Source organism: Rhodococcus sp. MEB064 (assembly GCF_000834565.1).
Classification (GTDB): Bacteria; Actinomycetota; Actinomycetes; order Mycobacteriales; family Mycobacteriaceae; genus Rhodococcoides.
In genome coordinates this window covers 57,672-115,342 of the sequence record NZ_JXQS01000018.1, presented here as the reverse complement: position 1 = coordinate 115,342, position 57,671 = coordinate 57,672, and the positions used below count along the sequence as shown (strand labels likewise).

54 protein-coding genes and 1 pseudogene (1 of these 55 only partly in view) are annotated in these 57,671 nt (G+C 65.5%); 43 read left to right on the top strand and 12 right to left on the bottom strand.

Going from position 1 to position 57,671, the window contains the following annotated elements; translation table 11 throughout:
* The 7 genes from RU01_RS22100 to RU01_RS09835 form a co-directional block, all read left to right on the top strand.
* Window positions 1-432 carry the 3' end of an alpha/beta hydrolase fold domain-containing protein gene (locus RU01_RS22100; RefSeq protein ID WP_197074728.1) on the top strand. It extends 1,548 nt beyond the left edge of the window, so 432 of the gene's 1,980 nt are visible here — the last part of the coding sequence; its start codon lies off the left edge, out of view; the stop codon is at window positions 430-432.
* Between the two features lie 679 nt (window positions 433-1,111).
* Window positions 1,112-3,283 (top strand): hypothetical protein, encoded by a 2,172-nt coding sequence (locus tag RU01_RS09860; RefSeq protein WP_156148865.1) that lies wholly within the window; start codon window positions 1,112-1,114, stop codon window positions 3,281-3,283.
* A 282-nt stretch (window positions 3,284-3,565) separates the two neighbouring features.
* The gene (locus RU01_RS09855) at window positions 3,566-4,162 is read left to right on the top strand and encodes a hypothetical protein (protein ID WP_042574362.1); all 597 of its coding nucleotides are present in this window, start codon (window positions 3,566-3,568) and stop codon (window positions 4,160-4,162) included.
* 85 nt (window positions 4,163-4,247) lie between these two features.
* The gene (locus RU01_RS09850) at window positions 4,248-4,748 is read left to right on the top strand and encodes a hypothetical protein (RefSeq protein ID WP_156148864.1); all 501 of its coding nucleotides are present in this window, start codon (window positions 4,248-4,250) and stop codon (window positions 4,746-4,748) included.
* Window positions 4,741-6,204, top strand: coding sequence for a multicopper oxidase family protein (locus RU01_RS09845; RefSeq protein WP_042574360.1), 1,464 nt, complete (start codon window positions 4,741-4,743; stop codon window positions 6,202-6,204). Before RU01_RS09850 ends, RU01_RS09845 begins: the two co-directional genes overlap by 8 nt.
* Window positions 6,201-6,470 (top strand): hypothetical protein, encoded by a 270-nt coding sequence (locus RU01_RS09840; protein WP_042574359.1) that lies wholly within the window; start codon window positions 6,201-6,203, stop codon window positions 6,468-6,470. Before RU01_RS09845 ends, RU01_RS09840 begins: the two co-directional genes overlap by 4 nt.
* Window positions 6,471-6,493: 23 nt before the next feature.
* Window positions 6,494-7,105 (top strand): hypothetical protein, encoded by a 612-nt coding sequence (locus RU01_RS09835; RefSeq protein ID WP_042574358.1) that lies wholly within the window; start codon window positions 6,494-6,496, stop codon window positions 7,103-7,105.
* Here RU01_RS09835 and RU01_RS09830 read toward each other — a convergent pair whose 3' ends face one another.
* Both RU01_RS09830 and RU01_RS09820 read right to left on the bottom strand, forming a co-directional pair.
* Entirely contained in the window at window positions 7,106-8,179 is a 1,074-nt protein-coding gene (locus RU01_RS09830) for a hypothetical protein (RefSeq protein ID WP_052493210.1), read from the bottom strand.
* Window positions 8,176-10,548, bottom strand: a complete 2,373-nt coding sequence (locus tag RU01_RS09820; protein WP_042574355.1) for an AAA family ATPase — start codon at window positions 10,546-10,548, stop codon at window positions 8,176-8,178. The genes RU01_RS09830 and RU01_RS09820 overlap by 4 nt, the downstream gene beginning before the upstream one ends.
* Window positions 10,549-10,900: 352 nt before the next feature.
* Here RU01_RS09820 and RU01_RS09815 point away from each other — a divergent pair, with 352 nt between their 5' ends.
* The 12 genes from RU01_RS09815 (at window position 10,901) to RU01_RS09750 (ending at window position 25,000) form a co-directional block, all read left to right on the top strand.
* On the top strand, window positions 10,901-11,308 hold the full coding sequence (locus RU01_RS09815) for a nuclear transport factor 2 family protein (protein ID WP_042574354.1): 408 nt from the start codon (window positions 10,901-10,903) through the stop codon (window positions 11,306-11,308).
* The gene (locus RU01_RS09810; RefSeq protein WP_042574353.1) at window positions 11,305-12,063 is read left to right on the top strand and encodes an SGNH/GDSL hydrolase family protein; all 759 of its coding nucleotides are present in this window, start codon (window positions 11,305-11,307) and stop codon (window positions 12,061-12,063) included. Before RU01_RS09815 ends, RU01_RS09810 begins: the two co-directional genes overlap by 4 nt.
* 498 nt (window positions 12,064-12,561) lie before the next feature.
* Window positions 12,562-13,944 carry a carotenoid oxygenase family protein gene (locus RU01_RS09805; RefSeq protein WP_197074727.1) on the top strand — a complete coding sequence of 461 codons (1,383 nt, stop codon included), beginning with the start codon at window positions 12,562-12,564 and terminating at the stop codon, window positions 13,942-13,944.
* A gap of 1 nt (window position 13,945) precedes the next feature.
* On the top strand, window positions 13,946-14,344 hold the full coding sequence (locus RU01_RS09800; RefSeq protein WP_042574352.1) for a tautomerase family protein: 399 nt from the start codon (window positions 13,946-13,948) through the stop codon (window positions 14,342-14,344).
* Between the two features lie 238 nt (window positions 14,345-14,582).
* Window positions 14,583-15,203 (top strand): PadR family transcriptional regulator, encoded by a 621-nt coding sequence (locus RU01_RS09790; protein WP_042574350.1) that lies wholly within the window; start codon window positions 14,583-14,585, stop codon window positions 15,201-15,203.
* Between the two features lie 731 nt (window positions 15,204-15,934).
* Window positions 15,935-18,562 carry a bifunctional lysylphosphatidylglycerol flippase/synthetase MprF gene (locus RU01_RS09780; RefSeq protein WP_052493209.1) on the top strand — a complete coding sequence of 876 codons (2,628 nt, stop codon included), beginning with the start codon at window positions 15,935-15,937 and terminating at the stop codon, window positions 18,560-18,562.
* A gap of 114 nt (window positions 18,563-18,676) precedes the next feature.
* Window positions 18,677-19,333: a response regulator gene (locus RU01_RS09775; RefSeq protein ID WP_231568658.1), complete on the top strand. Its 657-nt coding sequence runs from the start codon at window positions 18,677-18,679 to the stop codon at window positions 19,331-19,333.
* Window positions 19,330-20,433, top strand: coding sequence for a sensor histidine kinase (locus tag RU01_RS09770; protein ID WP_082043010.1), 1,104 nt, complete (start codon window positions 19,330-19,332; stop codon window positions 20,431-20,433). The genes RU01_RS09775 and RU01_RS09770 overlap by 4 nt, the downstream gene beginning before the upstream one ends.
* 467 nt (window positions 20,434-20,900) lie before the next feature.
* A complete protein-coding gene (locus RU01_RS09765) occupies window positions 20,901-21,611 on the top strand; it encodes a FadR/GntR family transcriptional regulator (protein ID WP_042574347.1) in 711 nt (236 codons plus the stop codon).
* A 41-nt stretch (window positions 21,612-21,652) separates the two neighbouring features.
* Window positions 21,653-22,870, top strand: a complete 1,218-nt coding sequence (locus tag RU01_RS09760) for a CynX/NimT family MFS transporter (RefSeq protein WP_052493232.1) — start codon at window positions 21,653-21,655, stop codon at window positions 22,868-22,870.
* Window positions 22,867-23,988 (top strand): hypothetical protein, encoded by a 1,122-nt coding sequence (locus RU01_RS09755; protein WP_042574345.1) that lies wholly within the window; start codon window positions 22,867-22,869, stop codon window positions 23,986-23,988. Before RU01_RS09760 ends, RU01_RS09755 begins: the two co-directional genes overlap by 4 nt.
* Window positions 23,989-24,031: 43 nt before the next feature.
* On the top strand, window positions 24,032-25,000 hold the full coding sequence (locus RU01_RS09750; RefSeq protein WP_042574344.1) for an amidohydrolase family protein: 969 nt from the start codon (window positions 24,032-24,034) through the stop codon (window positions 24,998-25,000).
* Between the two features lie 396 nt (window positions 25,001-25,396).
* On the opposite strand, the gene RU01_RS09745 is transcribed toward RU01_RS09750, so the two are convergent.
* The gene (locus tag RU01_RS09745) at window positions 25,397-25,936 is read right to left on the bottom strand and encodes a DUF305 domain-containing protein (protein ID WP_331386534.1); all 540 of its coding nucleotides are present in this window, start codon (window positions 25,934-25,936) and stop codon (window positions 25,397-25,399) included.
* A gap of 1,036 nt (window positions 25,937-26,972) precedes the next feature.
* Between RU01_RS09745 and RU01_RS09740 the strand changes: the two genes are divergently transcribed.
* The 6 genes from RU01_RS09740 to RU01_RS09715 all read left to right on the top strand — a co-directional run bounded on the left by RU01_RS09740 (window position 26,973) and on the right by RU01_RS09715 (window position 32,406).
* A complete protein-coding gene (locus RU01_RS09740) occupies window positions 26,973-29,126 on the top strand; it encodes an MMPL family transporter (RefSeq protein ID WP_042574342.1) in 2,154 nt (717 codons plus the stop codon).
* An 18-nt stretch (window positions 29,127-29,144) separates the two neighbouring features.
* Window positions 29,145-29,564, top strand: a complete 420-nt coding sequence (locus RU01_RS09735) for a DUF302 domain-containing protein (protein ID WP_042574341.1) — start codon at window positions 29,145-29,147, stop codon at window positions 29,562-29,564.
* Window positions 29,565-29,623: 59 nt separating this feature from the next.
* Window positions 29,624-29,893 (top strand): metal-sensitive transcriptional regulator, encoded by a 270-nt coding sequence (locus RU01_RS09730; protein WP_042574340.1) that lies wholly within the window; start codon window positions 29,624-29,626, stop codon window positions 29,891-29,893.
* Window positions 29,894-29,997: 104 nt separating this feature from the next.
* Complete coding sequence (gene bla / locus RU01_RS09725; RefSeq protein ID WP_042574520.1) at window positions 29,998-30,825, top strand: class A beta-lactamase; 828 nt, start codon at window positions 29,998-30,000, stop codon at window positions 30,823-30,825.
* Between the two features lie 53 nt (window positions 30,826-30,878).
* Complete coding sequence (locus RU01_RS09720; protein ID WP_042574339.1) at window positions 30,879-32,069, top strand: GDSL-type esterase/lipase family protein; 1,191 nt, start codon at window positions 30,879-30,881, stop codon at window positions 32,067-32,069.
* Window positions 32,070-32,235: 166 nt separating this feature from the next.
* Window positions 32,236-32,406 (top strand): hypothetical protein, encoded by a 171-nt coding sequence (locus tag RU01_RS09715; RefSeq protein WP_197074726.1) that lies wholly within the window; start codon window positions 32,236-32,238, stop codon window positions 32,404-32,406.
* Between the two features lie 78 nt (window positions 32,407-32,484).
* Here RU01_RS09715 and RU01_RS09710 read toward each other — a convergent pair whose 3' ends face one another.
* Window positions 32,485-33,246, bottom strand: coding sequence for an SDR family NAD(P)-dependent oxidoreductase (locus RU01_RS09710; RefSeq protein ID WP_042574337.1), 762 nt, complete (start codon window positions 33,244-33,246; stop codon window positions 32,485-32,487).
* A 102-nt stretch (window positions 33,247-33,348) separates the two neighbouring features.
* Here RU01_RS09710 and RU01_RS09705 point away from each other — a divergent pair, with 102 nt between their 5' ends.
* From RU01_RS09705 to RU01_RS09690, 4 genes are all read left to right on the top strand, one after another.
* Window positions 33,349-34,200, top strand: coding sequence for a helix-turn-helix transcriptional regulator (locus tag RU01_RS09705; RefSeq protein ID WP_042574336.1), 852 nt, complete (start codon window positions 33,349-33,351; stop codon window positions 34,198-34,200).
* Between the two features lie 542 nt (window positions 34,201-34,742).
* Window positions 34,743-35,273 carry an ABC transporter substrate-binding protein gene (locus RU01_RS23350; RefSeq protein ID WP_042574335.1) on the top strand — a complete coding sequence of 177 codons (531 nt, stop codon included), beginning with the start codon at window positions 34,743-34,745 and terminating at the stop codon, window positions 35,271-35,273.
* The gene (locus RU01_RS22460; RefSeq protein ID WP_156148862.1) at window positions 35,177-35,710 is read left to right on the top strand and encodes an ABC transporter substrate-binding protein; all 534 of its coding nucleotides are present in this window, start codon (window positions 35,177-35,179) and stop codon (window positions 35,708-35,710) included. The genes RU01_RS23350 and RU01_RS22460 overlap by 97 nt, the downstream gene beginning before the upstream one ends.
* Before the next feature lie 691 nt (window positions 35,711-36,401).
* Window positions 36,402-37,190: an alpha/beta fold hydrolase gene (locus RU01_RS09690; RefSeq protein WP_042574334.1), complete on the top strand. Its 789-nt coding sequence runs from the start codon at window positions 36,402-36,404 to the stop codon at window positions 37,188-37,190.
* Window positions 37,191-37,515: 325 nt separating this feature from the next.
* On the opposite strand, the gene RU01_RS22095 is transcribed toward RU01_RS09690, so the two are convergent.
* Window positions 37,516-38,214, bottom strand: a complete 699-nt coding sequence (locus RU01_RS22095) for a hypothetical protein (protein ID WP_156148861.1) — start codon at window positions 38,212-38,214, stop codon at window positions 37,516-37,518.
* A 193-nt stretch (window positions 38,215-38,407) separates the two neighbouring features.
* On the opposite strand from RU01_RS22095, the gene RU01_RS22840 reads away from it, so the two are divergent.
* Window positions 38,408-38,545 carry a hypothetical protein gene (locus RU01_RS22840; RefSeq protein WP_156148860.1) on the top strand — a complete coding sequence of 46 codons (138 nt, stop codon included), beginning with the start codon at window positions 38,408-38,410 and terminating at the stop codon, window positions 38,543-38,545.
* A 575-nt stretch (window positions 38,546-39,120) separates the two neighbouring features.
* On the opposite strand, the gene RU01_RS09675 is transcribed toward RU01_RS22840, so the two are convergent.
* Both RU01_RS09675 and RU01_RS09670 read right to left on the bottom strand, forming a co-directional pair.
* Entirely contained in the window at window positions 39,121-39,645 is a 525-nt protein-coding gene (locus tag RU01_RS09675; RefSeq protein ID WP_042574332.1) for a hypothetical protein, read from the bottom strand.
* Window positions 39,646-39,714: 69 nt separating this feature from the next.
* Window positions 39,715-40,395 carry an ANTAR domain-containing protein gene (locus RU01_RS09670; RefSeq protein WP_042574331.1) on the bottom strand — a complete coding sequence of 227 codons (681 nt, stop codon included), beginning with the start codon at window positions 40,393-40,395 and terminating at the stop codon, window positions 39,715-39,717.
* A 463-nt stretch (window positions 40,396-40,858) separates the two neighbouring features.
* Here RU01_RS09670 and RU01_RS09665 point away from each other — a divergent pair, with 463 nt between their 5' ends.
* Together RU01_RS09665 and RU01_RS22835 are read left to right on the top strand one after the other, a co-directional pair.
* A complete protein-coding gene (locus RU01_RS09665) occupies window positions 40,859-41,590 on the top strand; it encodes a GAF and ANTAR domain-containing protein (protein ID WP_231568657.1) in 732 nt (243 codons plus the stop codon).
* A gap of 1,104 nt (window positions 41,591-42,694) precedes the next feature.
* Window positions 42,695-42,832, top strand: coding sequence for a hypothetical protein (locus RU01_RS22835; protein ID WP_156148859.1), 138 nt, complete (start codon window positions 42,695-42,697; stop codon window positions 42,830-42,832).
* 204 nt (window positions 42,833-43,036) lie between these two features.
* On the opposite strand, the gene RU01_RS09660 is transcribed toward RU01_RS22835, so the two are convergent.
* Window positions 43,037-44,398, bottom strand: coding sequence for an FAD-binding oxidoreductase (locus RU01_RS09660; protein WP_042574330.1), 1,362 nt, complete (start codon window positions 44,396-44,398; stop codon window positions 43,037-43,039).
* A 402-nt stretch (window positions 44,399-44,800) separates the two neighbouring features.
* Here RU01_RS09660 and RU01_RS09655 point away from each other — a divergent pair, with 402 nt between their 5' ends.
* The 5 genes from RU01_RS09655 (at window position 44,801) to RU01_RS09635 (ending at window position 47,600) form a co-directional block, all read left to right on the top strand.
* Window positions 44,801-45,127, top strand: coding sequence for a polysaccharide deacetylase family protein (locus RU01_RS09655; RefSeq protein ID WP_042574329.1), 327 nt, complete (start codon window positions 44,801-44,803; stop codon window positions 45,125-45,127).
* A 35-nt stretch (window positions 45,128-45,162) separates the two neighbouring features.
* Window positions 45,163-45,861 (top strand): SDR family oxidoreductase, encoded by a 699-nt coding sequence (locus RU01_RS09650; RefSeq protein WP_042574328.1) that lies wholly within the window; start codon window positions 45,163-45,165, stop codon window positions 45,859-45,861.
* A gap of 95 nt (window positions 45,862-45,956) precedes the next feature.
* The gene (locus RU01_RS09645; protein ID WP_231568656.1) at window positions 45,957-46,439 is read left to right on the top strand and encodes an ester cyclase; all 483 of its coding nucleotides are present in this window, start codon (window positions 45,957-45,959) and stop codon (window positions 46,437-46,439) included.
* Between the two features lie 45 nt (window positions 46,440-46,484).
* The gene (locus RU01_RS09640) at window positions 46,485-46,673 is read left to right on the top strand and encodes a hypothetical protein (protein WP_042574326.1); all 189 of its coding nucleotides are present in this window, start codon (window positions 46,485-46,487) and stop codon (window positions 46,671-46,673) included.
* A gap of 36 nt (window positions 46,674-46,709) precedes the next feature.
* Window positions 46,710-47,600: a LysR family transcriptional regulator gene (locus RU01_RS09635; RefSeq protein ID WP_042574325.1), complete on the top strand. Its 891-nt coding sequence runs from the start codon at window positions 46,710-46,712 to the stop codon at window positions 47,598-47,600.
* Window positions 47,601-47,880: 280 nt separating this feature from the next.
* Here the strand turns inward: RU01_RS09635 and RU01_RS09630 are convergent, their stop codons facing one another.
* Together RU01_RS09630 and RU01_RS09625 are read right to left on the bottom strand one after the other, a co-directional pair.
* On the bottom strand, window positions 47,881-48,606 hold the full coding sequence (locus RU01_RS09630; RefSeq protein ID WP_042574324.1) for a hypothetical protein: 726 nt from the start codon (window positions 48,604-48,606) through the stop codon (window positions 47,881-47,883).
* Window positions 48,607-48,718: 112 nt separating this feature from the next.
* On the bottom strand, window positions 48,719-49,471 hold the full coding sequence (locus RU01_RS09625; RefSeq protein ID WP_156148858.1) for a hypothetical protein: 753 nt from the start codon (window positions 49,469-49,471) through the stop codon (window positions 48,719-48,721).
* A gap of 61 nt (window positions 49,472-49,532) precedes the next feature.
* Here RU01_RS09625 and RU01_RS22090 point away from each other — a divergent pair, with 61 nt between their 5' ends.
* A complete protein-coding gene (locus RU01_RS22090; protein WP_052493205.1) occupies window positions 49,533-50,135 on the top strand; it encodes a TetR/AcrR family transcriptional regulator in 603 nt (200 codons plus the stop codon).
* A gap of 79 nt (window positions 50,136-50,214) precedes the next feature.
* On the top strand, window positions 50,215-50,391 hold the full coding sequence (locus tag RU01_RS22830) for a hypothetical protein (protein WP_156148857.1): 177 nt from the start codon (window positions 50,215-50,217) through the stop codon (window positions 50,389-50,391).
* On the opposite strand, the gene RU01_RS09615 is transcribed toward RU01_RS22830, so the two are convergent.
* Window positions 50,388-50,888, bottom strand: a complete 501-nt coding sequence (locus RU01_RS09615; RefSeq protein WP_231568655.1) for a CGNR zinc finger domain-containing protein — start codon at window positions 50,886-50,888, stop codon at window positions 50,388-50,390. The two genes, RU01_RS22830 and RU01_RS09615, sit on opposite strands and share 4 nt — an antisense overlap.
* A 161-nt stretch (window positions 50,889-51,049) precedes the next feature.
* On the opposite strand from RU01_RS09615, the gene RU01_RS09610 reads away from it, so the two are divergent.
* From RU01_RS09610 to RU01_RS09595, 4 genes are all read left to right on the top strand, one after another.
* A complete protein-coding gene (locus RU01_RS09610; RefSeq protein ID WP_042574515.1) occupies window positions 51,050-52,573 on the top strand; it encodes an MFS transporter in 1,524 nt (507 codons plus the stop codon).
* The gene (locus RU01_RS09605) at window positions 52,560-53,099 is read left to right on the top strand and encodes a TetR/AcrR family transcriptional regulator (RefSeq protein WP_042574321.1); all 540 of its coding nucleotides are present in this window, start codon (window positions 52,560-52,562) and stop codon (window positions 53,097-53,099) included. The genes RU01_RS09610 and RU01_RS09605 overlap by 14 nt, the downstream gene beginning before the upstream one ends.
* A 308-nt stretch (window positions 53,100-53,407) precedes the next feature.
* Entirely contained in the window at window positions 53,408-55,003 is a 1,596-nt protein-coding gene (locus tag RU01_RS09600) for an MFS transporter (RefSeq protein ID WP_042574320.1), read from the top strand.
* 58 nt (window positions 55,004-55,061) lie between these two features.
* A complete protein-coding gene (locus RU01_RS09595) occupies window positions 55,062-55,892 on the top strand; it encodes an NmrA family NAD(P)-binding protein (protein WP_042574319.1) in 831 nt (276 codons plus the stop codon).
* Here the strand turns inward: RU01_RS09595 and RU01_RS09590 are convergent.
* A pseudogene (locus RU01_RS09590) lies at window positions 55,889-56,879 on the bottom strand (IS481 family transposase). The gene RU01_RS09595 and the pseudogene RU01_RS09590 sit on opposite strands and share 4 nt — an antisense overlap.
* Between the last annotated feature and the right edge of the window lie 792 nt (window positions 56,880-57,671).

The window sequence follows — 57,671 nt, the reverse complement described above, 5'->3', positions numbered from 1 at the left end:
CCTCTCCCCGCATCCCTGTACTTGGGGTATCCAGTTCTGCAGGCGCATCTTCCGCCGCCCACTCCCGACATGGCCGAGGCGATGGCGGCCCACGACATCATCGACGACGCGTGGGTCGAGGCCATGGTGCGGCACTGGGCCGGTTCGACGCCGATCGACTCTCCCTACGTGTCACCGGGGCTGGCAGACGTGCGTGGACTTCCGCCGACCTACGTCATGAGCTGCGGGCTGGACAGCCTGCGGCGCGCCAGCGAACCGTTCGCGGCGCGCCTGCGTGAGAACGGCGTACCCGTTCAGCACGACGTGTTCGCCGAATCCGAGCACGCGCCGCTCGACCGGCCCGGAACACCCGACGGTATTCGAGCCGTGAAGCGACTCCGAGAGTGGTTGGCGGGCGGCTACGTAGTCCGGGACCTGACCCAATTCGACTAAGACTTCAGTTCCTTGCCCCGGACTTCTGCGGCTTCGCGGATATGAACGCCGCAGTCGAGATCAGCGCGGTAATCGATGAACATATAGACCGCCACGCCGACTAAGGAATAAATCGTCGGTGTTGCAGCGGCTTGCACACATCCCCCGGCTAGCACCGCCGGTGCGGTGTCGCACGAGCAGATGCAGCAACTCTTAGCACCTGCATCTCGTGACCTGTCCCATACGACGGCGCTTCTCCAGTGGCTTGTTACAAAAAACTTGCACGTGTGTTGTCTGCTGTCGGGCGGTCTCGACTGCCGTCGCGGTCATCACTCATTCGAGGGGTTTTTCGTTGTCGTTCCGTCTCTCCACGTTCCGCCGCCGCTCCGCGTTGGTGTCTCTGGTCGCGCTTGTCACTACCGTTTCCGTTCTCGCAGCCGGGACCGCGTCGGCTCAACCGTTTCCGTTTCCTTTCCCTGATGCCGGCTCGTCCGGGGCCGGTTCGTCCGGCACGGGATCGTCCGATGGCGGCGGCTCGTCCGGGCCCACGACGCCTCCGACCACGACACCGGTCGATCCGGACCCGTCGGCGCCGGGAGCAAGTGGCCCGTTGCTCTCGCCTGTCCCGGGCGAACCGATTCTCGGGGTTCCCATCGAGACACTGTCGAACAACCCTGCGGGGTTCATCACCGTTGACGGTGTGGCGGTTCCCGACGTCACCGACTCGCAGAACCTCCTGATCGCGGTCATCGACGCCAAGACGCGCAAGCTGGTCCAGTACGGCACGCAGCCCAACAACTCGGGTGGGCTCGCGTCGTTCCTCTCGATCGTGAACAGCTGGGTGAACAGAGCCGACACCATCGTCGTCGTGAGCGGCATGAACGGCATACGAAACGCCGGCCGTGATTCCCTCGTCGCGCAGCTCGCGGCCTCGCTCGGGAGTTCTCCCTTGTCCCGCGGCGACCTCGACCGGATGGAGGTCGGCGCACCGTTCTCCATGGTAGGCAAGGCCGGCGCCGATGCCGGAGTCGCCTACACGCGGGTGGGGACGCGGGTCGGCGATCGTGTGGGCGGTGACATCACCGGCCTGTTGCGGTGGAACACCACCCGCGACGCATCCCGCTACGACTTCACACCGCCGCCGCCGTTGACGTACTCCACACGTACGGAGGGCGATTCCGGCACTGCGGTCACCATGACCATCGGCGACAAGCACTACACCTCCACACCCACCGGCAGCGACGGATTTGCCATCCGCGGGTTCGATTCGCAGACGTTGGCGCCGGTGTACGACACCACCGTCGCCACGTCCGACCCGGCGGGCAACCGAGCACTCAGCGACAAGCTGGTCGAAGTGGCCGCAAGGACCGACGACGCCGGACGGCCCTACGTCGTCATCGTCCAGAGCTTCGGTCGCCCCCGGCCGACCCCGGAGTGGCAGGCAGGTGCCGACGCACTGGTCCGCTTGGGCGGATCCCGCATCACCTTCTTGAGCCTGGACGGCGCCAGCGACTACACCCTCGTCGGTGGTCGATCGACCGGCCCCGCCGCGGTGGAGATGGGCGCGCGCATCAAACAGCCCGGACCCGCCGTTGGATTGCTCGGACTCGGTCACGACTACGGATACCTGCCCCAGATCTCCGGACCGGTGGGCGCGGTGGACACCCGCCAGAGCGCCATCATGTACCAGCAGCCCTACACCGCGGGCAACGCCCGAACCCCGTCGTTCCCGGCGATCAACGCTGACGCGGAGGCCTACATTGGCTCGCAGGCTGGCGTCGTCGGGTGCACCCCCACCTCAGCGTGCAGCATCCGTGAGAAGTTCCGCACAAATTACACAGCGGACTGGCCCACCTTCGCGCGAAAATTGGCCGGGCCCATGACCCGCCCGGCCGATGCGTCGTTCAGCGAGGCCGACTACGAGACGGCGCTCACCCAACTGCGCAAGGAGGTCGACTATTTCAACGCTGTGAGGACCTACTTCACCGCCACCCAGAATGCGATGGGGCTCATCCGGAACGACGCGGCGACGAGCGCGAAGACGTTTGGAGACGAGATCGTCTCCGCCGTGGATGCGTCCACCGACGCCCCGGTCGCCCAGGACGGTTTCAAGATCCTGAGCGCCATCATGGGCATTGCGTTGCTGATCACGCCCGAGCTGAAAGCGGTGTGGGGGCCCATCTCGGCGATATACGGACTCACCTCCACCGTCTCCGGCACCACGCCGGGTAACGCTGTCGCCAATCCTGTTCGAGTGCGCGCCGGGGACTTGTCCACGCGAGTGCAGGACGCTCTCGCGGGCGCCACCTACGGATTCACATCCGTCGCCATGGTCATGGTGTCCGACTACGGGAAGCTCGAAGCCGCATACACCGAGATTCAGAGCGAACGGTGGAAGGCTCCTGCCGCGGACGAACTACTCGTCGACACCAAGAAGGGCATCAAGGTCTGGTTTGCGAAGAACCTCGTGCCGCTCGCGTACCCATGGCTGGTGCGCGGAACGCCACCCGGCGTCGGTCCCACGACTGTCAACGCTCTCAGTTGCGGCACCGAGTACGACAACCTGGCTGAGGAATATTTCGCGTACTACCCGTGGAAGAACATGCCCGCGAACGCTCAGATGCTTGCCACGTGGAGCTTCGGTGCCGGCGGGACCGTTGTCCCCTGGAACATGTTCTTCACCAGGAACCGGCCCGAGATGGGCCGATTCTACGAAACCCGCAATTCCATCGGCCAGGGGCTCGCCAACACCCTCTTCGGAGGCGGAGACCGACAATTGGGGATTGATCTTTACGACTTCATGAGCCCGCGATACTTCGGCCCGGAGATGCACCAGGCGAATCATCGCGCGGACCGGTGTGATCTGTTCTGACGACGACCCTCGGGCGGTACCCATGTGTCGCCTCGGTGCACGATCGCACTGAACCCCTCTCACGTTCATAGCTATGGCGATCGCGCCCGTGCTGCACATCGTCGGCGATCGACACACGCAATCACATGTACCTAGAGGGACAAATACACTTCGCGCGGACACCTCGACCCTGAGGATTGTTGTGACATTGCAAAAAAATTGCAGTCGTCGATCACAGTTTCTCCGACCACCATCAACACCTGAGCCGAACCCACTGGGATGACTCACAGTCGAAGGACTTCCATGATCCGTCGTTTCCGCATTCTCGCGGCCGCCATCGCTGTCGCGGCCGCCATGACCGGCTCCCTCGTCGCGCCCACCGCCATCGCCTCGGCCGACCCTGTCCAGTCGACAGCGCAGAGCAAGTACTTCAACACACACATCCGCGTAGCCGACGGACCGCAGGGATCCCCGCAGTGCTACCGCAACGCTAGGTTCAGCTACGAAGGAAGTCGTTGCGAGGACTCGGGGTTCTACGACGCCGGGCACACCGCCGGGTTCAACAACATCGATGGCCGCGTGTACTACGGCGGGTACCCCGGCGGCACGGAACTGGTGTTCACGACCAAGTCCGGGTCGGTGCTCAAGGGCACCATCCCCAGTCGCAAGTCCGGCGACTTCACCATCACCGAGTTCAACGTCCCCGAGTTCGGAACTTTGGCACGACCTGGACAGAAGTTGTTCTTGAACGTCAAATCGGAGGGCCCCGGCCTGACCGGCGATGCGTGGCAGGACTTCTACCTCACTGGCAACCTCGACATCGTCTCGCCCCCCACCGGCGGTAACGGCGGCCTGTTCGGTGACTTCTTCGACGATCTGTCCGGCATCTTCGGCAGCTGATCCGGCACCGACCGAGAATGCCCCCTACCCCTCCGCGTGGGTAGGGGGCACTCGCGCCACCATCGATGAGCATCAGGAGAGTTTCATGCAAGCCCCAGCGGGACGGCGACATTCACCACCACGTGCACTGGTGGCCATCACCATTCTGGCAGCGGCGTTGCTGGCCGCAGCATGCTCTGCCGACTCCGAGGATCGCGCCGGGTTCGTCCCCGTACCCACCCGTGCTGCGCAACCCGCACCATCGTCGCCGACCCCCGGGTCTGCGATCGAGGTCGCCGACTTCACCGTCCTGCCCACCTTCGGATGCCTGGACGAAACACCACCCCGTGCACTCGTCACAGTGGGGTGGACCGCCCCATCCGCCACCGCCGTCGAGATCACCCTCGACGGACGTGTTCTCCCCGCAGGCATCGGAGATCAACTGCCCTATCAAGTTCCGGCCGGAGGGCCGACCGGCATAGGCGCCTCTGTCGTATTCGCCTGCGACGGTGCACCCGGCCACACCATCGACGTCACCTGGACTGCGGATGGCGTCGCCCCCGTCACCCGCACCGCCACCATCACCAAGGAGCCCACCGATGGCTGACCCGGCTTTCGCTCGTAGTGCCCTGAACCGTCGACAGTTCCTCGGCGCCGCCACAGCACTTCTCGGACTACCCCTCCTCGCCGGGACCACCCTCACCGCCTGCGCATCCGACTCCGACACCGACGCCGTCACCTGGTTCGAACCCGAGGTACGGCGCAGCAACGGTGGCACACTGTCCACCCAGCTTCGGGTGGCCGAAAGCGATGTGGCACTCGGCGGCAGCAGGATTCGAGCCGTCACGTACGAAGGCACCTACCCGGGCCCCACCCTCGACGTGCGCCCCGGCGACCGCATCGAGGTCGCCCTGATCAACGACATCGACGAACCCACCAACCTCCACACCCACGGCTGGCACGTCTCGCCGAAGCAACCCAGCGACGACGTCCTGCTGGCGATCGAACCCGGCGACACCTTCGACTACGCCTACGATCTCCCGGCCGACCATTCCGCCGGCACCTTCTGGTACCACTCGCACCAGCACACCCTCAGCGACACACAGGTTTTCGGCGGCCTGTTCGGAGCACTCGTCGTGCGCGGCGAACTGGACGACCTTCCCGGCGTCGCCGACCGCCCCGAGCGCCTTCTGATGATCAGCCAAACCCAGATCATCGACGGTGAGATGGTCCCCGGTGACAAGAGCTCGAACGACCTACAACAAACCCTGATCAACGGCACCTACCAACCCACCACCGACATCGCGCCCGGCGAGATTCAACGCTGGCGCATCATCAACGCCAGCTCGCTGTTCCTCCGCCTGCAACTCGACGGCCACCGCATGAACATGCTCGCCGTCGACGGGGATGCTCTCACCTCCGTCACCAGCCACGACATCATCGAAGTCATTCCCGGCGGACGCGCCGACGTCCTCATCGAGGGCGCCAATACCGGTACCTACCAACTCCGCTCACTGAGCTGGGAAGAATTCGGCCCCTACTACTCCTCGATGGTCCCGGCGCCGATGCCGCTGATGAACCTCGTCTCCCGCGGAGACACCCAGCAGCCGGCATCTCTGCCTACGACACTGCTGCCGTTCGACGACCTCCGCGCCGCCACCATCGACCGCCGCCGGGAATTCGTCTTCGAAGAACTCGAACCCCGCGGCACCGGCGACATGGGCCACTTCATGTACTACATCAATGGAACCACCTTCGACCACCACGTCGTCAACGAAACGATGATCCTGGGCGACACCGAGGAATGGCACTTCGTCAACCGCACCTACGAACCGCATCCGGTGCACATCCACGTCAATGACTTCCAGGTCGTCGCCATCAACGACGAACCCGTCGACCAACAGCACTACCGGGACACCGCGATGCTCCCACCGTTCGGATCACTCACCATTCGTCACAGATTCGAGGACTTCACCGGGCAGTTCGTCATGCACTGCCACATCCTCTTCCACGAGGATCACGGCATGATGCAACTCCTCGAAGTCGTCGAGCGTCCGGCATGACCGGCTCGAGTCCCACCCGCCGGTCCCCCGCTGTCGTCCTGCAAGTGGTCATCGGCATCGTGCTCGGGCCCGTCATCGCTTGGGTTCTGATCAACGCGCTCCCCATCAGCTCCGGGCGCGCTTCGGTCATCGCCGCTACCGGCATCGCCCTTGTCGTCGCAGCGGTCCTCTGGACTTCGGTGCGACGAGTTCGGCCCATGACCATCGCCTTCGCCGTTGCTGCGGCAGCGACGTGCCTGCTCGTCGGCCTCGTCGTCGCATCATGATCCCCTCTTCCGAAAGGTCTCCGATGACGACAAGCGCGGTACGCCGACGTCCCCTGCTGCGCGCGTTCCTCGGTGCGCTGGCCGTGCTGGCAACCTCGACGCTGGCCACTGCACCCGCGTCAGCCTCTCCGGTGAGCGACATACTCGACGGACTCGACCTCGGGTCCTCCAGTTTCGGCTCCCCGACAAGCCCACCGGGGTCCACCGCAGGCTTCAGCTACCCCGTCACCTTCAGGTACACGGGCAGCGTTCCTTTCACGTCAGCGCAGTTCGAGTTCGGTTATCCGGGGGCCTACAACAGCTGCGTGTTTCTGTCATCCGAAGGGTTCTTCGAGCAGCAGGACGCATTCCCCAGCACCAGGACGGCAACCTTCACCTTCCGTAAGAGCGGAAGCTGCTCGACGGCCACCGGAAACTTCCGTCTCACTCTGCGGTCGGAGGGCAGTCGTGATCGGTACACCGGCAACTTCCAGGTGGTCATGTTCGCCCCGTCGAGCGGCAACCCCACCACGACCGCCTGGACGCGATGCGCCGGGGAGCCAGACTACATTGTGCCCGGTTACACCGGTATACGTATGGGCTGCAACGCCGACGGCGTGCGCGGCGCTGACAGCGCTACCGTCGTCTACTCCTGATCACCGCTCGCACGGCACCTGCATGTCGTCGATTCTGTCGAGCAGTGCGGTGGCACCGCAGTGGTACGCGATCGAACGCGCCGTCCGAAGGTGTTCGGGGTCGATCTCTCGCCCGGACGCGATGTCGATTTGCGCCGCCAGAAGCAGACTCTCGGCCTCCCATACGCGAAACCCCCTCTGCCCATGAAGTTCTCGGGCTTTCACGACATGGCTCCGGGCCTCGTCCCACCGTCCCAGCGCCATGCAGACGTGCGCCAGATGGTGATCGACGACCCCTAGGACACCGGGAGTCAGCACGATGGTGTGCTCTGCGTAGGGGGCCAGCAGATCGAGTGCCTCCTCACAGACCGGGGTGACGCGTGTCAAGGCGGCCGCCCGCGCGGCCAGCACGACGGTGGTGAGCCACAGGATGCCGTCGGGAACTGCACTGAGGCGCCCATAGGCGAACCACCCCACGATATCTCGGGCACCATCGACATCGCCTATGTCGAACAGTGACAGTGCGATAGCGCCTCGGTAGGCAGGAATAGCGTCGAACTTCGGGGCCATATCTTCCCTCATGGCGGCTATCTCACCGAGGCCGCCGCGGAACATACGCAACTGGAGCAGTGCGGTCTTGTCTCGACCCCATGTGTGGAGACCCATCGGGGCGGGTGGAGGTTCGCGGACGGCGTCGTCGAAAATGGTCTCCGCGCGACCCAGATCGCCGGCGGTCACGAGGAGACCGACGCGCATGTAGTGCACCGTCCACGACGCCTCGGTGTCGATCGCCAGGCGGGAGGCGGACACCATGTCCAGGGCAATACCAGCTGCGTGGGTGTCCCCCATTTCCAGGTGGGCTCTGGCGAGAGTGACTGCCAGCGATGGGTCGAGGGTACGCTGCTCGGTATCGACGAGCACTTGCAATTCCGCCACAGCAGCGCGGCGCTCGTCGCGATATGCAGGCACGCGAAGGCCCGTGAGCACGGCGCGGAGGGCGTGCATCAGCGCGCCGCGGTCGGTGGATCGGCCGATCTGCGTCGCCCGCGCCAGCTGTGCGGCTCGGTGAGACCATCCCGACGACGTCCAGGTCATCTCCTCGGTGGCTGCGTCAGCAGTTCGGCGACCGCCGCGGTCCTACCGCGCCCGGCGCGATCGAGGGCGTCGAGGCCCGCGTAGAGGTGGCTCAGCCGCGTCGAATCCGGTTCGTACAACTGGAACAGCGCGATGCCGTCGATCACGTCGGAGGTCAGGGCATCGACGAGCAGGTCGAGATCACCCAGACCGTGGGCCATGTCGACGGCCTCGAACAGTGTGGCGCGGTACTCACGATCCAATGCCCGCCGCTGCGCCCGCCCCCGTCCGATGAGAAGCTCGCACCGGGTGCGGGTGTGCCCACGAGGAATCGACGCGGCCAACGCGCGGCGGTAGAACTCGGCGGCATCCTCGTATGCCGCAACGGAATACGACCGGTCCCCCGCACGGCGGAGGAAGTCGGCGGACGCCGCGCGGTCCGCGTCCAGCCCGCGCTCGAGGTGATCCGCCACCCGTGCCAGCTGGTCGACTGTCGAGGTGGCACCCACCGCGATCAGGGCCACGGCGAGCGCGGAATGGACCGCGGCACGTGTTGTTCCGGAGACGGTTCCGTCGACGACATCGACGATCAGCGCGTGGCGCATCGTCAACGCGTTGTCGACAGCGCCGACCAGGCCCGCATCCATCAGCTCGTCCAAGGCCGCGACGAATTGCAGATCGGTGCAATCGACGGCGTGTCGAACCACCTCGCGGGCGGTGTTCGATCCGGCGATGGCGCAGGCGGTGACAATGTCTCTCGCCGTGGATGTCAGCCGATGCAGCAACCAGAGCACCGCGTCGTCGAGGGACGATGGAGACGGCCCGTCGGGGTCTCGGCGACGCGCGTCGAGCACCGCCTCGACCAGAATCGGCAACCCCGATGTCCACCCGTGCAGCCACAGAGGGTCCAGGTCACTGCCGACGCGCCGCACCCACTCGGCGACGTCTTCCACAGCGAGAGCGGAGACACCGACAGACGTCACCTCGGACGGAGGAAGCGCGGAGCGCAGCGCGTCGGTGCTGCTGTGACTGCGGCCGGTGCCGCGCACGGTCACCACCACGCACAGACGTCGATGGGCGGCAGAATGCAACAGATACCGCAACACCGACAGCGTTGCGGGCGATGCCCACTGCAGGTCGTCGACGACGAACACCGTCACCGGACCTCGGTCGGGCCCGGTCAGCCAATGCTCCACCGCAGCCACCAGCATCGAGCGGTGGTCCGCTTCCGGCCCCTCCGCCGACCACTTCTCCGAGCCACCCCACCCGGTAGTCAACATCGACAGAATCGTCTGTCCTGCACTTTCACCTTGCCCCGTCGACGGGGAACCATCCGTATGAGGGTCGGATTCCCGCACGAACGCATCGATGAACGGTTCGAACGGAATCAGAGCGTTCATACTGCACCGCCCCACCAACACATCGGCTCCGGTGACAGCCGCGCGGCGGACAGCTTCGGCGACCAATGTCGTCTTTCCCGCACCCGCGTCACCGGCGACGACGACCAACCGTGCCCGACCCGCCGACGCGGCCGTTATCGCATTCTCGATCATGCGAAGTTCTCGTTCGACCCCCACCACGACGGTCCCCGGACCATTCGCATCCAACCGACGGGGCACGGCCACGGCAGCCGCATCCGAGCCGGCGAGTTCTCCCGCTTCGGGCCCATCAGGGACCACATCGACGGGTGCCAGGGAGACAGGCACCGGGTCGACCAGCAGCTCCGAGAACACGGCCTGTGTCTCCGCCGACATCTCGACACCGAGCTCGTTCGCCAGCACGGTACGACACTGTTGCGCCACACCCAGTGCCCGAGCTCTGTTCCCGAGCGCAGCGTGGGAACGCATTGCTACCCGATACGCCTCCTCGCAGAACGGATCCGCCTCCAGCAGCTCCTGCGACCTCCGTAGCGCATGGTCGTGGCGCCCGAGCTCCGCTGCCGCGACTGCATCGACTTCCAGCGCGCGCAATCGAATCCGGTCGAACACGCCGCGAACCTCGTCCGCCCACGGACTGTGCAGACCTTCGAGCGCCGGCGCGGCGAGCAGCCCCAACAGTCGAGAGGCCCGATGCGCACGATCGAGCGCAGCACTGTCCTCGCTGACTTCGAGATGTCGCCGAGCGAGGTCCAGGTCGACCTGCACCGACGGAGCCAACGACAGAAGAAGTGCCCCGGACCTACTGGTAAGAGTCGACCCGGCAAGAACGTCGGACTCGGTGAGCAGTTGGCGGACCTTGGAGATGACACTTCGCAGAGCTGCGGCCCAGGTGGTCGGGCGATCCTTCGACCAGACAGCAGTCGCCAGTTCTCCGTAGAGGACGGCTCGCCCGTTGTTCATGGCGAGGTATGCGAACACGGTCGCGCACCGCGGACCACCGAACGCGCGCACGTCGACAACACCTGAAATCCCCTGAACCCGAGGAGAACCGATCAGCCTGATCGCGGCGGCTTCCGAAAGGTGCACGTCCAAGAAACTATCGCACACAGCGCTGCGCGGTGTCCCAACTCGGCACCACACGGTGCGCACCGACGCCCGCGCTCGCGGTGCTCGATCGCAGCGCCCGGTGCTGTCCACATTATCGGGAGCAGACAATGTTTCCGGTCTGCCGCGGAAGACCGACCGCTGTTTTCGTATGCTCGAACCAAGCCCCCCAAATTCCGATGCCGGTTGTCGCGACGAGCAGTTCGGTCACCGCAGTACCCTCGCTCTTAAGTATTCAATAGTTTGAGTAGGGGCAGTCATGACGACCTTCCGCCAGGCGATCGATGCGCGAGATCTCGATGCCGTCGACGACATGTTGGCGAACGACGTCGTGTTCCGTAGCCCCGTGGCCTTCGCCCCCTACCAAGGGAAGGCCATAGTTTCCGCAATACTCAGGACCGTCCTTCAGGTGTTCGAAGGCTTTCACTACACCCGGGAGATCCACGACGCACACGGTCGAGACCACGCGCTCGTCTTCGAGGCGACAGTCGACGGGCTGTCCGTGACCGGGTGCGATTTCCTCCGGTACGACGACGAGGGTCGGATCGTCGACTTCATGGTGATGGTGAGACCACTGCGCGCAGCCGAGGCCCTCGCTGCTGCGATGGGCTCCCGCTTCGAGCAGATCAAAGCCGACGCCGTCGCACAGCGCACGGTGACATCATGACTCCCTCAGGTGTTCTGCGCCTCGCCTGGCTCAGCAGACATCGAGCACCGATCGTCCTCGCCCAGGGTATCCGGGTACGGCGCTCCACCCCACGCTTGCCCGCGGCACGCGGTCTGAAGGGTCGGATCGGCGGGACCGATGCGCGCGCTGTGCAACTCGTCGTGCTGGGCGAAAGCCTCGCCGCTGCCGTGGGAGTCGACCAGCATATCGACGCTCTCGGTGGTCAACTGGCGACGCGGATCAATACACGAACGAGTAGACCCGTCGAGTGGACGATCATCGGCAGATCCGGAGCAACCGCACACGAGGTCCTGGGCCTCGTCGACGACGCGGTGCTCGGGGCAGCCGACATCGTGGTCGTCTCGGTCGGTGTGAACGACACGAAGAATCTCCACTCACGAGCGACCTGGCGGGCTCAGTTGGCGGCATTGCTCGACCGCGTCATCGAGGCCTCCCCTCGGGCGGCGATCCTGTTCATCCCGCTCGCCCCACTTGGGGAGTTTCCGGCCCTGCCCGCGCCGCTGAAGACCGTGCTCGGGCGCCGCGCCGAAGAATTCAATGCCATCGCGGGCGAACTCATCACCATGCGTCCGCGAATTGTGTTGTCGGACGTAGCTTTCGAATCGTCACATCGAATGTTCGCCGCTGACGGATTTCACCCCTCGTCGGCGTTGCACGGGATCTTCGCCGACGGCGTCGTCACCGCACTCGACCGGGCCGGCGTCCACGGCGTGCTCGCGGCCACACGAACCTGACTGTTCCCCTATCGGTCTCGTCACTCGGACGACGGAGTCTCGCAGTGAACGGCGATCCGCCCGCATGCTGGTCCTGACATGGTCCGCAGTGTCGATGATTCGGATGCTGGGGCGAGCGGGTTTTCGCGAAGCGGTCGGCACTGCGACACAAGACTCCGAGGCGCCCAACAATGAGAGCCACCTGTTAGGCGCCGGATCCAAGTTCGGATCTGTATCACTCTGCCCTACAGAGTAATTCGGTGTAGACACCGAACGACCTCTTACCGCTCCCTCGCGGCCACAACGCATGGTCGGGCAGAACAGTACGAATGGACCACAGCTGGTGGTCGAAGACGTCGACCACCGCCGAGTACCGGGTCATGGGTAATTCTCTCGTCGGCGCGGCTCGGGCTCACCGGGTCCCGCACAGTTCCGATGCCGCCGGATCACGATGTCTTGCGTTATTAACTTTTTTGACTAATGTATTCGGTGTCCATGCCCATGAATCAAGGAGTCTCCGTGACACAGACCTCGACACCGCTGTACCTGCTCGGTCCGCTGGAACCTGCTCGGGCCGAGACGGACACCCGTGAACTCGACGTGATCGGCGCTCTACCCCCCGAGCTGTCCGGGATGTATGTCCGGAACGGACCCAACGCGCACCCCGGTGAGGACCCCGGGCACGCGTGGGCCGGACACGGGATGGTGCACGGAATTCGTGTCGAGGCCGGTCGGGCGACGTGGTACCGCAGCCGGTGGGTGGACACGACTCCTGCACCTGCAGGGTACGACTTCTTCGCTCCGGGCCGGGATCGATCCGTCACCGCTGCCAACACCAGCATCGTCCCCTACGCAGGGAGATTGCTTGCCTTGCAAGAAGCCGGGCTGCCCTACGAAGTGGACCGAGAGCTGAACACCGTCGGCGTGTTCGACTTCGACGGGCGGCTGACGACCGGCATGACCGCTCATCCGAAGTTCGACGCACGAGCGGGCGAACTGCACTTCTTCGACTCCTATCTTCCCGAGCAGCCACACCTGGTCCACCACGTCGCCTCCGCCGAGGGGGAACTGTTGCGCAGCACCGCCATCGAGCTTCCCGAAGTCCCGCTGATGCACGACTTCGCCCTCACCGAGCACTATGTGATCTTCTACGATCTGCCGGTCGTGGCGGACCCTGCGATAGCGAATGCGATGCCGTTCCGGTGGAGCGACGACCACGAGCCGCGCATCGGCGTCATGCCACGTAACGGCGTCGGCGCAGACACCATCTGGATCACCGTGGATCCCTGCTGGGTCATCCACACCGCCAACGCGCGCGAGGACTCGCAGGGGCGCATCGTGGTGGAAGGTAATCGCGTCGTTCCCGACCGATGGGACATCAGCTGGGCCAGGCTCGGCGGCTCTCTCGATCACGTACCGGGGAATCTCGACACCCGCAACCCCCTCCCCGAAGCCCATCTGCACCGCTGGACCCTCGATCTCGGGACCAGAACCGTACGAGAGGAAGCCCTCGACGACCGTGCCATCGAATTCCCCACCATCGACCTCGCCCGGGCAGGGTTGTCCCACGAGCACGTCTACGCGGTCGGTTACCCCAGAGTCGGCGGCGCCGACGGTTACGAGCTCATCAAGTACGACACGAGCACCGGAACCGACCAGGTACGCAGTTTCGGAACGAACCAGATCCCCGGCGAGGCCTACTTCGTCGCGGCTCCCGATGCATCCGCCGACGACGAGGGTTGGCTGTTCACACTGGTATCCGGTGTCGACGGAGGCGCCTCCGAGCTGATGGTGCTCGACGCCTCCGACTTCACCGGCCACCCCGTTGCGCGGATCGTGCTGCCCGAGCGTATTCCCTACGGATTTCACGGCAGTTGGGTTCCCGATCAGGTGCGGCACTGACATGCCGCTTCTGCATTTTCATCTGATCGAGGGACGCAGCCCCGGCGACATCCAGGCGTTGCTCGACGCTGCCCACGGCGCTGTCGTCGATGCTTTCGGCGTCCCTGCGACGGACCGCTATCAGATCGTGGCCACCCACCCCCCACACGAGGTGGTCGCCATGGACACCGGATTGCGGATGCGACGATCCGACAAGCTGGTCATCATCGAGATAATCTCGCGGTCACGCACACGCACTCAGAAGGAGTTGCTGTATCGACTGCTCGCCGAATGCCTGCACCGGGAATGCGGGCTCGAGCGCGACGACCTCATCGTCACCATCACCGAGAACAGCGACGACGACTGGTCGTTCGGGGGCGGACGCGCGCAGTTCCTCACCGGCGAACTCAGCGCCACGTGAGCAACGAACCGACCGGCACCAGCGATGCGGTTTCGATTGTGTGGACCTGGTCGGTGGTGTCGGCGCGAGCCGCGTCCACGTGGGTCGGGTCAGCCGAATGCAGAGCGTCCGACTCGTGAGCAACCGGGTGGCCGCGTGACTGCGGCCACCCGGCCCCCGAGACGGATCGTTCGTGGACAGAACCATCCAGTCGGACCACCTACGCAATTTCACACCTAATCAACGCTAAGATCGATCGATGGCTCTACGGAACGCGATTCTCGCCGCCCTCCTCGACGGCGAATCGTCCGGGTACGACCTCGCCAAGTGCTTCGACGTCGCGGTGGCGAACTTCTGGACTTCCACCCCTCAGCAGCTCTACCGAGAACTGGACAAGCTGGAAGGTGAGGGCCTCGTCGAAGCGCGACTCGTCGAGCAACAGAGACGCCCCAACAAACGAATGTTCGCCCTCACCCCGAGCGGCCGCGCAACGCTGCGACAATTTGTCGCCGGCGAACCTAGACCCACCGCAATCCGGGACGAGCTGCTGGTGCAGGTCGAAGCCATCGACGTCGGTGACATCGACGCCGTGAGAATGCATCTCACTACCCGAGGTGAAGCAGCAGAACGGAAGCTCGAGCGGTACCAGCGCTCCCGCGAAGCCTTGCTGAACGGTCGAAGCGAGACCGACTACCTCGCCGAAACCGAACGCATCGGCCACTACCTCACACTCGCCCGCGGCATCGCGTTCGAAGAAGAAACCATCCGGTGGTGCACCTATGTGCGCCGCTCGCTTCGAGGTCGGTCGACCCGCGCCGACACAGGAACCGCCACCCACGTCGACCGCACACAGCCCCGACCCGGTGACACTGGCAGATAACCGCACACGGCACAGCCGCCCATCTTCACGTGCCGGAAAGCAGTAGTGTCCGCCTCGGCACTTGCCACTCACCGCGTCCTTCGATGTCCTGACGCCCACCGCTGCCGGGCACCGCGGCGGGTCGGTCCTGCGCGGCAGCGGCACTGTCGAGGGACTCACCGACGAACGTTCCGCGACCACGCTCGGACCGGAGCAGTCCTTCCCCGACACGAGTTCGAGGCGCGCGGTGCGGCTTCCGAGTCTCGGAAGCCGAATACGTTGGAGACACCGCATCCAGAATGACGCGGGCCGGAAGTCGGAGATTCGACAGAGCTTCGACCCGCACGACCCAAGAACTCACACACGGGACACGCTGACACAAGCCGCCGCTTTCCACAGGAGTCGGCACGAAGCGTGATGCGGCAGAGGTTGCCCGCGGCCAACTCGTCCATGGTCGGCACGTGACTCCCGCCGATCGGCGGGTCGGATCCAGCCCATCGACGGATGTTCGACTCGCGCCGTCTGTCCCAGAATCGACACCGACAACTTTCCTCGAAGAGTGGAGCGCAGCTCATGCAGTGGATGACAGAGGTGTCGTTGCCCGAGGGGGGACTCCTACCGCCGACCGGTGCCTTCGGCATCGCGGGCGCGGTCGGTCTACCTGATGGAACCGATCGCGGTGCGATCGACGATCGCACGACGAAGGGCGATGGTCCGCGGCTCCTGGCACGCCTGACACCGCGCTTACGCTCGTGACGTCGTCGCAGACCTCGGTCGGCCCGCTCGTTCTTCGACGCGCATTGCAGGTTGCCGCCGCGATCCGTTGGTTGGTGGCCGACGCTCCTGTGACCGTAGCCATCATCGCAACGATGACCGCTGCGACATCAGCGTTCGGCTACTTCGCCGGTGATCCGCGCTTCGTCGACCTGCATCTGTACATGGGCGTGTCGTCGATTCGCGACTTCCACTGGTGGACCCCGGTGACGTCAGCACTGGCTGCTCCCAGCCCGCTTGCCTACGCTGCTTCGATCGCACTGTTGCTCACATGCGCGGTTCCTCTGGAACGACGAATGCGGTCCGCCAGATTTTTCGCAGCCGCTGTCGTGGTCCAAATTCTAGGTTCGATGGGAGGAGTGGGCCTGGCCGCCGCAGCCAGGAACTTCGACCAATCTTGGGGCGACCTGTTGTCGGCGTCGGTGATATTCGATCCGGTGGGGTGGGTCGCGGGGGTTGCGATGACCGCGAGCGCAGCCATGCCGACGCTGTGGCGTCGACGGCTACGAGTAGGTGTCCCGGCCACTGCCATTGTTCTGGCCCTGTTCATCGGCGGGTTGTCGGATCTTGTGATTCTTGCTTCGGTCACGGTGGGACTGGTGCTCGGCAGGGTTGTGTACGGCAAGTCCGAGGCCTCCGGGGCAATTGTCGGAACTCGTCGTGAGCGTCGCCTACTCGTCTCGCTCGTCGTACTGGCTAGCGCCCTCGGACCGGTGCTCTCGATCATTGCCGGCGATGCTGCCGGTCCCCTCTGGGTGACGGAGACCCTCCTGCGCAGTACTCCCCGGTGGATCGGTGAGGTCCGGGCGATCTGCAACGACCCGACAGAAGGTGTGGAATGTAAACAGAGTCTCATCGCGATGCATTTCAGCGGCCCGGGCTTCACCATATTGTCGCTGGTGCCTTCCATCTTTCTGATGACGATCTGCGACGGCCTTCGTCGTGGGCGACGTTCGGCGTTGATCTTGGCGTTGATCGCGCAGGCCTGCCTCTTGGTGATTGCTGTGGTCGATCTGGCCCAGTCCTACACGCAGTGGAACGACTCGTCCGACTACGGGTTGGAATCGGACACGTTCTACATGGTGCGCGATACCGCGCCGTTGCTGACGCCTCTGGCAGTAGCCGTAGTGCTGGCGACGAACCGTACGGCCTTCGGGGTGATCGCCCCCGCAGGTGGTGCATGGAAGGCAGGTCGGTCGATCGTCGTAATTTTCGTCATTCTGGGCACCGTGTACGGGGCGGCGGGAGCGATCGGCTCCGCGGACATCGGAAATGTTCCAGCGCTACTCGTCGACTTTCTGCAGAGGTTGGTTCCCAACGTCTACCTCCAGTTGTTCGCACCCACACTGCAGGCAGGCGAGGCTGTTCCATCGTGGCTGGACGAGTGGATCGGCGTCGCCTTCTGGATCGCCGTCTGCCTGGTCGTCCTGGTCATGTTCATGCGTCCGAGTGACCATCGAGACATCGACGATCCTCATCGAGCGCGAGGAATTTTGCAGACCAGTGGCGGGTCCAACCTCGCGTGGATGTCGACGTGGCGGAAGAATCGATACTGGTTCACTTCCGATTCTCACAGCTACATCGCCTACCGTGTCATCGGTGGGGTAGCGCTGACCACAGGGGGACCCGTCGGCCCGGACGGTGCCCAGGGTGCCACGGTCCGCGGTTTTGCCGAGTTCTGCGCAGACTATGGTTGGACGCCGTGTCTGTACTCGATACCCGACAACACCCGTGTCATCACCGATGAACTGGGATGGAGTGCGATTCGCGTCGGCGAAGAGACGATTCTCGATCTGGCGGGTCTGAAATTCACCGGGAAGAAGTTCCAGGACATTCGGACCGCGTTCAACCGCGCGACCAAGGGGGGTGTTTCGGCGGAATGGATTACCTACGCGGAGGCACCTCTGGCGATTCGTGATCAGATCGGCGCAATCTCTCGCGAATGGGTTGCGGACAAGTCGATGCCAGAGATGGGCTTCACCTTGGGTGGTCTGACAGAGATGGAGGACCCCGCCGTCAGGTGCTTGGTCGCGATCGACACGGACCGCACGGTGCACGGGGTCACATCGTGGCTTCCGGTGTACCGCGAAGGCCATCTCGCTGGATGGACGCTCGACTTCATGCGACGGCGCTCAGCAGGTTTCGGTCCAGCCGTCGAATTTCTCATCGCGTCGGCTGCGTTGTCGTTCCAGGACGAAGGGATCGAGTTCATCAGTCTCTCCGGGGCACCGCTCGCCACCGCAACCGCCTCGAGCACGTCGCAAGGTGGTCTCGAATCGAATGGCAACGTCGATCGTCTACTCGCGACACTGGGTAAAGCACTCGAACCTGTCTACGGTTTTCGGTCGCTTCTCGCCTTCAAGTCGAAATTCCAACCGCGTTACGACGCGATGTACATGTCCTTCCCCGACGGGGCCGCCTTGCCGAGCATCGCCAACGCAATCAGCAGGGCGTACCTCCCGAGCATGTCGGTGGCGGAAACAGCACGACTGATGCGAGCTCTGGCAGGGCATCGGTCGCCGAAGCCAGTTCCGGCCCCGGCTGGTCGACCACGCGAGAGCGGTTCCCTCGATGCACACCCACCAGTATCAACAGCGAAAATGTGACGTGACGATGATGACCGTACGACGAGCCGATGCCGAGCGCGTCAGCCGAGTCCTGTCCACCCTTCTCTCAGGAGAACTGTCGTGAACGCCCCGGGACCTGGCATCAAAGTTGTCGTGGTCGATGACGAAGCTCTGATCAGGTCGGGTTTCGAGCGAATCATCGGAGCCGCACCCGACATCACCGTGGTGGCGACGGGCGATGCTATGGCGGCTGTCGATCTGGTCATCAGCACGGCACCCGAGGTGGTCCTGCTCGACATCCGCATGCCGGGCCGCAACGGGATCGAGGTGTTGGCAGACCTGCTTTCCTTGCCCGATCCGCCGGCTGTCGCCATGCTGACCACCTTCGACTCCGACGACTTCATCATGCGTGCCCTCGATGCTGGTGCCGCAGGATTTCTGGTCAAGGACACCGATCCCGAAGAATTGCCGAGACACATTCGCTCGCTGGCGGCAGGCGGAATCGTGCTGTCCCCGACAGTCGGACGAACCGTCGTGCGCGGGTTCCTAGGGTCGGTTCGAGACTCTCCCGAAATGCATCGGATCGGTTTGCTGACCGAACGTGAGCGTGGCGTTCTGCAGCGAGTGGGTCACGGTGACTCGAATTCGGAAATAGGTGCAGCTCTGTTCCTCGGCGTCGGGACGGTGAAGGACTACGTGAGCTCTATTTTCGTCAAGTTGGAGGTATCGACGCGGGTGCAGGCCGCGCTGGTTGCCGAACGTGGCGGTTTGCTCGCGGATCGTTCACGCGAGGACGGAGCCGAATCATGACAATCGGAGACGCTCGAAAGAGGCGGCGCAGCCTTGTTCTGACCCTCGCGTTCGTATGTATCTCTCTCGGCGACGGTTTGTTCGCCTTTCAGAGCCAAACCCGAGTGGACGTGGGTTTGACCCTGCTCGCATCTACGGCGTTGCTCGCCAGACGCCGTTTCCCTGCCCTTGTCTTCGTCCTGACGCTGCCGGGGTTGGCTTTCGGCACGACCTACGCCTATGTGGCGACGCTACTCGCGCTCGGATCCGCGGCATACTTCGTCGATCGACGATGGGTGATATTCGCTTGTGGAGGAGCAACATTCGGCGCCAACATGACCTGGATTTCGCTGTACGGGTCGTTCTCCCCGATTGTTCCGACCATGCTCACGGGCGCGGTCTACATGGCGGCACCGATAGCGCTCGGCGTGCTCATCAAGACCAGACAAACCCTCACCGATCAGCTTGTCGAATTGGAACGTGTGCGTGATCGCGACCAACTCGCCCGAGCCGAACTGGTGCTGTCCACCGAGCGAGCAAGGCTGGCCCGGGAAATGCACGATGTGGTGTCGCACCAGGTAAGCCTCATTGCCGTCCAAGCTGGAGCCTTGATGGTCAGTACCTCGAATCCTGAGGTCAAGGAAGCCAGTCGGTCGATCAGAACGCTGGCGGTGCGAACGCTCGACGAACTGCGTCAGATGGTGTCGGTGCTACGCGCGTCAGGTGGTGACGCACAAGGCATCGATCCGCAGCCCGCGATCGGTGACCTGTCGGCATTGGTAGCCGGAAGTGGCCTCGATGTGACGCTCACCGTGCACGTTGCCTCGCCCCTGCCGGCGACCATCGAACGAGCGGTGTATCGGACCGTGCAAGAGGGATTGACCAACGTCCTGAAGCACGCACCCGGGTCGACTGTTCTCGTCTCGGTCGAGCTCGACGACAAGATCGTGTCGATCGAGGTGTCCAACACCGGCGCAACCGAACCCTTGCTCGATCTGCCCTCTGCCCGACACGGACTCGTGGGTTTGGCCGAACGCGCCGAATTGCTCAGCGGACACATAACGACAGCCAGAACCGGTCACGACGGCTTCAAACTGAGCGTGATGCTGCCCATTGATTGAGTGGGCGGCCACCGATGCGCGGGCCTGTCGGCCGACGTGCGCACGACTCTTCGGTTGCTCTCGTCGTCGGTGCGTACGAGGCCACGCCAACCGTCCCGGCGGCGAGCGAAGGCCCCGCTTCCAGTGAGGGCAGGATGAGAGCGTCCGCTAGGTAGCCCCGGTGCGCGGTTCGAGCGAACAGGTGGCGCAGTACCGCGAGGCCGGATCACGACAGGCGCTGTCGTCGCGTCGGCGTGTTCGTGGACGATAGCGAGTACTTCGGGCACGGCGAAGTAGACGGTGCTGTCCACGACAGGAGAGCGACGCTCGGACTTGTCGACATCGAGGTGGACCGGCGATCAGGCCCGTCCGACAACGGATCGCCCGAGTCGGGTGACTCGGCCGTTCCCTTGCGGCCCGTCTGCGGCGCTCGACATCTCGGCCGACGAGAGCTAGGGTTCAAATGTCCAACAATTGGAGGTATTGCGATGGCCAACGTCGATCGACTGCACCGCACTGCGACATTGTCCGAGCGGGCCGCCGACCAGATCCGGGCCATGATCACGTCCGGTAAGTGGCCGGTCGGCACTCGAATCCCGGCGGAGCACGAGTTGGTCGAACGGTTCGACGTCAGCCGTAACACCGTCCGTGAAGCGCTGCGTGCGCTCGTGCACACCGGCCTTCTCGAAGCGCGTGTCGGAGACGGCACCTACGTGATGGCGACGAGCGAACTCCGAGCTGCTGTACTGCGTCGAACGGAGACATCCACGACCGACGAAGTACTCGCGCTACGGTTACTACTCGAGGAGTATGCGGCTGGACTCGCAGCAGTGAACGCCGGCAGTGAGGACGTGCGGCGCCTCCGCGCACTGCTCGAGGACGTGCCCGCTGCGGCATCGAGGTCGATCGCTGACCACGCCGAGGCGGACATCGCCTTCCACCGGGAAATCGTGCGCCTGAGCGGCAACTCGCTGTTGGTCGATCTCTACGACCACCTGGGCGCTGCCCTGTCGGACCTGCTGTCGTCGCTGATGTCGTCCCGCCCGACTGCCGACGAGCACGACCGGTTGCACATGGAGCTGGTCGAGGCGATTGCAGCACGCGACGAGGTGGCTGCCCGCCACATCGCCTCGTTGCTGGTGTCGGAAGCACGCCGCATGCACAGTGAGGCTTCGGGGGATCGCGAGCAGAAGCTGTGAGGCCGCGACCCGTGTCCTTCGGCGCACACGCCGAAGGAGGTGTGGAGACGCCTATTCCACCACTGCTGTTCCTGCTCGGAGTCGCGGCCGTCGCCGCAACCATGCGGGCACCCCTGACAGGGGTGGGCCCCCTGATCCCGTCGATTCAGGCCGACACGGGCATCAGCTCCACCGCGGCCGGCTTTCTGGGGACACTGCCGCTGCTCGCCTTCGCCGGCACCTCACCGTTCGTGCGATCCGCCTCGCAGCGGGTCGGAACCAGGCGAGCGTTGATCGGGGCACTGAGCGTCGTCGCTGTCGGCACTCTGGTGCGCTCACTGCCCGGAATCGGCTTTCTGTTCGCCGGAACGGTGCTGCTGGCGATCGGCATCGCGTTCTGCAACGTCCTGCTTCCTTCGATCATCAAGGCGACGGTGCCGGCCGAGCGCATCGGCCGAGTGACCGGCTTCTACGTCACCGTCATGGGCCTACTGGCGGCCATCGCGTCCGGCGTGGCCGTTCCGATCGGCGACGCCCTCGACGGCAGCTGGCGAGCATCGCTCGCAGTGTGGGCACTACCTGCCGTGATCGCGTTGGTCCTCAGCGTGGCGAGCCGATTCGCGGCCCGCGCGAACCGCCCACCCGCCGCCGGCGCGCACTCGCCACGATCGGTGTGGTCGTCCAAGCTTGCTTGGCAGGTCAGCATCTTCATGGGCCTGCAGTCCATCGTCTTCTACGCCGTCATCTCCTGGCTCCCCAGCATCGTCGCCGAGCGCGGAGTCGGCGAACAGATTGCCGGATGGCAACTCACGGCATTCCAGGTGGCGGGCCTGATCACCAGCACTGCGGTGCCGATCCTCACCCGCCGCCTACCCGACCAGTCCGCGGTGGCCGTGATCGCGTCACTCACCTGCGGCGCAGGCCTAGCCGTCCTCCTGTTGTTTCCCTCGATGTCGTGGTTGGCCGTGACGTTGATCGGTCTCGGCGGCGGCGCCAGCCTCGTCCTGGCCCTGTCGTTCCAAAGTCTGCGAGCCCACGACGCCGCATCCGCCGGCGCCCTGGCCGGCATGGCGCAGACCGTCGGGTACCTGCTCGCCGCTGCCGCTCCCCTCGCACTGGGTCTCCTGCGCGACCTCAGCGGGTCGTGGCGCCTCTCATTGACCGTGATGGTGACGCTGACCATGGTCCAGGCGGTATTCGGCCACCGAGCCGGACGCGATCGACACCTCTCGCCCCCGATCGACGCAGAGCACCTACCGACGAAAGGCACACCGGCATGAGCACCACCGACCACTTCAGTTACTACGACCTCCCCACCGCGGCGCCCACGTCGATCCCCGAGTTGATCCCGGGCGCCCGAAATGCCATGGAGTACTGCGACGTACAGCCGGGCGAGCAAGTTCTCATCCTCACCGAGAACGGTGTGGACCCCGTCGTCGTCCAGGCACTGGCGGCTGCCGCAGCACATCGAGATGCCCTCGTCCACGCCCTGTCGGTTGCCCCGTTCAGCGCCGGAGGCTGGGACGACGGGAACTCGACCGCACTGATCGCGGCGATCCACGACGCAGCCGACGTGATCATCTCCTGCACCTGGTGGGGCGAAGTGCACACCGACGCACTGTTCTTCGACCAGATCGCCCGCCGGAAGGCCCGATTCCTCTCGCTGCACCAGACGGCGACCGCCTCGGCGCTGACGACAGGTGCACGCTTCCCGCTCGACCTCTACCTCCTGATCGAACAACGCGCCACCGCCGCGCTCGACGCCGGCAGCGAGATCACCGTCACCAGCCCCACCGGCACCCATCTGACATTCCGCGACTACACGACAGCGGGCCCCAGCACCCGACTCTCGGCCGGGATGTGGCGACCGTTCCCGTACGGCGGAGTGAACTTCTCCCCCACCCGCACGGACGGCATGTTCGTCGTCGAGGAGTCCACCACCACCGGAACCCCTGCCGAACGCACCGTGGTCCACCTCGAGAACAACCTCGTCACCTCGATCGACGGAGGCCTCGGCGCAGACGAGCTCCGCAGGTTCGGCCCCGACGGCTACTACCTGCGGCACGCACTCATCGGCCTCAACCCCAAGGTCCGCTCCGCCGGCGGAACACAGTTCGAGCGCGAGAAGCACGCTGGCAACTTCTATCTCGGCCTCGACGGCCTCGACGATCAGGGCGAGACGGTCCGCATCCTCCCCGGGCACGCCCACTGCGACTGCCAGTTCGACGACGTCACCATCGCCGTCGACGACACCGTGCTCGTCGACCGCGGCCGCCTGCTGCTGCTCGACGACCCGGACGTGCGCGACGCGGCCACCAGATGGGGCCCGGCAGAGCATCTCCTCGACCCGAACCCACGGCTCCCGCTACCGATGCGCTACCTGACCGCACGTTCCTGACCGACCGATTCGTCCACCGCACACCGCCCACAGGAGGAACGCCATGAAATTCATCGGACTCGAAGAACACATGATGCCCACCGCCATCATCGACGCAGCCGGAGTCGACGGCGCCGACATGATGGACCCGCCCTACCTCGAAGGGCTCGACGACCTCGTCGACGGCGGCGACTCACGACTCGCGCGAATGGACGACGCCGGGATCGACGTTCAAGTCCTCTCCGCTGCCGCACATTTCGTGCAAGGGCTGGAACCGAGCCTCGCGGCCGACCTGTCCCGGCAGCTGAACGACACCATGGCCGCCACCGTCGCCCGCCATCCCGACCGGTTCTCGTTCTTCGCCACACTCCCCGTGGGAGACCCTGAGGCTTCGGTACGCGAATTGCGTCGCGGTGTCGAGGAACTCGGTGCCGTGGGCACCATGATCCACGGGCAGACCAACGGCATGTTCCTCGACGACCCCGCGATGCGACCCGTCCTCGCCGAGGTCGAGCGCCTCGGAGTACCCATATATCTGCACCCGGGTTTCCCGCCCATCGAGGTGTACCGGGCCTACTACTCGGGCCTCGACGACTATGTGGCGAAGATGCTCTCCACCGGCGGCTGGGGGTGGCACGCCGAGACCGGAATGCACATCCTCCGCATGGTCGCCAACCTCGTCTTCGAACGATTCCCCGACCTGCAGATCGTCGTCGGCCACATGGGCGAGAACCTGCCCTTCTCCCTGGCCCGAGCCGACGAGTGGCTGACCCCGCGCATCAAGGGATTGACCGGATCGGTCGCCCAGCAAGTCCTCGACCACGTCCACATCACCATCTCCGCATACACCACCGCGGCACCCCTGCTGTGCGCACTCGAGGTGTTCGGAGCAGATCGGATCCTGTTCGCCGTGGACTACCCCTTCGGAAACTCCGCGACCACCGTCGACTTCCTCTCCAACGCCCCGATCAGCCCGACCGACAAGGACAAGATCGCCCACCTCAACGCCGAGAAACTGCTCACCAGACTGTAGATCGGAACATCCGATCCCGTTGACACGGTGTACCGGGTGGGCCACCGCAGCAGATCGAACACAAAGCCACAGGGCATCTCCGACTACCGGAGAGTGAGCTCTGGGTCCCGATCGAGAGCGTTGCCCATACTGTCCTCGAGTCGTGGCCGCGGCACGGCGTGGCGAGAAGAGAAACCGTGGTCGCCGACATCTCCCCCGCGAACGGACTCGACGGTGTCACGGGATGACCGCTCCGACACCTCGACAAGGCGCATACACCTCCACTGTGGAGCGTCGACAGACCGGAACACTCGCGATCGGAGGAGTGAACCTCGCCGACACTCTCGATCTCCGCCACACTGGCACGACGACGGAAACGACGCGGAAGTTGAGCTGAATCGGTGCCTGAGGGTCGGATCAGCCCAGAAGCTGCTGCATGCGGGAGATCTCTGCGTTCTGCGTCTCGACGATGGTGCGGGCCATCGCGACCGCATCGACATTGGAGCCGTCCGCGATCTGCTTCTCCGCCATCTTGACTGCGCCCTCATGGTGTTCGATCATCATCGTCAGCCACTGCCGGTCGAACTCGGCCCCGGCAAGCGACATCAGCGAGTCCATGTCCCGCGAGGTCATCATTCCGCTGCCCGATCCGTGATCCGTGCTCCCCATCGAGTTCGCGTCCGCCGAGGGCGCCGGCCGACCCCACGCCGACAGCCACGAGGTCAGCTGGTCCATCTCGGGCTTCTGGGCGTCCGCGATCTCACCGGCGAGCGCGACCACGTCCGGGTCGATCGTCCGCCCTTCGCCCATCGCGGCCATCTCCACCGCCTGGGCGTGGTGCGGGTACATTATCGACGCAAACATGACGTCTGCGTCGGAGAATTCCGCAGTCGGATCGGCAGCGTGCGACGGTGCGGACTCCATCGACGTGGACGAGCCCATCGAGTGCCCCTCCATGGAGGTGGACGATCCGTCGTCGCTACAGCCCGCGACGAGGGCGACTGCCAATTGCCGCGGCGGCGGCGAGGGTAGAGATTGCTCTGGTCTTGTCGTGCATCGGAGAACTCCTGGTGTGTGTCGAACGTGAACAGGAAATCGACGTGCGATCCGCCGGAGCACCACAGCTCCGGTTCCCTGTCACACCCTCAGGAGTACCGATTCGTCCAGTGAGGACATCGCCCACGGCGGCGCTCGACCTGCTCGAGTCACGATCGTGAGGACACGATCGGATGCGTCGTCGAGCGCCGGACCATCCACAACACCGAAGGCAGAGAAGTGGTGAGCGAATGTCGCCGACACTCTCGCTCACGACCGCATCGTGCCGCCAGGTACCCCCTAGGGGTATCCGGGTAGGCCGTGTCACTGGGTGCGGTGGCCCGGTCTGGCCTGGTGTAACTACTGATCGGTTCCGAATGCCGAACCAGGCCCGATGCCGCATCCGGGGCGACGACGAGGCGGGCCTGCTCAGACCATCGGGGTTCGGTGCGGATGCCACGACGACAGCGCCGCTCTCCGCACCGCACAGATCGGCTCGCACCTCGACCCAATCCACTACCTGGCCGGAATCGATGCGTGACGCGGCGAACTGCTACTCCCGGCGAGCAGGCGCGCTGCCGGTCGATGGGCGGAGCTCCACCGTGACGTTCACCGGAGAGCGCGTCGCTCGAACAGATACCCCCTGGGGTACTTGCATACCCCCCCTCGTATGTGACACGGTGGGTTCGTCCAGGCGATCGAACCCAGAAGGAGTGCCCGTGTGCCGTCCCGCCGAATGCCCGAAGTGCGGCAAGACCACCTGGTCGGGCTGCGGCCGACACGTCGACAGCGTGATGGACGCGGTCCCGCAGTCGCAGCGCTGCACGTGCGACCACTCTGCGTCGTCCTCGTCCGGCGGGCTGCGCTCCCTGTTCCGCCGCTGAGCACCCCCTCACACCATTTTTCGACAATGGCCGATCCAGGCCGTCGAATACCCCCGCCCGTATAGGAGACCATCGTGTCCCAGTCCGACACCGTCGCCGGACCCCGGCCCGGCGACCGCCACGACAGTTCCCCCGGCCGCCTCGGCCGATGGGGCGCGGCCATGGTCACCCGCCGCCGCTGGGTCTTCGGCACCTGGTTGATCTTGTTGATCGCCCTCGGATCCGTTGCGCCGTCGGTGTTCTCGTCCCTCGCCGGCGCCGGATGGCAGGCGAACGGATCGGAATCGGTCCAGGTCCGCGAGCTGGCCGAGGAACACTTCGGCGGCAACTCTTCCGCCGCCGTGCAGGTCGTCGTCCACAGCGACTCCGGTGCGCTGACGGACCCAGCCTCCACCGCCGTTCTCGCCGAGGCCACCGCCATCCTCACCGGCGATCCTCGTTTCGGTGAGATCGTGCCCCCGCAGCCGGGGATGACCATCAGCCCCGACGGGCGCACCGGCATCCTCATCGCCGGCGCCGACGGCACCACCGACGAGATGGTCACCGCCGTCGACGACGTCAAGGACCAGCTCACCGCACTCTCCGGCGACGGCATCGAGGTCTACCCCACCGGTGCGTCGGCGCTGTGGTCGGACTTCAACAAGGCCAATCACGACGCGATGATTCAGGCCGAACTCATCTCCTGGCCCGTCACCCTCGCCATCATGGTCCTGGCGTTCGGCTCGCTCGTCGCCGCCGGACTCCCGCTGCTGCTGACCATCGCCGGTCTCGTCGCCTCCGCCGGCGGACTTGTCCTGCTCAACGAGATCACCCCGATCTCGGTATGGGCCATGAACTTCGCCATGATGTTCGCGCTCGCACTCGGCATCGACTACGCACTGTTCCTCGTCGCCCGCTTCCGCGACGCCCTGCGCTCCCGCGATCCCCGCGCGGCCGTCGCCGAGACCATGGACACCGCCGGCAAGGCCGTCGTCCTGTCCGGACTCACCGTCCTGGTGAGCCTGTCCGCCGTGCTGATCGTTCCCGCCCCCGCGGTGCGGACCATGGCGGTCGGCATCATGCTCGCCGTCACCTTCGTCCTGCTCGCCACCCTCACCCTGCTCCCCGCCGCCCTCGGTGCGCTCGGACCGAAGGTCAACGCCGCGTCCCTCCCCTACGCCAAGCGCCAGCAGCACCGCTCACCCATGTTCGCCGCATGGGGCGCACTCCTGCACAAGCACCCGTGGCCGTTCGCGCTCGCCTCGATCGGCGTCCTCGTCGCACTCGCACTGCCGGTCCTGGGCCTGAAGGTCGCGATGCCGTCGATCTCCGTCGTCCCCGACGACGCGCCCGTGCGGCAGGGCTACGCCCTCGTCCAGCAGCAGTTCGGTGACGGCGCCCCCGGCGCACTGCAGATAGTCGTCCCCTCGGCCGACGCCGCCGACACGGCCGCCGCCGCGGCGCAGGTGCCCGGCATCACCATGGTCACCCCACCGCAACGCGCTGCCGACAGCTCCGGCTACGCACTGCTGCAGGCGATCCCGGCGATCAACCCCTCCGACGAGTCGATGGACACCATCCTCGCCGACCTACGCGGCCAGCTTCCGGAGTCGGCACTGGTCGGCGGCGCCCCCGCGGAGAACCTCGACCTGCAACAGTCCCTGAACGACTACCTACCGCTCGTCGTCACGATCATCCTGATCCTCGGATTCGTGCTGCTCCTCGTCGCACTGCAAGCACCCCTGATCGCTTTCCTCGGTACCGCGGTCAGCCTGCTCTCCACCGCCGCCGCGTTCGGCGTCGCCAAGCTGATCTTCCAGGACGGACACGGCGCCTCGCTGCTCGGCTTCACCCCGCAGGGCTTCCTGAACGGGTGGGGACCGGTGTTCTTCTTCGCGATGATCTTCGCCATCGCCATGGACTACACCGTGTTCCTCCTCGCCACCGCCAAGGAACACTTCGAGCGCACCGGCGACGCGACGACGGCAATGATCGACGGCCTCGCCCACTCCGGACGGGTCATCTTCGCCGCCGCCGCGGTCATGGTGGCGGTGTTCTTCACCTTCGCCCTCGCCGACCCGCTGCCGCCGAAGGAGATGGGCATCATCCTCGGCGTCGCCGTGCTACTCGACGCTGTGCTCATCCGGTTGATCCTGCTGCCGGTCCTGCTGCGCTTGACAGGGTCCGCCGCCTGGTGGTCGCCCACGTGGCTCCGCAAGGCTCTCCCGTCCATCAGCTTCTCCCACTGACCTCACGAAGGATTCCCCATGAGCATCGCACTGACCACGACACTGACCGGCACCGACTTCGACACCGCCGTCCAGCTCACCCGCAACGCTCTGGCAGAGCAGGGTTTCGGCGTGCTGACCGAGATCGACATGCAGGCCACCATGAAAGCCAAGCTCGACGAAGACATGGAGCGCTACCTGATCCTCGGCGCGTGCAACCCGCCCCTGGCCCACCGCGCTGTCGGCATCATGCGACAGATCGGACTGCTGCTCCCGTGCAACGTCGTCGTCCGCGAAGACCCGGACAACGCGGATGTGATCATCGTCGACGCGATGAACCCCGACATCATGGTCGACGCAACCGGAGAGCCCGCACTCGGCGACGTCGCCCGCGACGCCGCGACCAAGCTCCGCGCCGCCATCGCAACACTCGCCGAGCAGCCGACACCCGAAAGCTGAGACCTCGATGCCCCCGGGGGTACCATCGGAGTCTCACAGTAATTCTGACAGGAGTTCACATGATCGGCGACGAAGACAGCATCGCACTGGTACTCAACCGGCTCCGACGCGCCAACGGTCAACTCACCGGGGTCATCTCGATGATCGAGAACGGCCGCGACTGCAAGGAGGTCGTCACCCAACTCGCCGCCGTCTCCCGTGCACTCGACAAGGCAGGGTTCAAGATCGTCGCCACGGGACTGCGCGAATGCATGACCGGTGCCACCGCCGACAACAAGGAACCCATGACCGAAGCGGAACTGGAAAAGCTGTTCCTCGCACTGGCGTGACGAGTCGAGTACCGCGGCACATGCCGGCCCGACCGTGCGCCGCGCTCGCTGTCGTCGCTCTGGCCCTCACCGCCTGCGCTCCCTCGGGGGGTGACCAGGGAGGCGTGCCTGTCTCGACGGATCCCACGTCGAACCAAGCAGTGCGCGAGGACTTCTCGACCGAACTACAGGCTGTCGAGGATCGCTACGACGTGACGGTGGGTGTCAGCCTCCTGGACACCGGGACCGGAGAGACGATCAGCTATCGCGGTGCCGAACGTTTCGGTTTCGCCTCCACTGTGAAGGTGTTCCTGGCAGCCGAGTTCCTGCGACGAACTCCTCAGGACGCTCGGGACGACATCGTGAGGTGGTCCGCGGCCGACATCGAGCGCGCGGGCTACTCACCGGTGACCACGGCACGTCTGGACACCGGACTCACTGCGGCCGAGTTGGCAGAAGCGGCCGTGAGGGCGAGCGACAACACGGCGACCAACCTCGTGTTCGACCGGATCGGCGGTCCCGCAGAACTCGATGCTGCTCTCTCCCGACTCGGTGACGAGGTCACGGACATCGTCGACGTGGAGCCGGGTCTCAACACGGTCGAACCCGACAGCACCGCAAACACCACCACTGCCGACGCGTTCACGGCGAACATGGCCGCATTGCGAGGTGACGGCTCGTCGACCGATGCCGACGCAGCGACTCTGGTCGAGTGGATGAGCGGAAACGCCACCGGCGATGCCCTCGTCCGCGCGGGGGCGCCGAGCGGATGGACGGTGGCCGACAAGTCGGGTGGCGCCGGGGGCGTGCGAAACGACATCGCCGTTGTCACACCACCCGGCCATCCACCACTCGTCCTGACGGTGCTGACACGGAAGAACGACCCCTCGGCACCGTACGAGGACGCCGCGGTGAGCGAGAGCGCCGCGATCGTCCTGAACACCGTTCGGTAGCCCCTGAACACCGTTAGGTAGCCCCTGAACACCGTTAGGTAGCCTCGGACAGCATGATTGCCGCACCGCTCACCGACGACCTCGTTCTCGGTGCAGCCGAGCTCGAGCAGGTCGAACGCGGGGTACGCCCGCACCGTCTCCCCAGTGCAGTCCGGCAACGCGACGCGGATCCGCAGCTCGCGATGATGGAGGCGCAACCGTCCGGAGTGCGTATCGCTACGCGCACGACCGCCGTCGAGATGGTCGTCGAGGTCCACACCACGCGCATGACCTACCGGGGTGTGAAGCGCGACCGGGGCGCAGTCGACGTGGTGATCGACAACTCGGTTCACCAGTCGCACGTGCTCTCGGGTGGTGACACCATCGAGATCGATCCGACCACCGGGACGAGCACGGTTCACCCGGGAACAACCGAATCCATCACCCTCACCGACCTGCCGGCCGGGGAGAAGACGATCGAAATCTGGCTCCCCCACAACGAACAGGTGGATCTGGTTTCCCTGTCAGCTGACGCCGTTCTGCACCCGGCTCCGACGAGCGGACCGAGGTGGCTGCACCACGGCAGCTCCATCAGCCAGGGTTCCAACGCCGCGAGCCCCACGCGCATCTGGCCTGTCGTCGCGGCCCGTCGTGCCGGCGTTCGGGTGCGCAACCTGGGGTTCGGGGGCAGCGCCCTCGTCGATCCGTTCATGGCTCGCGTCGTGCGGGACTCCCCCGCGGACGTCATCAGCGTGAAATTGGGCATCAACGTCGTCAATCTCGATGCGATGCGCCTTCGTTCGTTCGTTCCCGCCGTTCACGGGTTCCTCGACACTGTCCGCGACGGGCACCCCACCACACCGCTGCTGCTGATCTCGCCGATTCACTGCGCGATCCACGAGAACACACCGGGCCCGGGGGCATTCGATCCCGAGGCATTCGCCGCCGGCTCCGTGAGATTCCGCGCGACGGGTACGGAGGGCGATACCGCCTTCGGACGACTGACACTTCACGTGATCCGTGACGCGCTCGCTCAGATCGTCGAGAGTCGATCGGACGACTCTAACCTCCATTACCTCGACGGGCGAGTGCTCTTCGGCGAGGACGACGAACGGCGTAATCCACTTCCGGACCGTCTGCATCCCGACACCGATGCCCACGCCCTCATGGGACAGCGCTTCGCGAACACCGTTTTCGGACCATCAGGGCCGTTCGCGCCGAGAACGACTACAGAAGACGTGCCCGATCAGTCGTCGAGAGGGTGACGGTGGCTGCGGCCGGATCCTCCGCCACTGCGGTCGTCGCCGGCGCTGAAGCTGTTCTTCGATAAGCACGTTCGTCCGTCATCCTTAGCCTCGGATTCACCTCGACGTCCGCAGCGCCGACCCGTCAGATCAGTACCTCGCCGCCGTGCAAGGACTGATCGACGAAGTGCACTCCACTCCACTCGCGCACGGAAACGACCGTATCTACTACCCCGGTGAGGTCGAAGACGTTGCTGCAGAACGCAACCTGGCGGACGGAGGAGTGGTCCTCGCCGACCGAACCCTCGACGACCTCCGCGCGCTGGCATCGGAGTCCGGAACCGCGCTCTCCTTCTGAGCCAACAACCAGCCTGCCCTTCCCCGGGTCGGAAAGGCTGAGTTCGGTGGATTGCCGTGGTGGGCCTCCGTCCGTCACCTAACGGGTTCCGGTGATGCCACCGTCCACCGGAATCGTCGCCCCGTGCAGGTAGGCCGCCTCGTCCGAGACCACCCACGCGATGGCCGACGCGATCTCTTCCGGCCTACCCGGACGTCCGGCCGGTATGCCGGCGGTCATTGCGGCAATGACGTCACCGTCCGAATCGTTGATCGGAGTTCGGGTGGCGCCCGGCGCGACGGTGTTCACTCGCACCCCTCGTGGTCCGAACTCGGCGGCCCAGCTTCGAGCGAGCTGAGCTTCGGCCGCCTTGGTGGCGGAGTACAGGCCGACGAATGCATGGCCCACCGTGGCCATCCACGACCCGACGACCACGATCGCGCCGTTGCCTCGTTCGGTCATTGCCGGCGCCAGGGCTGCGGTGAGAACATGCGGTGCCCGGACGTTGACGGCAAGTGTCGCTTCCAGATCGGCGTCGGTGAGGGAGACGGTGTCGACGGCGGGGCACAGTGCCGCGTTGTGCACCAGGATATCGACCCGACCGTCGAGAGCGCTGGTCCACGCGGCGGCCAGCGCACGCAGGTCGGCAGGTGACGCGGCGAGATCGCCGTTCACGAACGCGGCCGATCCGCCGGCGCCTTCGATCTCGGCGACCAGATGCGCACCACGTTCGGCGTCACGCCCGGTTATCACGACGCGAGCCCCACGGGCTGCGAGTTCGCGGGCGGTAGCGGCGCCGATCCCGCTCGTCGAGCCGGTGACGACGGCGGTGCGGTCGGACAAATTCAGTGGGTTGCTCATGCAGACCAGTTCACCGTCCGGTTCGGTAACGCACCAGGGCGAGCGCTGCCTGGTCACGGCGTGACCAGGCGCAGGAAGCGGTCTCTCAGTAGTCTGACCAGGGTGCCAGCAGACAGATCCGCACTCGGGGCATTCCTCCGGTCACGACGTGACGCACTCACGCCGGCAACGGCGGGGATTGCGCCGTTCCCCGGACCGCGGCGCGTTCCGGGCCTCCGCAAGGAGGAACTCGCGGTGCTCGCGGGACTGAGCCCCGACCACTACAGCCGGCTCGAACAGGGCCGCCAGCACACGGTCACCGACGACATCGTCGACGCCTTGAGCCGGGCCCTGCGCCTCGACCGGATCGAGGACGCACACCTGCGGAATCTCGCCGCTCCGCTTCGCCGGAAACGCTCGAGTACGTGGGAGTCTGCGCAGCGTCCCGATCCCGGCCTTCTGCGGGTGCTGACCATCATGGACCACGTTCCTGCGCTCGTCCTCGGGCGCCGGTCCGAAATCCTGGCGTGCAACACGCTGGCGCGGGCGGTCCTGGGGGCAGAGATAGACGCGGGCGCCGTGTTGGTGCGCTGGCTCTTCCTGGACCCACGTGCGAGGGAACGCATCGTCAACTGGTCCGATTACGCGTCGGCCGCGGTAGGGGCGATGCGCTACGAGGGCGGTCGTCACGTCGCCGACGCCCGGTTGACGGTTCTGATCGACGAACTACGTTCGGCAAGTGCAGACTTCGCCCGGTGGTGGGATGATCACGGTGTAACGGATCGCACGTCCGTCGACAAGAAGATCGCTCACCCCGTGGTCGGCTGTCTCTCGTTCGGCATCGAATCGCTCGTGTCGCCGCACGATCCGGAGCAACGCTTGATCATCTACACCGTCGAGCCCGAGTCGTCTACCGCTCGGGCACTTCCGATGTTGGCGTCGTGGGGCCCGGCATCCGCCGTGTCGATGGGCTGACGCGCGGACGATGAATCGATCGGTCGGTCCGCTTCGTGGTACCGCTATCAAGTTGGGTAGAACTGCTGACATCGAGCCCCGGTTCGGAGCATCTCGCAGGTGAGCGAACGCCCTGGACCGTGGCGGACCTGCACGGACGTACAGCGGAAGTCGTGAACCGAGAGGTTAGATCGGGCTAATTCGAGATTCTTGCGGGTCAAAGGCAATCGAGAGCCTGTCAGGGTCGAACTGACGTCCACTCGCTTACAAGGCTTCGATGTCACCTGGACTCAGAAAAAACTGTTCAGACCGGCACATTCGTCCGCTAACGTCCGTTTCGGTCCACCTCCGTCCGTCCCGACTCGTGACACTCTCGTGACACCGAGAATCCGACAGTTCGACGTCACGTATCCAGAAACATGTTGTCCAACAAAGTATCTCGATGCCGTGGGCACCAGCGCTCACGGGCCCGGTTGTGCGGCAGTCGTGGTGACCGTTCGACGGGAGCAGGTGGTCGAGGTAGCACCCCCGCGGCGAACCACCGGGCCCTGAAATGGTCCGGTATGCGAAGACTCCTCGTTGGCCTGATCGTCGCTGTCACGCTCGCAGGATGCTCGTCGAACGAGCCCACCGGGGCGTCGCCGACGGGGACCGCAGGCGCCGCTGCGTCGTTCCCTACCACCACTGACGGGGCGCTCGGATCCGCCGCCGTCGAGAGCGAACCGACACGCGGCGTCGCGTTGTCGTGGACCGACGCGGACATCCTGCTGGCACTGGGCGTGACACCGGTCGCGACCGCGCGCACGACGGCCGAGTCGGGGTTCCAGCCGTGGACCGAGGACGCGATGGCTACGAAGGACGCTCCCGCTTTCCTGGAGGGCGCCAACGCCGACCTGTCGATAGAGGACGTGCTGTCCTACGAACCCGACCTGATCGTCGGCACCAAAGCGTTCGGGCTCGACACCCGATACGAGCAGTTGTCGGCGATCGCCCCGTCGTGCACTACGCGAGCACCCCATCCGCCGAGACATGGCAGCAGGCCACACGGACCATCGCAGGCGCGCTCGGTCGCACCGCCGACGGCGAGCGCGTGATCGAGGAAACCGAATCGACGATCTCCGCTGCCGCCGAAGCGCACCCCGACTTCGCGGGCCGCACGTTCACGTTCTTCGTCGGTCCCACCGAGGGTGGTGTGTACGTCGTGAACTCGACCGACGACGCCGGTGCACAGTTCCTCGACGCCCTCGGGATGCGGCCCACCGATCACGCGACGACGCTGCCGACCAGCTCCATTCCGGGACGGGCGCAGATCACCTACGAGGACCTGTCGAACAACGATGCCGATCTCGTCATCGCCACGGGTCAGCCCGCCGCTCTCGACGAGTTCCGGGCACTACCCGGCATCTCGGCCCTCGCCGCGGTGCAACGAGGCGACTACGTGCCGCTCGCTCCGACCGACGCGCAATCGATCGCATTCCCGTCCCCATCCAGCCTCACATGGGCGGTGCAGAACATCGTGCCCAGGTTCTAGCTCTACCGGTCATCGGTGCTGGAAGTGGCCCGGTGGCGGGGGCATGCGCTGCCCTGCGGCGTCCACCGCGCAAGATGCGGTTAGGTCGCCCGGCTGCATGACCAGGATGTGCCACTGCACCGCTCCCCAGGGGTATCCGTACGCAAAACAGCATCGTCGACGTGCCCGCCCGTGGTGGGGTCCGCGCGGGGTGACTCGGTCATCATCGATCCGTTCGCTCGGCGATCGATGGATGCGAACCGGCGTCGGCGAGACCATGTCCGTACAAGACCGGCCCGATGAGAACGGGCCACCGAGGGAAAACCCGACACGGTCTTTTTCCGCGCGGCCCGTGCCGGCGCGGGCATGCCTCACCCAACGCATCGGCTGTTGCTCCCGGCGAAGTCGACCGTCGCCGCGTGATCGCCGAGGCAGGACCCGACAGCATTCGCCAGTGCCTGTAGATCGCCGACCATCGGCACGTGCATGGTGCCGGGGGTGCGTTCTCACCGCGGGACGAGCCGGAACCCGAGGACGCGCTGTCGCCTCCGGGACATCTCGCGATCGTCAGCGAACGCGAATCGCCACGCCGGTGACGTGGTCCCGAACAGTCACACCCGGCGAAGAGTGGCCGACTCGAACACTGGGTGAGCCGATGCCATCGGCTTCCGGAGCCCGTTCATCGACCGGGCATTCGCGTACCGTCGACTATATGACGCTGAACTATGTCAGATTCGGAAATGGCAGCCCGCTGTTGCTGGTGCACGGCTTGGGCGTGGGATGGCGATCGTGGTCTCCGATCATCGACGAACTGGCGGAACACCGTGACGTCATCGCGGTCGACCTACCGGGGTTCGGGGAAACGCCGCCGTTGACGGGCGAAGTATCGATCGCTGCTCTCGCCGACTCCGTCGCGGATTTCATTCGCGAACACGATCTAGGTGGCATTTCCACCGTCGGTCAATCCATGGGCGGTCGAATCGTCCTCGAACTTGCGCGGCGGGGAGTCGGCGGCGACACCGTGGCACTCGACCCCGGCGGTTTCTGGAGCGACCGCGAACGCGCTGTCTTCGGCGCCACACTGCGGCCGTCGATAGCCCTTGTCAGAGTGTTGCGGCGCTTCCTGCCTGCACTTTTGGGCAACCCTGCGGGAAGGACCCTGCTGCTGGCACAGTTGTCGGCGCGGCCATGGGCGCTCTCGCGCGACACCGTGTTGCCCGACGTGCGCGGGCTCGCCGACTCCCCGTCGACCCAGGCCGCTCTCGATGCCCTCATCCACGGGCCGAAGCAGGAAGGCGCCTCGTCCGGCACAGTGCCCGGGCGGGTCACAATCGGTTGGGGACGACGAGATCTGGTGACGGTGCCGAAGCAAGCGGCGCGCGCATCGGAGCTGTTCCCCGATGCCGTTCTGCACTGGTTCGAGCGATGCGGTCACTTTCCGCAATGGGACGCACCGAAAGAAGCCACTCGACTGATTCTCGACCGCACCGAAAGAGGATGATCTTCGAACGAGTCGGACCAGTTCATGTAAATTGCGGGTCGACAATTTGCCGGTGAACTCGCCCGGGCCCTCGGCGAACTCGCCGCGAAGGAACGACCGTCGCGAGGTTCGCGGCGTGCCTACCGGGGGATTCGCGTAGACCTGCACATCAGCTCCGAGGCGGCGTGCGGGCAGCGCCGGAGGTTGCTCAGCCACCCTCGACGATCACCCGGCGTGTCCCCTCCGTGCCGGACGCAGAAGTCGGATTTGCCCACGAGCCGACTCGCGGAGATCCGTGTCGCCATCTATGGCCGGCGATGCGCCCATGATGGGAGCGGCCGGGTCGTCAGGGGTCGACGGAGTTGATGGTGTCGATGACGCGGTGTGCTTCGCTCGCGGAGCCGTGCCCGCGGGAGTAGGCGCCGGCTCTCAGCATCGCCGAGGCCACCGCAACGGTGCAGCCGTGCCGGGCGGCGAGGATTCCGATGGCGATGTTCACTGCCTCGCTGTCCTGGTGACGCCGGACGAGCATGTCGGCGGCCACGCCGGCGGCGACGATGCCCGTGCCGAGCATCCGGGCGAGTTGGGCGATCATGGTGTGGGTGGCGCGGTCGTCCCCCGCGAGTCTGTGTGGTGACCTCGTCCGGCGGTAGAGCTGCAGCGTGCCCAACGGCACGCGATGGTCGCCGAGCGGGTGCGCTTGCACCCATCCGATCCCGCTGACGGCCAGTTCGTCCACCAGTAGCGGCCAGCGGCCCCGGTCGGCAGCGTCGTCGACGTCCACAGCGCACGCATTACTAGTCGACATGGCCTCTATGTGGGGGCCACATCCGAGGATGTACCCGAGGTCGGCGGCCTGCACAGCGACGGAGTCGGTGGCGTGCACCACCTGATGGGTATCGGGGTGGTCCTCCGCAGCGACGACGAGCGCGGCCCCGTCCGCGGCGGCCAGATCGACGCACACATCGACCCAATCGATCGCGGTGACACCGTCGAACGGTCCGCGCGCATCACGCATCGGATGTGCGTCGTCGTCACCCCACATTGGGGTCCTCCCTGCATCGGCTACGGCAGCGTACGAACACAACGACGGTACCCACGACATCGTCCGGCAAACCGAGGGAGCGCTCGGGTCCCCGGTCGTCGAGACGACGGATGCTCTCCGGGACCACGGTGAGGCCACCGGGAACACAATCCCAGGCAAAGGCAAGGCATCGCAGGCGACCTTCGGCGCCATCATGGCACTGGGCAGCTACCTGATCGACGTCTTCCTCGTCCTCGAGAAGGAGGGCGTCCGGAAGTCCGAGGCGTCGTGGGGCGAACTATTCGACACCACCCGAGACCAGCTCGCGGAGGCAGAACGTGATCGCGGATGAGCTGCCCGCGGCGACTCGTCCGCACGCACGGGTCGACCCGCGACTGACGGACGGGCTACGAGTACCGCTGTCGGGCAAGCTGATTCATATCAGTTCATCAACGAAGCGCCCGCGTCAGCGCAGTGTTTTGATTGAGCCCGGGGGGCACCGGGGCACCCCGAGAACAGCGAGCGGGGACCGAACCGCTTCTGCGCCTGAGGAGGCCCCATGTGTGGAACAGGTCGGTGGGTCGATCGCGGTGACACTGTCGGGGCGGCGAGTGACGAGGTGCGGGGTACGACGGGTGTCGGCGGACCGGTACATCCACGCACATGGTGGGCACAGCCCCTTCCCGCGTGGGCGCACCCACAGCGCTGATGCGGCGGCGGACATGCCCGGCACTCTCGTGGTGGACGTCAACTGACGCGTCGTGGTCGCGCAGCGTGCGCACGTTCCCGTCGCAGTCGCGGCGGCATCGGGCACGCCGGCGTTTCCGGTGGCCCGATGGGCTGCGTGTTCCGGGCCGTCGGTGGTCGGACTCGGGGGTGCTGCGGCAACGGCGTCTTCCGAATTGCCGGCCATACCGTCCGTCGACGTTATCTGGAAGAAGTTCCTGCCGGTGATGGTGCCGAACGCGGGAAGTGCCCGTCGGCGGCATTGCTGACCACGAGGGCGCGACTGCGGAGGTCGGGCGGTAGTAGCTGCCGCCAGCGCAGCGCCTCGTCGAGATGAGTACTGGTCCAGAGCGCTGTCACCAGTTCCTCACGCCCGGTGGAGCGGGGAGAACGGAGCTCGACGGTGTAGACGTAGGGCAGGGGCGAAGTGACCGAACACAGCGTCTCCCACGTTGCGCGTGGCACCATCTCGCCCCGCGGATCCTCGATGTGACGCACCTGCGCACCCCACGCTGCGCAGTACGCGCGGGCCACGTCGACGGCATCGGTCAGAGAGCTCGCGGTGCGCAGGATGACTGTGTCCCGGTCGTCGACCATCCGCACCAGGAACCTTCGCTCGTCGGTGACATGGGGTGCGGTCGCGTCGGGTGCGGGGGTCTCGGCGGTGGGGCCGACGAGGTCGAGGAAGTCGCACGAGCGCGGTGTCGGATTCACACGGTCGGTCATCGACGGGCTTCGCTCTCACGTGTGGTGATACCCGACGTGCCGTTCACCACGGCGCGATGTTCCCTGCTGTCACGATTCATGGTCGCCGAGAGACTCGACAATGCGTTGCGCCTCGTCCAGCGACGAATGTTCGCGCGCGTAGGCGCCGGCTCGGAGCAGCGCCGACGCCGCCGGCACCGAAAGACCGTGCCGGGCAGCGAGAACGCCGATCGCGACGCTGACGACGTCGGAGCCCGCAACCGGCTCCGATGATGCACCGAGGACCCGGTCGGCGACCGGTTCGCTACCGAGCGCTCGCGCCAGCGCGCTGACCGTGGTGTCCGCATCGAGCGACCGCGCGGGCGGTCGACGCCGCCGGTAGAGCTGCAGGGTTCCCAACGCCGACCCGGGTGCCCCGATCGCATGGACCTGTAGCCAGTGAACGCCCACCGCGACGAGTTCGTCGATCAGCAGCGGCCAGGTGAGGCGGTCGTCGGGATCGGTGGTCGTCACGGTCTGCACCGGATGCGCGGGCGTCGCCGTCGTGTGGGGTCCGTAGCCGAGGACGAAGAGCAGGTCCGCCACGCGCTCGGCGGTCGGGTCGGTGGCATAGAGGATCCGGTGTCTGTCATCGTGGCGCTCGGTGGATGCGACGACAGCTGCGCCGTCCGCGGACGACAGGTCGACGCACACCTCCACCCACTGCGACAACGACTCCAGGCCGGACAGTGGGTGATCCTTCGGCTGACGGTCGTCGGCGTCACCGGTCACCGGGACTCGCAGACCGGCACAACCTGGTGTGCACGTCGGGGGCGCGCGGCGACGTTGACGCACAACGTTGTTCGAGAATCTGGATCCGAGCGCCCGCTCTCGCCCGCAGGTGCGGAGTCAGCTGCAAGACAGGTAGGGCGGGCGACACGTGACCGACCGCCACGACGATATCGGGACGGTCGGGCAAGTGCTGAGACATGTTTCGCGCACACTCCTCGAGGTCGTCTTCGCGCCGCAGCGGCGAGACGACTGGTTCGGATGATCGGTCCGAACGGCAAGGGTTGTACCGAACTGACGGTAACTGTACGCCGCGTCGCCCTACACCGGGCGACGACGAACTATCGAGGACTGCCGTTCGACAGCAGCGGTGTACTCCGTCGCGGGCGCCCAACACCCGTGTGACATGGTGTGCTCGACCTCGGCGTACGTTCTCACGACCGAGGATCTGGAAGAAGGTACGTTCGTGACCGCTACTTCCGACCCGCCGCTCGACCCGGCGGGCGCCGACAGTGATTCCGAGACAGTGTCTTTGGGCGCCGCCATGGCCGAGATGGCCAGGGTGATCCAACAAGAACACGGCAGCGTCGAGGGCACCCTGCTCTCGATCACGGCGGAGGCGGTCCGGCTGATACCGGGCGCTGATCACGCCGGCATCACCCTCGTCGTCCGCAATCGCAGAATCGAATCCCGCGGTGCCACCGACGAACTCCCTCGCCGTGTCGACGCCCTGCAGGAGGAGACCGGGCAAGGGCCGTGCTTGGACACGGTGTGGAAACACCACAGTGTGTCCGTCCCCGATATGGCCCGTGAGGATCGGTGGCCACAGTTCGCTCCCGCGGCCTCAGAGGCCGGAGTGCGCTCGATGCTGACGTTCCGGTTGTACACCCACCACGATCACCTCGGGGCGCTGAACCTGTACTCCGACGCTGTTTACGGCTTCGACGACGCCGACGATGACGTCGGCGTCCTGCTCGCCACGCATGCCGCCCTCGCTCTCGTCGCCGCCGAGCAGGAGCACAATTTCGAGTCCGCGCTCGCGACCCGCGATGTCATCGGACAGGCCAAAGGCATCATCATGGAGCGCTATAACCTGCGCGCCGACGCTGCGTTCGCGATGCTCGTGCGACTGTCCCAGGACTGGCACACACCGGTGACGGATCTGGCGACGAAGATCGCGCGACGCGAACCCGAATGACGACGGCCTAGCACCGGAGACGAGTAACCGACGGGAAGGGTCGCTGCTTCCGGTGGACCCGTCCGGTGTACCGGACAGTGCCACCACAGCGGTGAGCACCGACCTGCCGCCTCGGCCACGGCTCGCGGGAGAGGTCGTCGAGGAGGGGTCGAGAGCGCGCCGCAACAGACGTCGAGCTACGCCGCAGACCGGCTCGAACTCGACGTAGGCAATAAACACCTCTGACCGCATCGCCCGCACGACGCGAAAATGCCTGTCCTACAACGGTTCGACACCTTCTCAGCACCCGGTAAGCCGACGTGAACGAAGACGGTCGCGGATGGTTCACGAGGACCAGTGAGCCCCGCCCTGCCCGATGCTCGTCGATTCGACGAGGCTCCGGCGTTCGAACATCGCACCGTCCGCCGAAGTCCGAGAATGTTCACGCCACCCGTGACGGGGAGTTAAGCGAGTGGTTTCCGTCCACAGAAGTCCCTGGATGTCCGCAGACCGTCGTGGACTCTTGGGCGCTGAGGTCCACCCACAGCCACCCACGTCCACCCGAGTCCATCGAACGAGTTACGGACGAGTTGTGACAACTCGTGACATCGAGCCCTGATACGGAGTATTTCGCAGGTGACCGGACGCCCCTGGACCGTGGCGGACCTGCACGGACGTATCGCTCAAGTCGTGAAACGAGAGGTCAGATCAGGCTACTTTGGCGCATTCCTGCTGTTCAGAGGCATATCGAGAGCCTCCTTTCGGGATTGAACCGAAGACCGCTCGCTTACAAGGCTTCGACGACCCGATCAGGTGGATTCACCTGGACTTAGAAGAACCGGCCTGAGCTGCACATTCGTCCATCGAGGTCCGCCTCGGTCCACCTCCGTCCGTCCCGACTTGTGACACTCTCGTGACACCGACAAACCCTTGCGTCGTTCTCACTAGAATCTGTATCAGTCTGCTGGACAGTCTATCTCGTTCACGGAGAAACGACTGAGACGGGCAATGCGGCGGGGGCGGTTTCGGCCACAGGCGCCGGTAGGCCGCAGCCCCATCAGCTACTCGGCTCTCCACACTCGAACGCCGGATCTGACATGACAGCGTGTCACACAGGTGTATGTCTTGATCACGAGCAGTTCCGTCCTGAGCGCCTCTCTCGCCGATCGCCGCACCGCAGTGGACCGGTCGAAATACCGAGTGATGGTCGTGGCCATCAGTTACGCCGCGCTGATCGTCGCCATCGCCGTCGCGATGTTCTGAAACAGTGCTGTTCCTGGGTCTCCTAGGTGGTGTGTGGGCGGCGCAGAGTGCGCGGCGACAGCGTCGCGTGGCACCGACGAATGGGTCGGTCGCGCGCGGGTGCGCGCTGCGGTGATCTTGACTGGGGTCGATCATGTCGGACCACCTCTTCCGGGATGTGTGGTTGGGGTGGTGCGCGGGTGCGCGCTACCGAGGGTCTTCGTGTTACCAGCGCGCCGCTGGAGCGAAGATGCCGACAGGGTCGACGACGTGCCGGATCGACTCCAACCGGTTCAATTCCGTGGCATTCCAACCGGCGCGGACTGGGAGCATCGATCCTGTGCCGGCGAGGTTGAGGAAGGCGCGACTGGCAGAATCTGCGTCGAACCGTGAGAGAAGTCGGTCGAGTACTTCCGGTAGGTCTGCCGCGGTGGATGATTCGGCAACGCCGATGAGATACAGGTTGAACGCGGCGCCCCGGCCACCGACGGAACTGGGCGATCGTGTCGGACGATCGAGTGCTCCGCCCATCAGTCGCAGCTCGACAGTGGCGATCGGAAGTTCAGCTGCCGACAGGAAGGCTTCGATGCTGTGATCGCTCAGTCCGGTCAGCAGCATTCCGCGCTCGATCACGGGTAGGGGTTCGACAGGATCCATGTGGATGGACGACACCGCGGTCAGTGGGATGGTCGCCACCGTGTCGATGATCGGGTCGGCGGTCGATCGCATCGGTTCGAGCAGTTCGATTCCGTGCTCGGTGGACCCGACATGCGCGTACCGCACGTGAAGGACGGTGCGGCCACGGAGCTGTTCGGGGAGTGCGGGATCGGGCGGGAGGTGCAGGAGCGCTACTGATGTCGAGACCGATTCCGGCAGCTCCCGTGTCCATGTTCGCCACCGGTAGAGGACGTCGGAGGCGTCGGACACCGCGAAGAAGAGTCCGCCGCCGTACACCGTGTGCACGGGCAACAGGTCGATTACCATCTCGGTCACGACGCCGTACCCGCCGCCGCCGCACCCCCTCAGTGCCCAGAACAGGTCTCCGTCCGACTGCTCGTCGACGGTGCGGATCGTTCCATCAGCGGTGACCAGTCGAAACGAGCGGACGAGGTCGGCACCGAAGCCTGTGGTCCGGCCCAGAGGGCTCAGACCGCCGCCGAGTGTGTACCCGACGGCTCCCGCTGCGGTCGATGACCCGGACGCGGCTCCGAGACCGTGCGGCGCGGCGGCGTCGAGTACCTGTTGCCACAACACGCCGGCTCCGATGGTCGCGGTGCGTGAGGCGGGGTCGATATGCAGGTCGGTCAGGCGCCGTGTGGAGATCATGATCGAGTTCGCGTCCGCGGCGCGGGCGCCGTGGCCCGTGCACTTGACCGATACCCCCAGTCCGGCGGTGGAACAGATGCGCACTGCCGCTGCCACGTCGTCAGCGTCCTCGGCAACGACGACCGCGAGCGGTGAATGTGACACGGCACGATTGAAGCCCGCGACTTCGGAGTCGTAGTCCGCACATCCCGGGCTCAGCACCGCGCCGCGGGTCGCGCGCTCCAGGAGTGCGGTGATTGCGTGGTCGTCCACAGTTGTCATGAATTCCTCAGGTCGGGGTTCCAGATGTGACTCCTTGCTTTCCCGTTGTACCGCAACGGGTTCGGTATGTCCGATCACCAGCCTGCCCGCTGGTCACGCGACCAGGCAGGAGGCGGGGCCGTGGGGGGCCACCACGATCGGTGACAATCTGGACCCTTACCAGCGCTGATCGGCTGACGAAGCCGTCCGTGGTCTTGGCCGGAGCGCGGTGGGATCGATTCGCACCGTCGATGGGTGCCAGAGAGAAAACGAACGAAGTGTGCGGCGTGGGTGCGTTCGCCGGTAGGAATGCAGAAGTCGATTCCGAAGGAACCTGAAAATCGTTCGTAAGACGGGCCTTTGAATCAGGGTCTGTCGGTGCCAGAGAGGCTCCGCAGCACACCTCCACGACAGGACACCACCATGACCACACACACAGGATTCTGGCCGGACGGGGCACGGACGGCCGTCACTGTGTCCATGCAGTTCGAAGCCGGCGGACAGCCCATCAGCGGTGCAGGCGGACCCATCACCGAGCCGGTGCTGGCAGGACTCCCCGACCTCGGACAGAACAGCTTCTACGAATACGGTGCTCGCGAGGGGGTACCGAGGATTCTGGACCTGCTCGACAAGCACTCCATTCCCATGACCTCGTTCATGATCGGTGGACCGAGATGCTCGGCATTCGTCATGTCGATGGCACGTGACAGATCTATCGATTGTTCGCCGGGCACATCCCTGCTTCACTGAGAAATCCACGCACACAATGAGAAAGGGTCGTCCACATGCGGATACTTCTGGTCAGCGGCGCGTCGGGAATCGGCCGATCCATCGCAACGGCGGTTCTGGACAGCGGCGGTGAGGTGATTCTCGCCGGGCGCCGACCGGACACCCTCGACACGGCAGTGGCGGAACTGGGCCCGGGAGCGAGCGCCGTGACGATCGACCTCGCCGATGAGTCGACCATCGCACGGGCCGCCGCGTCAGTCGGGGCAGTGGACCACGTCGTCAGTCTCGCTGCCGACCACGCGAACGGACCGCTGGTCGACCTGGACGGTAGCGGCGTCCGAAAGGCATTCGACGCCAAAGTGATCGGACCTCTACTACTCGCTAAGCACTTCGCGCCCGTGATCCGCGACGGAGGGTCGTTCCTTTTCTTCTCCGGTGTCGCTGCGTGGAAGCCCGCACCCGGCCTCTCCGTGGTGTCCACGACGAACGGCGCGGTGGCGTTTCTCGTCGAGGCGCTCGCGGTCGAGCTCGCACCCACCCGCGTCAATGCACTGTCACCCGGAATCGTCGAATCCGGTGCCTGGGACTCGATGGGACCCGACAAGGACACTCTGTTCGCCGACACCGCACGCACCAACCCCGTGCGCAGAGTCGGTCGACCGTCCGACATCGCAGCCGCGGCGCAGTCGCTGCTGACGAATACCTTCGTCACCGGCGTCACATTGCACGTCGACGGAGGTGGACGGCTCGCATGAAAGGGCTTACAGCGATGTCGGCATCGGTGGCAACGGCGTTTGTGGCAACGGTCTTGGTGGCCTGCTCCCCCGTCAGGGCGACCACGGATGAGCCCGTGATCGATTCCTCGACCGACCTCGTCTCACCAGGAACGGTGAACGTCGGGGACGCACCGGTCACCGACCGCACCCGCCAGGTCGTACGCGTCGCGCAGACCCTGTACACATTCTGGAACACAGGAGACGCCGCGTACCTCGACGACGCTGTGGATCCCGGTTTCGTGGACAACACCCTGCCCCCGGGTCGCCCACAGGGCCCGACCGGCCCCGTAGCGGCGTCCGTCACGTTCCGGGCCGCGGTACCCGATCTGACCTGTGAACTTGCGGATCTGTACGTCACCGGCGACACGTTCACGGCGCGGTTGATCTTCCGGGGCCACTTCACCGGCACCTACGGCGGCCGCGCCGGAGCCGGACAGCAGATCGACTTCGGAGCCATCGACATCCAGCACGTCGGTGACGACCGCATCGTCGAGGACTGGCACCTCGAAGACAACCTCACCTTCCTTCAGCAAGCAGGGATCGTCCCGGTCGGTTGACCGAGCCAGCCACCACCGACAGCACTCTTCGAAAGGAACCAGCGTATGAGCATCGACCCCAGAATCAAGATGACCGCAGGCATCATCATGGCCGCGATCTCCTACGTCGTCGCCGTCACCAACTTCATCGACGGCGACGTACGTTCAGGTCTGATCCTCACCCTCATCGGGATCTTCTTCAGCACGGTTCTCGTGCAGACGATCGGCCGTTTCGTGGCTGACAAGTCCCGCTGACGGCACCCGTCCCCGACCGTCGCTTACCCTCGACCGATGCCGACCCTGCGTGCCCTCGAGTGCTTCGTCGCCGTCGTGGACGCCGGTTCCGTCACCGCCGGGGCGGCGCAGTTGCATCTCTCCCAACCTGCGTTGTCCCATCAGTTGGCGTCGTTGGAGTCCGACATCGGCACCGCACTGCTGGACAGGCTCCCTCGCGGGGTCCGTCCGACTCCCACCGGCCGCGCGTTGCTCGCCGATGCTCGGGTCGCGCTGGCGGCCGCCGACCGAATCCTGCGGACCGGTCGGGCTCTGGCGGAAGGAAGCGAAGGTCGCCTGCGCCTGGCCTGCGCAGAGAGCATGACGGTCCCTGTCCTCGCCCCGACACTGCGTAAGTGGACGAGGAAGTATCCGCACATCGGGTTGGATCTGACCGAGTTCACCAGCGCCGACGCCATGGCGGACGCGATCTCGAACGGCGACATCGACCTGGCGGTCGGCCCGTCCCCCACCCAGTTCGCCGGCGTCATCCATGGCATCGGTGCCGAAGACGTCGTCGCCGTCGTCCCCGAGGGACTGGATCTCGCCGATCTGCCGGCAATCACGTGGGCAGATCTCGCCGGCGCTCCGATCGTGCATTACCACCGTGCGAACGGTCTGCGCGGGTGGTTGGACACCATCGCTGCAACTCACGACATCCATCTCGACACTGTCACCCTCACCCGAAATGCCACCACGGCAGCCCAACTCGCTCACGCCGGTCTGGGTGTCGCCCTCGTACCGAACACTGCACTGCCGGCGCGCTTCGCCGGCATCGTTCGACCATTGAGGCCGGCGCTGCAGCGGACGGTGGTCGTGATGACAGGGATCACACCGGACGCTTTGACGCGCCGGTTCGTCGACGATCTGCTGTCGCGAGGAATGGGCCCGCGGAGCGGCCAGGTGTAGTCGGGCAGCCGACCCGCGCTGCGAGCCGGGACTGTTCGGGGCAAGCATCGCCGGTCCCACGTATTCGCCGCGTCGGGAGCCCTCGACGGTGGGGCGTCCCCTCCGTACGAGGTCACCCGCGCCAAAGCTGTCGGACTCCGCGGGCGGGGTTGCGAGCAAGTCACCACCAGTGTCGCCGTCGTGGCCTGACTCCACGAAACGAAGACTGTGCTCGGGCAAGGACTGCGAGCAGATGCAGATCGACCGAAGACACGCCGCGTTCCGTCGGTCGGACGGTCGGCTAGGTGTTCGCGTGGACGATCCAGTTCGAGAACTCGCACGCGAGGTGCCAGCGGTGGCCGGCGATCATCGTCCACAGGGTCGGGAATGGGAACTCGACTGTGAGGCGGGCCTCGAAACCGTCGGGGGTGTCCCGGAACTGATGCCGAACTCCTCCGATCGGTTGTCCGTTGCCGGCGAGGGCGACTCCTGCGATTTGATGTGGGAAGGTCTGATCGATTGTCGTGACGAGTGAGCTGATGTCCTGGTAGTCGATGCGGAACCGGGCCGCGAGTGGACTTCCTCCGGGTGTCTCGCACACGTCCTGTCGCCCGTCAGGTGCGGTCCGGATGACGAAGTGGTCTGGGCATCCTCGAAGCAGTGCTGTGTCGTCGCCGGACTGTGACGCGTTCTCGAACCACTGCACGAAGTGGCTCGCTCCTCCCCCTGCAACTCGGAGGTCTACGGTGCTGGTGCGTCGCCGCGTAGTGACAGCCGACTGCAGGCGTGCTGTACGGTCGGCCCAGCGAGTCTCTCGCGCGAGGCGTCGGGTGATTCCGTCCTGTCCCAGTTCGAGCTTGCGGCGTAGGAGTTCCTCTCGCCGGACGCCGATGTGGCCGAGCGGCGGAACCGTGACGCCGAGTTTGTCGGCGGCGGCAGTGATGCGTGCGCCCTCCCAGCGAAGTACCTCGGCACGCGGAACGTGGCGTCCGTCGATGACGGTGTCGATTCGGACGCTCTCGGTCATCGCTGCCCTCTGGTGGTGACGCGGCCGGTCCGGTCCGGGATTCGACCCACTCTGGACGTTCGCAGGTCATGAGAAAAGCTGCGTTGGGGCCGTCCGGCATCCTCGTGCGCAGTCATGCGGAGAGTGCGCCGGTCCCGGTGTGATGAGCGTGCAGAACGGGGATGACGTCCTCGGATCGGCCCGTCTCCTCGATGTTGTGCCGTATCCAATGATCAGCGGTGCGCGCCGAATACATCAAGGGTCGAACCAGATTGGCGAGACGGCCCGCGCGGGTGGGGAGACCGATGACCGTCTCGGCGTAGAAGCGCAGACCGCCACGTTCGGGGCTGTACCGGTGCAGCACATGCCCGACTGTCCGTCCGAGCATGCGGATCTCGAAGGTGAACTCCGCATCGTCGAGGTCGGTGGTGACGACGGTGGCACTGATCCGGTCGCGGTAGTCGTTGAACCGTTCGTCGATACGGGTGCGTGCGCCGACGGCGAAGCCGGTGCTCACGGTCGAGGCGCCCGGGTCTGACTCATCGCAGTCCACAGGAGCACCGCGGTCGAGTGGTGTGACGGCGATGTGGTCGCGGTGGTGCCAGAGGTGGTAGTGGCTGACGGCGGGTCCCGAGAAGTCCACGCCGTTCCAGGTCGTGCTGTCGGCAAGGTGTTCGAACCACCATCGCATCATCTCGGGAGTCACCCCGCGGATGGTGTCGTGCTCGATCTGCACTCGCAGCATACCGTTGCTGCTACTCACGTCGACCCATTTGGCCGAGGACACCGGCTTGAACGGCAACCGCTGCGCACGGTGCAGCGCCGACCGTGCGAGGAGACGACCCCGGCGCAGGTCATCGAGATCGTCGACTGCCGGACCGGACATGGCCATCTCCTTGCTCGGTTCTCTACGAATGTAGAACTTCTACGAATGTAGTGTGAACGGTATGGAGACCGCAAGAGCCAAGGCCGCCTCTCGGCGACGACGCGACATCGCTGACGCCGTCATCGCCCTTCTCGCCGCGAAGGGTTCTCGCAGTGTCACCCATCGAGCCGTGGACCAGCACCTCGACCTCGCCGAGGGTTCGACCAGCGCGTACTTCCGAACGCGGGTCAGTCTGCTGACGGCCGCCGCGCAGCGTCTGGCGCAGCGCGACCGGTCCGCAGTGGACGCGTTGACCGCCGATCTCGGTGAGAACGCACGTACGTCCACCTTCGCGGAGCTGCTGGCTGCGATCGTCGACGAGTGGACAACAGTGGACGCGGCACCTCGGCAGCTCGCGCGTCTCGAGCTGCAACTGGAGGCGCGCTCTCTCCCGGACCTTGCCGACGCCTTCGCCGAGCTGCGGGCGGCGTTCGTCGACTCGGCACGTCTGCTCATCGCGCTGCGGCAACCCGAGCTCGACGACCACTCGGCGACGGCATTGGCCGGCGTCATCGTCGCGATGGTGGACGGGCTCGTCGTCGACCGCCTGCTTCATCCGGCCACGGCAGTGTCGCCGCAGGCATTGCCGGCGGCGATCGCGAGCCTGGCGGCATCGAACTGGTGACACCACCGGCCCACCGCGCGGCGGAGCACGCCTGTTGTAATGGTTGAACTGTACTGACGCATTGCATCAGGCTGCGGCCATGAGCATCTCGCAGGAAAAGTGGTCCACGGTGTCGACGCACGAGAGCAGCGACGGAGTCGTGCACTACGAGCGAAACGAAAGTGGAGTATGGCGGGTGACGTTGGCCGCTCGCGCAGCCGATCGCGATGTGATCGGCGGCGTCACTCCCGAGTCGAGTCGATCCGTGATCGGCTAGCGCTGGGACCGGTGACGTCGGACGGCGTCTCTGTTGCCGCACCGTGCGGTGCAGTAGCTGCGTCGACCGTTCCGACTGGTGTCGACGAAAGCCCGAACGCAACTCGCTCGCGCGCACACCCCCAGGCGATGGCCGTCCGCCTCCACCGTGAACAGCGCCAGACCGCCTGCGGTCACCGCCATCACTCGCCCGACCACATCGTCGTCGTCGGGCGTGAAGTGCAGATGCGGGCGCAGGCCGTCATGGGTCGTCAGGTGCACGTTGGCGACACCGTCGACGAGAAGAGCGTTGATCGTCTCGCACCGTGACGCTTCGTCCGCCGCGGCGAACACGGTCCGCATCCGAGCCGACCATCGGCGCAGCGCCACGAAGGTCGACTTGCTGATCTCCACCCGGCGGATCGAGTGCTCGAGCAGCAGCGACTCGACATCGCTGCCCGTCGGCTCGTCGCCGCTATAGAGGTTGACCAGGCCAGCGGCCAGGAACGCGCCGGTCATGTTGTCATGGTCGAACTGCACACGACAATTGCACCACGCGGTGGCGCCGCGAGGCGGGTGGCGCCGATCCGCGTGTTTGGGGACCCGCCCTCAGCCTCTTACTATACTTTTTGTACGGTTACGGAGCAGTGCTCGAGAACGTGAAATTCAGGGGTGCAGGTGTGAGCTCGACGCGGCGATGGGCAGTACTGGCGACGGTGGCGGCGGGTCTGCTGCTGATCACACTGGACAACTCGATCCTCTACACGGCGCTACCGACGCTCGTCGACGAGCTCGACGCGAGCTCATCGGAAAGCCTGTGGATCATCAACGCCTATCCGGTGGTCATGGCGGGTCTGCTCCTCGGAGCCGGGACGCTCGGGGACCGCGTCGGGCATCGCCGAATGTTCGTCATCGGGTTGTGCATCTTCGGCGCGGCCTCGCTGATGGCGGCGTTCTCACCGAGTCCGGTCCTGCTGATCGCCTCGCGTGCTGTACTCGCCGTGGGAGCTGCAGCGATGATGCCCGCCACGCTGGCGTTGATCCGCGTCACATTCGAGGACGAACGCGAACGCAACATCGCCATCGGTGTTTGGGGAAGCATCGCGGTCATCGGAAGTGCCCTCGGACCCATCGTCAGCGGCCTCCTGCTCTCCCAGTTCTGGTGGGGGTCGGTGTTTCTGATCAATGTCCCGGTGGTCTGTGCTGCTCTGGTCGCCACCACGTTCCTCGCCCCCCGCAACGACGCGGACCCCTCCAAGCAGTGGGATCTCCTGTCCTCGTTCCTCGCGTTGGTGGCACTGGCCGGTCTGGTCGTCGCCATCAAGGAGATCGTGAAAACCGACAACTCAGCGGCGACGGCGACATCGGCGGCGGCGATCGCCGCGGTCGGTGCAGCCCTGTTCGCCCGTCGCCAGGCACGGTTGCCCTATCCCCTGCTGGTCTTCGGCATCTTCCGCAACGCAGCCTTTCTCTCCGGAGTGTTGGCGGCGGGTTTCGCGATGTTCACCATCGGCGGCGTTCAGCTCGTCACCACCCAACGGTTCCAGCTGGTCGCGCAGTATTCCCCGCTCGACGCCGGGATCCTCGTGGCCGCCATCGCGTTGGGTTCGCTCCCCACGTCGATCCTCGGCGGCGCGGTCGTCCACCGAACAGGCCTGCTGCCGCTGATCAGCGGCGGTCTCGCTGTGAGTTCCGTCGGAGTGCTGACGGCAGTGCTGACCTTCGACGGCTCGGTCGTCGCGTTCGCGGCCGCGTTGGTCGTCACCGGTATGGGCCTGGGTGCTGCGATGGCAGTCGCCTCGTCGGCCATCATCGGCAACGTTCCGGTCAGCCGCGCAGGGATGGCCTCCTCCGTCGAGGAAGTGTCCTACGAGTTCGGGAACCTGACCGCCGTCGCACTCCTGGGATCACTGGCCTCGGCAGTGTTCACCTCGACCGTCGTGCTCCCGGACGGCGCCGACCCCGAAGCGCGGGAGAGCATCGACGGCGCACTCGCAGTAGCCGAACAGAACCGCGATATCGGCGAGGAACTGGCCCGCGCCGCCGGTCAGGCCTACGACACCGCGTACTCCACGGTCATGATGGTCGTCGTGATCGTTCTCGCCGCCGCGGCGGTCGGCACCGGCGTGCTGCTGCGTCGACACGGACCGGGGTCTGACGTCGTCGCCGCCGACAGCGAAGGGGCTGGCCATGCGACCCAGTAAGACGACGAGCATTCTCGACGCAGCCGCGCGAGTCGTGGAGAAGGACGGTATCGCGGCCGTCACCTACGACAGCGTCGCCGCGGAGTCCGGTATCACCAAAGGTGGACTGGTGTATCACTTCCCGTCCAGGGAATCGCTGATCACCGCTCTGCACCACCACCTCGCCGACGCCTGGGAAGCAGGAATGGCCGCCGCGGCCGGTCGAACACCCGATCAGGCCACCGACACCGAGCGGCTACGCGGATACGTCCGCGCCGCGGTGACGAGCGCGACCCGCGCCGAGATCCTCTTCCTGCTCGAAGGTGCCACCACCACCGAGCACGCCGCCCCGTGGAACACCGTCCTGCAGCGCTGGGTTCCGCACGCCCCTGGCCCTGAGGCGGACGCTGGCGACGTCGATCGGTTCATCGCTCGCCTGGCTGCCGACGGACTGTGGATGTACGAGTCCCTGTCGTCGGACACTCTCGACCCCGAGGTCCGCCAGAAGATCGCCGACGCGATCTCCGAACGCATCATCGACCGCTGAGCCCCACGATGCCTGAAGACCCGGAACGCGGCCTACCGGTGTCCGCAGAGCTGCTCGTCGTATGACATGTATCGCGCCGGCAACCCTCGACACCATCGTGAGGCTGTGTGCAACGAAAGGTAACGCCGCGGCCGGCATGACTTCACCAGCACTTATTCTGGTAAGGGCATAGTCCAGAACTGTTGTCAAGCAACATAATTCGACTTCGCTCACGTTCACTCGGCTTGAACCGGCCCCTCATACGAGGCTAGTTTCGACGTTCAGAACAACTCGTTCACTTTCACAGACAACACCATTGGGGGTGACGCGTGACAAACGCGTCCGCACAGACTTCGGCCGGTTCCACATCGGCCTCCGATCCCAACTACGAGCGACGATGGCTGGTCCTGGTCATCGTCGCCGTGACCCAGCTGATGATCGTCTTGGACGCGACCATCGTGAACATCGCCCTCCCGCAGGCACAGGCGGATCTCGCCATCACCGACGGAAACCGGACCTGGGTGGTCACCGCATACGCCCTCGCGTTCGGCGCACTTCTACTTCTCGGCGGCCGCCTCTCCGACTACTGGGGCCGCCGCAGGTCGTTCGTGGTGGGGATGTCCGGATTCGCAGTCGCCTCGGCCGTCGGCGGACTCGCACAGGAATCCTGGCAACTCTTCGTCGCCCGAGCAGGACAGGGCATATTCGCAGCACTGTTGGTCCCCGCCGCGTTGGCGATCCTGACCGTCACCTTCACCGACCCCAAGGAGCGAGCCAAAGCCTTCGGCGTCTTCGGCGCCATCGCCGGCGGCGGCGCGGCCGTCGGTCTACTGCTCGGAGGAGTTCTGACCGAGTACCTCAGTTGGCGCTGGTGCCTACTGGTCAACGTTCCCGTCGCCGTCATAGCGGTCGTCGCGGCAATCGTGGTGGTGAAAGAGAGCAAGGCCGACGGTGACACCCGCTACGACCTTCCCGGCGCCGTCCTCGTCGCACTGGGTCTCGGGTCGCTGGTGTACGGGTTCACCCGAGCGGAGCACGGCTGGGGTTCTGTGTCCGCGGTGTCGTTCATCGCGATCGGCCTGGCGCTTGTGGTGGCGTTCGGATACGTCGAAGCGCGCTCCGACAATCCCCTGCTGCCGCTCAGCGTGCTGTTCCACCGGGACCGCGGGCCTGCGTTCTTCGCATCGATGATGGTCGGAGCAATCCTGGTCGGTGCCACCCTGTTCCTGACGTTCTACTTCCAAATCGTGCTGCAGTACAGCCCGATCATGGCGGGACTTGCGTCCATGCCGATCACCGCAGGAATATTCGTGACCGCGGGAATCGCATCGGCCCTCCTGCCTCGCTTCGGCCCTAAACCGCTCATGTCGGTCGGTCCGGTGATCGCCGCAGTCGGCTTGCTGCTGTTGACGCGCATCGGCGTCGACTCCTCTTACTGGGCTTCGGTGTTCCCCGCTTTGATCCTGGTCGGACTCGGACTCGGACTGCTTATCATCCCCCAGCAGAACGTCGCGCTCATCGGCGTCGCCGACCACGATGCAGGCGCAGCGAGCGCACTGGTCAACGCGACGATGCAGGTAGGCGGCGCGCTCGGAGCGGCGATCTTCACCTCCGTCTACACCTCCGGGAAACAGACCTTCCTCACCGACAATCCAGCCCCCACCCCACCGGCGACCATGCCAAGCCCCGCGGCGTCGATGAAGCAGGTCCCCTCCGACCAGGAACTCGCTGCCATGCCCGAGTCGATGCGCGACTTCGTCCTTGCGAGCGTTGACCGGATCTTCCAGGCGGAAGTAAACGCTTACCACACCGTGTTCGCCATCGCCGCGGTGTTCATCGCCCTCATCTCCCCGGTCGTCGTTCTGGTCGTCCGAGCCAAAAAGGACGACCTCCCGGCCGGAGACGTCGTCGTCCACGCTGGCTGATCCACCACGGGGTAGCTCCCCGCCCAGCTTCATGCACACAAAGAGAGAAGAGACGCACATGGCAAACACGACAGTGTTGGTGACAGGTTCGACGGGAAAGACCGGCCGGCGCGTCAGTGAGCGTCTACGACAACGTGGGCACGACGTACGCGAGGCGTCCCGATCCTCCAGACCGTCGTTCGACTGGCAGGACCACAAAACCTGGCCGCCCGCACTCCACGGCGTGGACGCCGTCTACGTCGTCATCCCCGACCTCGGTGACCCGGCAGCGGTCGAGACCACCCGCTCCTTCGCCGCCCACGCCGCCGCAGCCGGGGTCCGCAAAGCGGTGATGGTGTCGGTGCCGATAGCCGGAACCGACGACTCCGCAGCAATCACCGACACCGAGAAGGCCTTCACCGCCGCCGGACTCGCACTCACCGCGTTGCGACTGCGGTGGTTCAACCAGAACTTCAGCGAGGACTTTCTTCTCGACTCAGTGACCGTCGGCGACATTCGCGTACCCGCCGGCGACGGGCGCGAAGCATTCGTCGACGCCGACGACATCGCCGACGTCGCAGTCCAGTGCCTGCTCGACGACGTCCACGACGGAAGGTATTACGAACTCACCGGACCAGATGCGTTGTCGTTCAAAGAAGTCGCGGCAATTCTCACCGAGATCACCGGACGCACCATCACCTACAGCCCGCTCAGCGCCGCCCAGTTCATCTCCGAGCAAGAGGCGTCCGGGGCGCCCACAGATTGGGCGCACGCCCTCACCGGTCTGTACTCCAAGATCGCTGACGGGTCACTCGACTCCACATCCACCGACATCGAGGCGGTACTGGGAAGACCCGCGCGTAGCTTCCGCAGCTACGCAACCGCCACTGCACAGGCATGGACGAGCTAGCTGTTCTTCGCGGGGAGGTTGTGGACGGTGAGTCGCTCGATGGGTGACTTTCCGTCGATGCCTGTGTGGGGTCGGTGGTGATTGTAGTGATGGACCCAATCCTGGTAGGTCGCTGCGCGGGCTTCGTCGGAGAGGTAGGTGTGGGCGTAGGCCCATTCCTGGTTCAGGGTGCGGTTGAACCGTTCGACTTTGCCGTTGGTCTGCGGTCGGTAGGGGCGGGTCCGCTTGTGCACCACAGTTCCGAGCGCTTCGGCGAACAGTGCTGGGCGGTAACAGGATCCGTTGTCGGTGAGCACTATGGCGATGGTGACGCCATGCGCTGCGAAGTACGCGACGGCGCGCCGGTAGAACCCGGCGGCGGTCTCCTTGCGTTCGTCACCGAGGATTTCAGAGTAGGCGAGCCGGGAGTGGTCGTCGACGGCGTGGTGGACGTACGCGTATGCGAGACCCTGTTTCTTGTTGTGCCGGTTTCCGATCGTGCGGCCGAACTTGCGGTGCCCGCCGCCGTCGGGAATCCGGCCGAGTTTCTTGATGTCGACGTGCACCAGATCGCCGGGGGTGGGGTGTTCGTAGCGTTGCGCCCGCGGTCGGCGGACGGGTAGTCCGGTGTTCTGGTCCAGGTGGGACAACAAGGGCATCGCGTATCGGCGCAGTACTGCTTCGACGGTCGAGCGGGCCAGGTGCAGGTGGTAGGCGATACGGTGCGGTCCCCACCGGTTGGTGAAGCGCAGCGCCACGATTCTGTGTTCGGTGCGCCTCGGTGTGCGCGCGGGGCTGCGGCGGGGCCGGCCGGACCGGCCGACCGGCCGACCGGTCGATCATCGCCGGCGCCCCGCCGGCCCGGTACCGGTCGGCCCACTTCGATGCGGTGGCGGGTGAACACTGGAATCGTTCGGCGGCGCGGCGGACTGTCCAGCCGGCGTCGACGATGGTGCGCGCCAGGTCCAACCGTCCCCGCGGCGTGAGGTAGGCGTTAGCGTGTGTCATGAGGGCCTCTGGTGGTCGGGGTGTGTGTGGTAACCACACCGATACCGGAGGCCCTCCCTCATCGACTCACGCCACGCCGTTCACAACCTCAGCAAGAACTACAGCTAGTCACCTCGACGGGACCTGCCCAGCGATGTCATCAGAGCGTGCGTATCGTCGGCGTGCCGACACGCCGTGGCCCCAGCCGTATGCTCGTCACGGACACCGACGCCGGTGTCGCGTGGGTCGTAGGTCACCAACGGTCGATCGGTGATGTGCGCGGCACGTGGTGATATCGCGCATCAATCGGTGATCCGATGAGCGTCGGGTTGCACCCGAGTTCAGTTTTCGTGGACGTCGTTGGAAATGGTGGCGCCGGGAACAGCGAGCGTGTGTAGTCATGCGTGTCGACTAATGTCCACTGTCGAATCCCTCGCCGGGACTGAGTGGAACCTCCGCGTCGCCGCTTCGTTCAATGGCTCGGAAAACGTGTTGGAGAGTGATCGCACGAGTTCCCGGGCGTCGCGATGTGGCCAACGGCTGCCATCTTGCTGGTCGAACGCCGAGGCGCAGCGGTCAGTCCACTCGGGTCCGTCCCACGTCCACGCCACCCGTGACAGAACGCGAAGCGAGTTGAATCCCCCCGCAGAGGTCCATGGACTGTCGCGGACTTTTCTCATCCGAAGCCCACCCACGTCCCCCGTCCACCCAAGTCCATCCAACGAGTTACGGATGAGTTGTGACAACTCGTGACATCGAGCCGAGTTTCGCAGGTGACAGGACACCCCTGGACCGTGGCGGACCTGCACGGAC

Coding starts and splice junctions, on each gene's coding strand:
- RU01_RS09855 (WP_042574362.1), top strand. CDS start 3,566: ATGATCCGTCGTTTCCGCATTCTCGCGGCCGCCATCGCTGTCGCGGCC.
- RU01_RS09850 (WP_156148864.1), top strand. CDS start 4,248: ATGCAAGCCCCAGCGGGACGGCGACATTCACCACCACGTGCACTGGTG.
- RU01_RS09845 (WP_042574360.1), top strand. CDS start 4,741: ATGGCTGACCCGGCTTTCGCTCGTAGTGCCCTGAACCGTCGACAGTTC.
- RU01_RS09840 (WP_042574359.1), top strand. CDS start 6,201: ATGACCGGCTCGAGTCCCACCCGCCGGTCCCCCGCTGTCGTCCTGCAA.
- RU01_RS09835 (WP_042574358.1), top strand. CDS start 6,494: ATGACGACAAGCGCGGTACGCCGACGTCCCCTGCTGCGCGCGTTCCTC.
- RU01_RS09830 (WP_052493210.1), bottom strand. CDS start 8,179: ATGACCTGGACGTCGTCGGGATGGTCTCACCGAGCCGCACAGCTGGCG.
- RU01_RS09815 (WP_042574354.1), top strand. CDS start 10,901: ATGACGACCTTCCGCCAGGCGATCGATGCGCGAGATCTCGATGCCGTC.
- RU01_RS09810 (WP_042574353.1), top strand. CDS start 11,305: ATGACTCCCTCAGGTGTTCTGCGCCTCGCCTGGCTCAGCAGACATCGA.
- RU01_RS09800 (WP_042574352.1), top strand. CDS start 13,946: ATGCCGCTTCTGCATTTTCATCTGATCGAGGGACGCAGCCCCGGCGAC.
- RU01_RS09790 (WP_042574350.1), top strand. CDS start 14,583: ATGGCTCTACGGAACGCGATTCTCGCCGCCCTCCTCGACGGCGAATCG.
- RU01_RS09770 (WP_082043010.1), top strand. CDS start 19,330: ATGACAATCGGAGACGCTCGAAAGAGGCGGCGCAGCCTTGTTCTGACC.
- RU01_RS09765 (WP_042574347.1), top strand. CDS start 20,901: ATGGCCAACGTCGATCGACTGCACCGCACTGCGACATTGTCCGAGCGG.
- RU01_RS09755 (WP_042574345.1), top strand. CDS start 22,867: ATGAGCACCACCGACCACTTCAGTTACTACGACCTCCCCACCGCGGCG.
- RU01_RS09750 (WP_042574344.1), top strand. CDS start 24,032: ATGAAATTCATCGGACTCGAAGAACACATGATGCCCACCGCCATCATC.
- RU01_RS09745 (WP_331386534.1), bottom strand. CDS start 25,936: ATGGAGGGGCACTCGATGGGCTCGTCCACGTCGATGGAGTCCGCACCG.
- RU01_RS09735 (WP_042574341.1), top strand. CDS start 29,145: ATGAGCATCGCACTGACCACGACACTGACCGGCACCGACTTCGACACC.
- RU01_RS09730 (WP_042574340.1), top strand. CDS start 29,624: ATGATCGGCGACGAAGACAGCATCGCACTGGTACTCAACCGGCTCCGA.
- RU01_RS09720 (WP_042574339.1), top strand. CDS start 30,879: ATGATTGCCGCACCGCTCACCGACGACCTCGTTCTCGGTGCAGCCGAG.
- RU01_RS09710 (WP_042574337.1), bottom strand. CDS start 33,246: ATGAGCAACCCACTGAATTTGTCCGACCGCACCGCCGTCGTCACCGGC.
- RU01_RS23350 (WP_042574335.1), top strand. CDS start 34,743: ATGCGAAGACTCCTCGTTGGCCTGATCGTCGCTGTCACGCTCGCAGGA.
- RU01_RS09690 (WP_042574334.1), top strand. CDS start 36,402: ATGACGCTGAACTATGTCAGATTCGGAAATGGCAGCCCGCTGTTGCTG.
- RU01_RS22095 (WP_156148861.1), bottom strand. CDS start 38,214: ATGTGGGGTGACGACGACGCACATCCGATGCGTGATGCGCGCGGACCG.
- RU01_RS22840 (WP_156148860.1), top strand. CDS start 38,408: ATGGCACTGGGCAGCTACCTGATCGACGTCTTCCTCGTCCTCGAGAAG.
- RU01_RS09675 (WP_042574332.1), bottom strand. CDS start 39,645: ATGACCGACCGTGTGAATCCGACACCGCGCTCGTGCGACTTCCTCGAC.
- RU01_RS09660 (WP_042574330.1), bottom strand. CDS start 44,398: ATGACAACTGTGGACGACCACGCAATCACCGCACTCCTGGAGCGCGCG.
- RU01_RS09655 (WP_042574329.1), top strand. CDS start 44,801: ATGACCACACACACAGGATTCTGGCCGGACGGGGCACGGACGGCCGTC.
- RU01_RS09650 (WP_042574328.1), top strand. CDS start 45,163: ATGCGGATACTTCTGGTCAGCGGCGCGTCGGGAATCGGCCGATCCATC.
- RU01_RS09640 (WP_042574326.1), top strand. CDS start 46,485: ATGAGCATCGACCCCAGAATCAAGATGACCGCAGGCATCATCATGGCC.
- RU01_RS09635 (WP_042574325.1), top strand. CDS start 46,710: ATGCCGACCCTGCGTGCCCTCGAGTGCTTCGTCGCCGTCGTGGACGCC.
- RU01_RS09630 (WP_042574324.1), bottom strand. CDS start 48,606: ATGACCGAGAGCGTCCGAATCGACACCGTCATCGACGGACGCCACGTT.
- RU01_RS09625 (WP_156148858.1), bottom strand. CDS start 49,471: ATGTCCGGTCCGGCAGTCGACGATCTCGATGACCTGCGCCGGGGTCGT.
- RU01_RS22090 (WP_052493205.1), top strand. CDS start 49,533: ATGGAGACCGCAAGAGCCAAGGCCGCCTCTCGGCGACGACGCGACATC.
- RU01_RS22830 (WP_156148857.1), top strand. CDS start 50,215: ATGAGCATCTCGCAGGAAAAGTGGTCCACGGTGTCGACGCACGAGAGC.
- RU01_RS09615 (WP_231568655.1), bottom strand. CDS start 50,888: ATGACCGGCGCGTTCCTGGCCGCTGGCCTGGTCAACCTCTATAGCGGC.
- RU01_RS09605 (WP_042574321.1), top strand. CDS start 52,560: ATGCGACCCAGTAAGACGACGAGCATTCTCGACGCAGCCGCGCGAGTC.
- RU01_RS09595 (WP_042574319.1), top strand. CDS start 55,062: ATGGCAAACACGACAGTGTTGGTGACAGGTTCGACGGGAAAGACCGGC.